This is a genomic window from Poseidonocella sedimentorum (assembly GCF_900116005.1).
Classification (GTDB): Bacteria; Pseudomonadota; Alphaproteobacteria; order Rhodobacterales; family Rhodobacteraceae; genus Poseidonocella; species Poseidonocella sedimentorum.
The window spans coordinates 1-55,799 of the sequence record NZ_FOYI01000012.1 but is presented as its reverse complement, the minus strand read 5'-3'; the positions used below and the strand labels follow the sequence as shown (position 1 = coordinate 55,799).

Annotated in this window: 52 protein-coding genes (1 of these 52 running past the window's edge); 31 read left to right on the top strand and 21 right to left on the bottom strand. The window is 65.2% G+C overall.

Annotated features, from left to right (window positions below):
• Nucleotides 1-602, bottom strand: partial view of a M48 family metallopeptidase gene (locus tag BM353_RS14190; RefSeq protein WP_092081998.1) — the 5' portion only. The gene continues 85 nt to the left of window position 1, outside the view; 602 of the gene's 687 nt are visible here — the first part of the coding sequence; it begins with the start codon at nucleotides 600-602; its stop codon lies beyond the left edge, outside the window.
• Between the two features lie 133 nt (nucleotides 603-735).
• On the opposite strand from BM353_RS14190, the gene guaB reads away from it, so the two are divergent.
• The 3 genes from guaB to BM353_RS14175 are packed head-to-tail and all read left to right on the top strand — an operon-like array spanning nucleotide 736 to nucleotide 5,785.
• Entirely contained in the window at nucleotides 736-2,190 is a 1,455-nt protein-coding gene (gene guaB, locus BM353_RS14185) for an IMP dehydrogenase (protein ID WP_092081996.1), read from the top strand.
• Nucleotides 2,191-2,199: 9 nt separating this feature from the next.
• Complete coding sequence (locus BM353_RS14180; protein WP_092081994.1) at nucleotides 2,200-3,366, top strand: RsmB/NOP family class I SAM-dependent RNA methyltransferase; 1,167 nt, start codon at nucleotides 2,200-2,202, stop codon at nucleotides 3,364-3,366.
• A 49-nt stretch (nucleotides 3,367-3,415) separates the two neighbouring features.
• Entirely contained in the window at nucleotides 3,416-5,785 is a 2,370-nt protein-coding gene (locus BM353_RS14175; protein WP_425439423.1) for an ATP-binding protein, read from the top strand.
• Between the two features lie 298 nt (nucleotides 5,786-6,083).
• On the opposite strand, the gene typA is transcribed toward BM353_RS14175, so the two are convergent.
• Entirely contained in the window at nucleotides 6,084-7,898 is a 1,815-nt protein-coding gene (typA, locus tag BM353_RS14170) for a translational GTPase TypA (protein ID WP_092081992.1), read from the bottom strand.
• A gap of 380 nt (nucleotides 7,899-8,278) precedes the next feature.
• On the opposite strand from typA, the gene BM353_RS14165 reads away from it, so the two are divergent.
• The 3 genes from BM353_RS14165 to lon all read left to right on the top strand — a co-directional run bounded on the left by BM353_RS14165 (nucleotide 8,279) and on the right by lon (nucleotide 12,796).
• Entirely contained in the window at nucleotides 8,279-8,869 is a 591-nt protein-coding gene (locus BM353_RS14165; RefSeq protein WP_092081990.1) for an outer membrane protein, read from the top strand.
• Between the two features lie 115 nt (nucleotides 8,870-8,984).
• Nucleotides 8,985-10,115, top strand: coding sequence for a tRNA guanosine(34) transglycosylase Tgt (tgt, locus tag BM353_RS14160; RefSeq protein WP_092081988.1), 1,131 nt, complete (start codon nucleotides 8,985-8,987; stop codon nucleotides 10,113-10,115).
• Between the two features lie 272 nt (nucleotides 10,116-10,387).
• On the top strand, nucleotides 10,388-12,796 hold the full coding sequence (gene lon / locus BM353_RS14155) for an endopeptidase La (protein WP_092081986.1): 2,409 nt from the start codon (nucleotides 10,388-10,390) through the stop codon (nucleotides 12,794-12,796).
• A gap of 109 nt (nucleotides 12,797-12,905) precedes the next feature.
• Here the strand turns inward: lon and BM353_RS14150 are convergent, their stop codons facing one another.
• Nucleotides 12,906-13,244 (bottom strand): hypothetical protein, encoded by a 339-nt coding sequence (locus tag BM353_RS14150; protein WP_092081984.1) that lies wholly within the window; start codon nucleotides 13,242-13,244, stop codon nucleotides 12,906-12,908.
• 242 nt (nucleotides 13,245-13,486) lie between these two features.
• Between BM353_RS14150 and BM353_RS14145 the strand changes: the two genes are divergently transcribed.
• Both BM353_RS14145 and clpX read left to right on the top strand, forming a co-directional pair.
• The gene (locus BM353_RS14145) at nucleotides 13,487-14,119 is read left to right on the top strand and encodes an ATP-dependent Clp protease proteolytic subunit (RefSeq protein ID WP_092081982.1); all 633 of its coding nucleotides are present in this window, start codon (nucleotides 13,487-13,489) and stop codon (nucleotides 14,117-14,119) included.
• Between the two features lie 129 nt (nucleotides 14,120-14,248).
• Complete coding sequence (gene clpX / locus BM353_RS14140) at nucleotides 14,249-15,514, top strand: ATP-dependent Clp protease ATP-binding subunit ClpX (protein WP_092081980.1); 1,266 nt, start codon at nucleotides 14,249-14,251, stop codon at nucleotides 15,512-15,514.
• Between the two features lie 66 nt (nucleotides 15,515-15,580).
• Here the strand turns inward: clpX and BM353_RS14135 are convergent, their stop codons facing one another.
• The gene (locus BM353_RS14135; protein ID WP_092081978.1) at nucleotides 15,581-17,380 is read right to left on the bottom strand and encodes an FkbM family methyltransferase; all 1,800 of its coding nucleotides are present in this window, start codon (nucleotides 17,378-17,380) and stop codon (nucleotides 15,581-15,583) included.
• Nucleotides 17,381-17,519: 139 nt separating this feature from the next.
• On the opposite strand from BM353_RS14135, the gene BM353_RS14130 reads away from it, so the two are divergent.
• The 3 genes from BM353_RS14130 to BM353_RS14120 are packed head-to-tail and all read left to right on the top strand — an operon-like array spanning nucleotide 17,520 to nucleotide 18,724.
• Complete coding sequence (locus tag BM353_RS14130; protein ID WP_092081976.1) at nucleotides 17,520-17,903, top strand: NADH:ubiquinone oxidoreductase subunit NDUFA12; 384 nt, start codon at nucleotides 17,520-17,522, stop codon at nucleotides 17,901-17,903.
• 21 nt (nucleotides 17,904-17,924) lie between these two features.
• Nucleotides 17,925-18,371, top strand: a complete 447-nt coding sequence (gene mlaD, locus BM353_RS14125; protein ID WP_092081974.1) for an outer membrane lipid asymmetry maintenance protein MlaD — start codon at nucleotides 17,925-17,927, stop codon at nucleotides 18,369-18,371.
• A complete protein-coding gene (locus BM353_RS14120) occupies nucleotides 18,371-18,724 on the top strand; it encodes a DUF2155 domain-containing protein (protein ID WP_092081972.1) in 354 nt (117 codons plus the stop codon). Before mlaD ends, BM353_RS14120 begins: the two co-directional genes overlap by 1 nt.
• Here the strand turns inward: BM353_RS14120 and aat are convergent.
• The 4 genes from aat to BM353_RS14100 form a co-directional block, all read right to left on the bottom strand.
• Nucleotides 18,691-19,326 (bottom strand): leucyl/phenylalanyl-tRNA--protein transferase, encoded by a 636-nt coding sequence (gene aat, locus BM353_RS14115; RefSeq protein WP_092081970.1) that lies wholly within the window; start codon nucleotides 19,324-19,326, stop codon nucleotides 18,691-18,693. The two genes, BM353_RS14120 and aat, sit on opposite strands and share 34 nt — an antisense overlap.
• A gap of 40 nt (nucleotides 19,327-19,366) precedes the next feature.
• The gene (accC, locus tag BM353_RS14110) at nucleotides 19,367-20,713 is read right to left on the bottom strand and encodes an acetyl-CoA carboxylase biotin carboxylase subunit (RefSeq protein WP_092081968.1); all 1,347 of its coding nucleotides are present in this window, start codon (nucleotides 20,711-20,713) and stop codon (nucleotides 19,367-19,369) included.
• Between the two features lie 10 nt (nucleotides 20,714-20,723).
• The gene (accB, locus tag BM353_RS14105) at nucleotides 20,724-21,215 is read right to left on the bottom strand and encodes an acetyl-CoA carboxylase biotin carboxyl carrier protein (protein WP_092081966.1); all 492 of its coding nucleotides are present in this window, start codon (nucleotides 21,213-21,215) and stop codon (nucleotides 20,724-20,726) included.
• A 124-nt stretch (nucleotides 21,216-21,339) separates the two neighbouring features.
• Nucleotides 21,340-21,780: a hypothetical protein gene (locus tag BM353_RS14100; RefSeq protein WP_092081965.1), complete on the bottom strand. Its 441-nt coding sequence runs from the start codon at nucleotides 21,778-21,780 to the stop codon at nucleotides 21,340-21,342.
• Nucleotides 21,781-22,084: 304 nt separating this feature from the next.
• Here BM353_RS14100 and BM353_RS14095 point away from each other — a divergent pair, with 304 nt between their 5' ends.
• From BM353_RS14095 to BM353_RS14065, 7 genes are all read left to right on the top strand, one after another.
• Nucleotides 22,085-22,357: an STAS domain-containing protein gene (locus BM353_RS14095; protein WP_092081963.1), complete on the top strand. Its 273-nt coding sequence runs from the start codon at nucleotides 22,085-22,087 to the stop codon at nucleotides 22,355-22,357.
• Nucleotides 22,358-22,732 carry a response regulator gene (locus BM353_RS14090; RefSeq protein WP_092081962.1) on the top strand — a complete coding sequence of 125 codons (375 nt, stop codon included), beginning with the start codon at nucleotides 22,358-22,360 and terminating at the stop codon, nucleotides 22,730-22,732. It abuts the gene before it with no gap.
• Nucleotide 22,733: 1 nt separating this feature from the next.
• Complete coding sequence (locus tag BM353_RS14085) at nucleotides 22,734-24,908, top strand: chemotaxis protein CheA (RefSeq protein ID WP_092081960.1); 2,175 nt, start codon at nucleotides 22,734-22,736, stop codon at nucleotides 24,906-24,908.
• A complete protein-coding gene (locus BM353_RS14080) occupies nucleotides 24,908-25,384 on the top strand; it encodes a chemotaxis protein CheW (protein WP_092081958.1) in 477 nt (158 codons plus the stop codon). The genes BM353_RS14085 and BM353_RS14080 overlap by 1 nt, the downstream gene beginning before the upstream one ends.
• A 6-nt stretch (nucleotides 25,385-25,390) precedes the next feature.
• Nucleotides 25,391-26,236, top strand: coding sequence for a CheR family methyltransferase (locus BM353_RS14075; protein ID WP_092081956.1), 846 nt, complete (start codon nucleotides 25,391-25,393; stop codon nucleotides 26,234-26,236).
• 38 nt (nucleotides 26,237-26,274) lie between these two features.
• Nucleotides 26,275-26,661 (top strand): response regulator, encoded by a 387-nt coding sequence (locus tag BM353_RS14070; protein ID WP_092081954.1) that lies wholly within the window; start codon nucleotides 26,275-26,277, stop codon nucleotides 26,659-26,661.
• A gap of 80 nt (nucleotides 26,662-26,741) precedes the next feature.
• Nucleotides 26,742-27,020: a hypothetical protein gene (locus BM353_RS14065; RefSeq protein WP_143104175.1), complete on the top strand. Its 279-nt coding sequence runs from the start codon at nucleotides 26,742-26,744 to the stop codon at nucleotides 27,018-27,020.
• 56 nt (nucleotides 27,021-27,076) lie between these two features.
• On the opposite strand, the gene BM353_RS14060 is transcribed toward BM353_RS14065, so the two are convergent.
• Genes BM353_RS14060 through BM353_RS14045 form a run of 4 tightly spaced genes read right to left on the bottom strand, consistent with a single transcriptional unit; the run spans nucleotide 27,077 to nucleotide 30,874 of the window.
• Complete coding sequence (locus BM353_RS14060; protein ID WP_092082069.1) at nucleotides 27,077-27,472, bottom strand: VOC family protein; 396 nt, start codon at nucleotides 27,470-27,472, stop codon at nucleotides 27,077-27,079.
• A gap of 29 nt (nucleotides 27,473-27,501) precedes the next feature.
• Nucleotides 27,502-28,485: a glucokinase gene (locus BM353_RS14055; RefSeq protein WP_092081950.1), complete on the bottom strand. Its 984-nt coding sequence runs from the start codon at nucleotides 28,483-28,485 to the stop codon at nucleotides 27,502-27,504.
• A 26-nt stretch (nucleotides 28,486-28,511) separates the two neighbouring features.
• Entirely contained in the window at nucleotides 28,512-29,834 is a 1,323-nt protein-coding gene (locus BM353_RS14050; RefSeq protein ID WP_092081948.1) for a GH1 family beta-glucosidase, read from the bottom strand.
• 14 nt (nucleotides 29,835-29,848) lie between these two features.
• Nucleotides 29,849-30,874, bottom strand: a complete 1,026-nt coding sequence (locus BM353_RS14045) for a LacI family DNA-binding transcriptional regulator (protein WP_092081946.1) — start codon at nucleotides 30,872-30,874, stop codon at nucleotides 29,849-29,851.
• A 307-nt stretch (nucleotides 30,875-31,181) separates the two neighbouring features.
• On the opposite strand from BM353_RS14045, the gene BM353_RS14040 reads away from it, so the two are divergent.
• From BM353_RS14040 to BM353_RS14020, 5 genes are all read left to right on the top strand, one after another.
• Nucleotides 31,182-32,537 carry an ABC transporter substrate-binding protein gene (locus BM353_RS14040; protein ID WP_092081944.1) on the top strand — a complete coding sequence of 452 codons (1,356 nt, stop codon included), beginning with the start codon at nucleotides 31,182-31,184 and terminating at the stop codon, nucleotides 32,535-32,537.
• 89 nt (nucleotides 32,538-32,626) lie between these two features.
• Nucleotides 32,627-33,631: a carbohydrate ABC transporter permease gene (locus BM353_RS14035; RefSeq protein WP_092081942.1), complete on the top strand. Its 1,005-nt coding sequence runs from the start codon at nucleotides 32,627-32,629 to the stop codon at nucleotides 33,629-33,631.
• A complete protein-coding gene (locus BM353_RS14030) occupies nucleotides 33,631-34,785 on the top strand; it encodes a carbohydrate ABC transporter permease (RefSeq protein WP_092081940.1) in 1,155 nt (384 codons plus the stop codon). Before BM353_RS14035 ends, BM353_RS14030 begins: the two co-directional genes overlap by 1 nt.
• 41 nt (nucleotides 34,786-34,826) lie before the next feature.
• Nucleotides 34,827-36,482 (top strand): alpha-amylase family glycosyl hydrolase, encoded by a 1,656-nt coding sequence (locus BM353_RS14025; RefSeq protein ID WP_092081939.1) that lies wholly within the window; start codon nucleotides 34,827-34,829, stop codon nucleotides 36,480-36,482.
• 74 nt (nucleotides 36,483-36,556) lie between these two features.
• Nucleotides 36,557-37,648: an ABC transporter ATP-binding protein gene (locus tag BM353_RS14020; RefSeq protein WP_092081937.1), complete on the top strand. Its 1,092-nt coding sequence runs from the start codon at nucleotides 36,557-36,559 to the stop codon at nucleotides 37,646-37,648.
• A gap of 163 nt (nucleotides 37,649-37,811) precedes the next feature.
• Here BM353_RS14020 and BM353_RS14015 read toward each other — a convergent pair whose 3' ends face one another.
• On the bottom strand, nucleotides 37,812-38,360 hold the full coding sequence (locus BM353_RS14015; protein WP_092081935.1) for an LOG family protein: 549 nt from the start codon (nucleotides 38,358-38,360) through the stop codon (nucleotides 37,812-37,814).
• 84 nt (nucleotides 38,361-38,444) lie between these two features.
• On the opposite strand from BM353_RS14015, the gene BM353_RS14010 reads away from it, so the two are divergent.
• A complete protein-coding gene (locus BM353_RS14010; RefSeq protein ID WP_092081933.1) occupies nucleotides 38,445-40,007 on the top strand; it encodes a LysM peptidoglycan-binding domain-containing protein in 1,563 nt (520 codons plus the stop codon).
• Nucleotides 40,008-40,014: 7 nt separating this feature from the next.
• On the opposite strand, the gene BM353_RS14005 is transcribed toward BM353_RS14010, so the two are convergent.
• From BM353_RS14005 to BM353_RS13990, 4 genes are read right to left on the bottom strand one after another with little or no spacing between them, the layout of a single operon-like run.
• Entirely contained in the window at nucleotides 40,015-41,223 is a 1,209-nt protein-coding gene (locus BM353_RS14005) for a beta-ketoacyl-[acyl-carrier-protein] synthase family protein (RefSeq protein WP_092081931.1), read from the bottom strand.
• Between the two features lie 10 nt (nucleotides 41,224-41,233).
• Complete coding sequence (locus BM353_RS14000; protein WP_092082067.1) at nucleotides 41,234-41,491, bottom strand: acyl carrier protein; 258 nt, start codon at nucleotides 41,489-41,491, stop codon at nucleotides 41,234-41,236.
• A gap of 28 nt (nucleotides 41,492-41,519) precedes the next feature.
• A complete protein-coding gene (locus BM353_RS13995) occupies nucleotides 41,520-42,626 on the bottom strand; it encodes a UDP-3-O-(3-hydroxymyristoyl)glucosamine N-acyltransferase (protein WP_092081929.1) in 1,107 nt (368 codons plus the stop codon).
• A gap of 36 nt (nucleotides 42,627-42,662) precedes the next feature.
• Nucleotides 42,663-44,201, bottom strand: coding sequence for a L,D-transpeptidase family protein (locus BM353_RS13990; RefSeq protein ID WP_092082065.1), 1,539 nt, complete (start codon nucleotides 44,199-44,201; stop codon nucleotides 42,663-42,665).
• A 399-nt stretch (nucleotides 44,202-44,600) separates the two neighbouring features.
• On the opposite strand from BM353_RS13990, the gene mepK reads away from it, so the two are divergent.
• Nucleotides 44,601-45,161: a peptidoglycan L,D-endopeptidase MepK gene (mepK, locus tag BM353_RS13985; protein WP_092081927.1), complete on the top strand. Its 561-nt coding sequence runs from the start codon at nucleotides 44,601-44,603 to the stop codon at nucleotides 45,159-45,161.
• Between the two features lie 214 nt (nucleotides 45,162-45,375).
• Nucleotides 45,376-47,184, top strand: a complete 1,809-nt coding sequence (locus BM353_RS13980; RefSeq protein ID WP_092081925.1) for an ABC transporter transmembrane domain-containing protein — start codon at nucleotides 45,376-45,378, stop codon at nucleotides 47,182-47,184.
• Nucleotides 47,185-47,203: 19 nt separating this feature from the next.
• Here the strand turns inward: BM353_RS13980 and purD are convergent, their stop codons facing one another.
• Nucleotides 47,204-48,466: a phosphoribosylamine--glycine ligase gene (gene purD / locus BM353_RS13975; protein ID WP_092081923.1), complete on the bottom strand. Its 1,263-nt coding sequence runs from the start codon at nucleotides 48,464-48,466 to the stop codon at nucleotides 47,204-47,206.
• A gap of 66 nt (nucleotides 48,467-48,532) precedes the next feature.
• Here purD and xseA point away from each other — a divergent pair, with 66 nt between their 5' ends.
• Nucleotides 48,533-50,077 carry an exodeoxyribonuclease VII large subunit gene (xseA, locus tag BM353_RS13970; protein ID WP_092081921.1) on the top strand — a complete coding sequence of 515 codons (1,545 nt, stop codon included), beginning with the start codon at nucleotides 48,533-48,535 and terminating at the stop codon, nucleotides 50,075-50,077.
• Between the two features lie 3 nt (nucleotides 50,078-50,080).
• On the opposite strand, the gene BM353_RS13965 is transcribed toward xseA, so the two are convergent.
• The gene (locus BM353_RS13965) at nucleotides 50,081-50,479 is read right to left on the bottom strand and encodes a hypothetical protein (RefSeq protein WP_092082063.1); all 399 of its coding nucleotides are present in this window, start codon (nucleotides 50,477-50,479) and stop codon (nucleotides 50,081-50,083) included.
• Nucleotides 50,480-50,638: 159 nt separating this feature from the next.
• On the opposite strand from BM353_RS13965, the gene ftsY reads away from it, so the two are divergent.
• Nucleotides 50,639-51,955 carry a signal recognition particle-docking protein FtsY gene (ftsY, locus tag BM353_RS13960; protein ID WP_092081919.1) on the top strand — a complete coding sequence of 439 codons (1,317 nt, stop codon included), beginning with the start codon at nucleotides 50,639-50,641 and terminating at the stop codon, nucleotides 51,953-51,955.
• 18 nt (nucleotides 51,956-51,973) lie between these two features.
• Here ftsY and BM353_RS13955 read toward each other — a convergent pair whose 3' ends face one another.
• Nucleotides 51,974-52,483 (bottom strand): MgtC/SapB family protein, encoded by a 510-nt coding sequence (locus BM353_RS13955; protein ID WP_245759661.1) that lies wholly within the window; start codon nucleotides 52,481-52,483, stop codon nucleotides 51,974-51,976.
• A gap of 60 nt (nucleotides 52,484-52,543) precedes the next feature.
• Here BM353_RS13955 and BM353_RS13950 point away from each other — a divergent pair, with 60 nt between their 5' ends.
• Both BM353_RS13950 and BM353_RS13945 read left to right on the top strand, forming a co-directional pair.
• The gene (locus BM353_RS13950; RefSeq protein WP_092081917.1) at nucleotides 52,544-53,446 is read left to right on the top strand and encodes an EamA family transporter; all 903 of its coding nucleotides are present in this window, start codon (nucleotides 52,544-52,546) and stop codon (nucleotides 53,444-53,446) included.
• Between the two features lie 14 nt (nucleotides 53,447-53,460).
• Nucleotides 53,461-54,072, top strand: coding sequence for an inner membrane-spanning protein YciB (locus tag BM353_RS13945; protein WP_092081915.1), 612 nt, complete (start codon nucleotides 53,461-53,463; stop codon nucleotides 54,070-54,072).
• Between the two features lie 296 nt (nucleotides 54,073-54,368).
• Here BM353_RS13945 and BM353_RS13940 read toward each other — a convergent pair whose 3' ends face one another.
• A complete protein-coding gene (locus tag BM353_RS13940; protein ID WP_092081913.1) occupies nucleotides 54,369-54,860 on the bottom strand; it encodes a hypothetical protein in 492 nt (163 codons plus the stop codon).
• 668 nt (nucleotides 54,861-55,528) lie between these two features.
• On the opposite strand from BM353_RS13940, the gene BM353_RS13935 reads away from it, so the two are divergent.
• A partial coding sequence (locus BM353_RS13935) for a transposase (protein WP_143104174.1) occupies nucleotides 55,529-55,799 on the top strand: 271 nt, incomplete at its 3' end.

Below are 55,799 nucleotides of genomic sequence, written 5' to 3'. Positions count from 1 at the left end.
GTGACGCCGGCGCGCTGGGCGGTCAGGGCGTCGAGCTTGAGGAAGAGGTCTTTCTGCGGCCCGGTGCCGATCCCGGCCTTGGTCAGCAGCGCCGAGGCGTATTCGTCGGCCTCGTACTCATCGCCGCGCGAGAGGCGCGCCGCCAGCATCGAGGTGACCATATTGGCGACCCAGGCCCCGATGATCGGCACGAAGCGCGCCAGCACCATCGCGAGCGCCGTGCGCAGCGCGTTCTGGCCCGAGAAGTCGATCATCCGCCGCCGGGTGTGGCCGAGCGCCACGTGGCCGAGCTCATGGGCGATCACCGAGGACAGTTCCTCGGCCGTGACCTCGCCGCTTTGGTATTTGCGATAAAAGCCGCGGGTGATGAAGATCCGCCCGTCGGGCGCCGCGAGCCCGTTCACGGGATCGATCTCGTAGATATGGACGCGGATGCGCGGCAGCTCCAGCGCCGCGGCCATCCGATCGGTCAGCCGCCGCAGTACCGGATCGGCCAGCTCGGTCGATTTCGCATCGAGCTCGCGCCGGGTGCGCCAGGCGGAGAAATGATAGAGCGCGAACCCGTAGAGCAGGGCGAGCAGAAGGGGCGTGAACTTCAGCATGGGCAACATATGAGGCGCGCGGCGCCGGGGGCAAGGGCGGGGCGGGCCGGGCCACGCGGAATGGCCCTTTTCCCCGGCGGGCATCCATGCAATAGGGAAGCGCCAAACGAACCCCTCCCAGGAGAGATGCCCAATGGAGATTCGCGAGGCCCTCACATTCGACGACGTGCTCTTGGTGCCCGCCGCTTCCAGCGTTCTGCCCTCGACGGCGGACACGCGCACGCGGGTCACCAAGAGCATCGATCTCAACATCCCGCTGCTGTCGAGCGCGATGGACACGGTCACCGAGGCGCGCATGGCCATCACCATGGCGCAGGCGGGCGGTATGGGGGTCGTGCACCGCAACCTCACGGTCGATGAGCAGGCGGATGCGATCCGGCGGGTCAAGCGGTTCGAGAGCGGGATCGTCTACAACCCGATCACCCTCACGCCGGACCAGACGCTGGCCGATGCCAAGGCCCTGCAGGCGCGCTATAACGTGACCGGGTTTCCGGTGGTTGACGAGGCAGGCCGCGTGGTCGGGATCGTGACCAACCGCGACATGCGCTTTGCCGATCGCGACGACACGCCCGTCCGGGTCATGATGACCTCGAACAATCTTGCCATGCTGGCCGAGCCGGCCGAGCTCGAAGAGGCCAAGTCGTTGATGAAGGCGCGGCGGATCGAGAAGCTTCTGGTGACTGACGGGGCCGGCAAGCTGACCGGGCTGCTCACGCTGAAGGACACCGAACAGGCCGTGCTCAACCCCACCGCCTGCAAGGACCGGCTGGGCCGGTTGCGGGTCGCGGCGGCCTCGACCGTGGGCGATGCCGGGTTCGAGCGCTCCGAGGCGCTGGTTGACGCCGGGGTCGACATGATCGTGATCGACACGGCCCACGGCCATTCCGAGGCGGTGGCCATCGCGGTCGAACGGGCCAAGGCGCTCTCCAACGAGGTGCAGGTCGTCGCGGGCAACGTCGCCACGGGCGAGGCGACCCGGGCGCTGATCGGGGCGGGCGCGGATGCGGTCAAGGTCGGCATCGGGCCGGGCTCGATCTGCACCACGCGCATGGTCGCGGGCGTGGGCGTGCCCCAGCTCACCGCGATCATGGATTGCGCCGCTGCTGCCGCCGAAACCGACACGCCCGTGATCGCCGATGGCGGGATCAAGTTCTCCGGCGATTTCGCCAAGGCCATCGCCGCCGGGGCCTCCTGCGCCATGGTCGGCTCGATGATCGCCGGCACCGACGAGAGCCCGGGCGAGGTCATCCTCTATCAGGGCCGGTCGTTCAAATCCTATCGCGGCATGGGAAGCTTGGGCGCGATGGCGCGCGGCTCGGCGGATCGCTATTTCCAGAAGGACGCGGCCTCCGACAAGCTCGTCCCCGAAGGCATCGAGGGGCAGGTCCCCTACAAGGGCTCGGCCGGCGCCGTCATCCACCAGCTCGTCGGCGGATTGCGCGCGGCCATGGGCTATACCGGCTGTGCGACGGTCGACGAGATGCGGCGCAACTGCCAATTCGTCAAGATCACCGGCGCGGGCCTCAAGGAGAGCCATGTGCATGACGTGCAGATCACCCGTGAATCGCCCAACTACCGGCTCGGCTGAGCGCGCGCGATGACGCCCGCGGCGCGGATTGCGGCAGCGGCGGAGATCCTCGACGGGATCCTCGCGGGCAGCGCGGCGGAAAAGGCCCTCACGGGCTGGGCGCGGCGCAGCCGGTTTGCCGGGTCCGGTGATCGGGCGGCGATCCGCGATCATGTTTTCGACGCAGTGCGCAACCGCCGCAGCTTTGCCCATCTGGGCGGGGTCGAGACGGGGCGCGGGCTGATGATCGGGCTTTGCCGCGCGGGCGGGCTGCCGTTGGACGAGCTGTTCACCGGGCAAGGCCACGCGCCCGCGCCACTGACCGAGGCCGAGCGGAGCTTCGAGGCCGGGCCGATGCCCGAGGCCGATGCGGCCAACCTCCCCGATTGGCTCATCGCGCCGATGCGCGAGTCGCTTGGCGCGGAGTTTGACGAGATCACCCGGATCCTGGCCACGCGCGCGCCGGTCTTCCTGCGGGTCAATGCCCGTGCCGCGACGCGCGAGGCGGCGATTGCCGCGCTGGCGGAAGAGGGGATCGAGACCCGCGCGGCGACCCTGTCGCCCACCGCGCTCGAGGTCCTTGCCGGGGCGCGACGGGTGGCGCGCAGCGCGGCGTTTCAAAGCGGGCTTGTGGAATTGCAGGACGCGGCTTCGCAGGCGGTTTGCGATCTGGTCCCGATGGCCGAGGGCGCGCGCGTTCTGGACTATTGCGCCGGAGGCGGCGGCAAGGCGCTCGCGCTCGCGGCGCGCAGCGAGGCCCGCGTTTTCGCCCATGACGCCGATCCCGGCCGCATGTCCGACCTGCCGGCCCGAGCCGAGCGCGCGGGAGTGACGATCACCCAGCTGGCGCCCGGCGCCTGCGCCGAGGCGGGCCGGTTCGAGACCGTGCTGTGCGATGTGCCCTGTTCGGGCAGCGGGGCCTGGCGCCGCGCGCCGGAGGGGAAATGGCGGCTCACGCCCGACATGCTGACGTCGCTCCGCGCCGCGCAATCGGCGATCCTCGACGAGACCGCGCCGCTCGTCGCGCCCGGTGGGCGGCTCGTCTATGCCACCTGCTCGGTGCTGGAGGCCGAGAACGACGCGCAGATCGACGCGGTCCTCGCACGCCACCCCGACGTCAGCTGCGAGCTGCGCAAACGCTTCCTGCCGGGACCGGACGGTGACGGATTCTACATCGCGGTGCTTCGAAAATCCTAAGTATTTGCGGGTGCTTACGCGAGGGCATGAAAAAATTAACCGCCTGTTAATGACGTTGCGGACTTATTCGCCTACAACGAGAGTTAAAGGTGGAGCTTCCGTGACGGATTTGTCAGCAAACAAGGACTCTGATGGCGCGGTGACGCGATCGGGATTGCTGTTCACAGCGGGGGTTCTGGGGGTTGTGGTCGCGCTGCTGCTCATGGCCAGCGGGTTTTCGGCGGAGCTTCTCTACCTCGCACTGCTGACCGTCGGGCTCTCGGTGATCTCTATCACGCTCTTTCATAACAAGACCTTACGGCGCCTTCTGGGTGGTCGGAGCCGGATGGCCGATGTGGCCGACACGCTGCTGCGCAAGGATCCGGTCTTCGGGCTTTTCGCCGACGACGGCGGGCGCGTGCTCTACCTCAACGATGCGGCGCGGACCCTCGTGCGCCCCGAAGCGCGCGGCTCGGTCGCCAGCGCGCTGCAACCCTTCGTTGCGGATCCCGCCCCGCTTGTGGCGCGGCTGACCGCGCAACTTGCTGCGAGCGATCACGCATTCGAAGATGTGGTGACCCGGCGCGGGCTGGTGCGGATCTCGGTCCATGCCAGCAAGGACCAGACCACGATCTGGCGCGTCCAGCGCCAGAGCACCACCGGCGGCGACTCGCCCTTCGACAGCACCAGCCTGCCGATGCTGACCTCCGATCGCAAAGGCACGGTGCTCTATCTCAACGAGCCGATGCAGCGCCTGATTGGCGACCAGATCAAAAACTTTGACTCGCTCTTTACCCGGGCCCAGCCCGTCTCAGGCGCGATGAACCAGGTCCAGACCAAGGACGGGTCGCAGGACGTCTTCGTGGTCGCCTACGAGCGCGGCGACGGGCGGCGCGATGTCTTTTTCATGCCCGGCGTGGCGCTTGCATCGCAAAACGACTGGAGCTCCTTTGACAGCCTTCCGGTTCCGCTCTTGAAGATCGCCACCGATGGTGAGGTGTTGCAGGCCAACCGGCTCGCCAAGGATCAGCTCGAGAACGAGATCGCGCCCGGAACACGGCTCGGTGCGCTGGTGCAGGGGCTGGGGCGGCCGATCAAGGATTGGCTGCGCGAGGTCTCCGAGGAGCGCGCGACCTCGGTCACCGAATTCCTCAAGGTCACGGGCGGCAAGAAAGAGCGCTACATGCAGGTCACCCTCAACCGGGTGATCGAGCAGGGCGCGCCGGTGATCATCGCGGTGCTGCATGACGCGACCGAGCTCAAGACGCTGGAGGCGCAGTTCGTCCAGAGCCAGAAGATGCAGGCCATCGGCCAGCTCGCTGGCGGCGTCGCGCATGATTTCAACAACCTGCTGACGGCGATCTCCGGCCATTGCGATCTGTTGCTGCTGCGCCATGACGAGGGCGACCCGGATTTCAGCGATCTGGTCCAGATCAACCAGAATACCAATCGCGCGGCCGCGCTGGTGGGCCAGCTTCTGGCCTTCTCGCGCAAGCAGACGCTCAGCCCCGAGCTGCTCGATCTGCGCGACACGCTGTCGGATCTGACCCATCTGCTCAACCGGCTGGTGGGCGAGCGCATCGCGCTGCGGCTGCTGCATGATCCGGTGCTCAAGCCGATCCGCGCGGACAAGCGCCAGCTTGAACAGGTGCTCATGAACCTCGTGGTGAACGCGCGCGATGCGATGCCCGACGGCGGCGAGATCCTTGTCGAGACCGAGGTCGTCACGCTGAAAAAGCCGCTCCACCGGGACCGGGCCGTGCTGCCCGCCGGGGAGTATGTTGTGGTCAAGGTCGCTGATGAGGGCATCGGCATTCCGGCCGACAAGCAGCAAAAGGTGTTCGAGCCTTTCTATACCTCCAAGCGGACGGGCGAGGGGACGGGGCTCGGGCTCTCGACGGCTTACGGCATCGTCAAGCAGACCGGCGGTTATATCTTCCTCGACAGCGTTGTTGCCGTGGGCACGCGCTTCACCCTCTATTTCCCCGCGGCGAGCCCCGCCTCACCCGCCGAGATGGAGAAGAAGGTCCCCACGATCCCCTCCAAGCTGCCGGTCAGCCAGGCCGAGGGCGTTGTCCTTCTGGTAGAGGACGAGGCGCCGGTGCGGGCCTTTGCCTCGCGCGCGCTCAAGCTCCGGGGCTACACGGTGCACGAGGCGGCCTCTGCGGAGGAGGCGCTGGAGAAGCTCGAGGACAAGACGCTCGACGTCGATATCTTCGTTACCGACGTGATCATGCCGGGGATGGACGGTCCGACCTGGGTCGCGCAGGCGTTGGAGACGCGTCCCGACGTCAAGGTGATCTTCATGTCTGGCTATGCCGAGGATGCGTTTTCGGATGAGAAGAAACAGGTCGAGGGCTCGGTCTTCCTGCCCAAGCCTTTCTCGCTGAGCGATCTGACGACCACCGTGCAGAACCAGCTTCAGGGCGAGGACGCGTAAAGCCGATTGACCCCGCTTCGGGGATCGGGATGGCGTGGCGCGAAAACGACCGTGCCCGCACCTGAAACCAGGCACGGGCACGGGGGACAATTCCACTCGTTGGTCATGGCGTTCGGAGGGACACCGAACGCGCGAAACATGGTGGCCGACTGCGCGGCCTGTCTAAAATCGAAACTTTACGCTTGCTTGCACTGTCTAAGAACGCCGGGCAAATGGCCCGCCCCCGTTATGACAAAACGGGGGCGGTGTGCCTATTCCGGAATTCCTTACCCTTGGGCAGGCGCGCGCACCGGCGGCGTTACTTGCGACTGGCGCGTTTGCGCTCGTGCGGGTCGAGGTGACGCTTGCGCAGGCGGATCACGTTGGGCGTGACCTCGACGAGCTCGTCATCGTTGATATAGGCGATCGCCTCTTCGAGGCTGAAGTTCACATGCGGGGTCAGGCGGACGGCATCGTCCGTGCCGCTGGCGCGCACGTTCGTGAGCTTCTTGCCCTTGAGCGGGTTCACCTCGAGGTCGTTCTCGCGGCTGTGCTCGCCGATGATCATGCCCTGATAGACCTTGGCCTGGGGCCCGACGAACATCTTGCCGCGCTCTTCGAGGTTCCACAGCGCATAGGCCACCGCGTCCCCGTCTTCCATCGAGATCAGAACGCCCGCGCGGCGGCCCGGGATCGTGCCCTTGTGGGGCGCCCAGCCGTGGAACACGCGGTTGAGCACGCCGGTGCCGCGGGTGTCGGTCAGGAACTCGCCGTGATAGCCGATGAGCCCGCGCGACGGGACATGGGCGACGATGCGCGTCTTGCCGGCGCCGGCGGGTTTCATCTCGGCCAGATCGCCTTTGCGCGCGCCGGTGATCTTTTCGATGACCGCGCCGGAGTATTCGTCATCCACGTCGATGGTGACTTCCTCGATCGGCTCCTGCACCTCGCCGTCGATCTCGCGGGTGAGGACCTGCGGGCGGGAAATCGAGAGCTCGAACCCCTCGCGGCGCATGTTCTCGATGAGCACGCCCATCTGCAACTCGCCGCGGCCCGCGACCTCGAAGGCCTCGCCGCCGGGGGTGTCGGTGATCTTGATCGCGACGTTGCTCTCGGCCTCTTTCATCAGCCGGTCACGGATCACGCGCGACTGGACCTTCTTGCCATCGCGGCCCGCCAGCGGGCTGTCGTTGATGCCGAAGGTGACGGAGATGGTGGGCGGATCGATCGGCTGGGCGGGCAGGGGGTCTTCGATCGCCAGCGCGCAGAGCGTGTCGGCCACCGTGGCCTTGGCCATGCCGGACAGCGAGACGATATCGCCCGCCTCGCCGATGTCGATGTCCTGCTGGCCGAGGCCGCGGAAAGCGCGGATCTTGGCGACGCGGAACTGCTCGATCTTCTCGCCGTGGCGCGAGAGGGCCTGAATGGTCGCGCCGACCTTCAGCGTGCCGGTCTCGATCCGGCCGGTGAGGATGCGGCCAAGGAACGGATCGGAGCCCAGCGTGGTGGCGAGCATGCTGAAATCCTCGCCCTGGTGCTTGATCTGCCTGGGCGCGGGCACGTGGTTGACCACGAGGTTGAACAGCGCCGAGAGATCCTTGCGCGGCCCGTCAAGCTCGGCATCGGCCCAACCGGAGCGGCCCGAGGCATAAAGATGCGGGAAGTCGAGCTGATCCTCGTCGGCGCCGAGGTTGGCGAAAAGGTCGAAGCACTCATCCAGCGCGCGGTCCGGCTCGGCATCGGGCTTGTCGACCTTGTTGAGCACCACGATCGGGCGCAGCCCGAGCGCCAGCGCCTTGGAGGTGACGAACTTGGTCTGGGGCATCGGGCCCTCGGCCGCATCCACCAGCAGCACAACCCCGTCGACCATCGACAGGATGCGCTCCACCTCGCCGCCGAAATCGGCGTGGCCGGGCGTGTCGACGATGTTGATGCGCGTGCTCTTCCATTCAACGCTGGTCGCCTTGGCGAGGATGGTGATCCCGCGCTCGCGTTCCAGATCGTTGCTGTCCATGGCGCGCTCGGCCACGGCCTGGTTGTCGCGGAACGCGCCGGACTGTTTGAGCAGCTCGTCCACAAGCGTGGTCTTGCCATGGTCGACGTGCGCGATAATCGCGATGTTTCTCAGATCCATTGTCGGGAGCCTTTGTCTCGTTCGCGGCGGGCATAGAGGGGCGGGCGGGACTTGGCCAGCCCTTATCGCGCCGTTAAGGGCAAAACCCCGCGTTTTGACGCGCGATTGGGGTTCAAACGCCTCCGATCAAGGGGCAGATCGCGCGAGGTTACCGATTTTACGCGATTGTGATGGCCCGCGCGCGGAGCGGCTAAAATCTGCCGGAACGCGCGGCGCCGTGAGCCAATCGCCGCCGACGATACCGGCGCCAAACACAGGTTCGTGAAATGGGGAGCGGGCCCTCTGGAACTAATGCGCGGCTCGCATAGTTGTGGCTCGGGACGTCCGGGGACTGACCCTCGCAGACGACTGTCCAAGAAGAAGACGAAAGGACAATGACCATGAAAACGCTGATTGCAACTCTCGCCATGAGCACCGCACTTATGACCCCCGCCCTCGCCGGCGGTCTTGACGACCCCGAGGTCGAGGCGCCCGTCGCCGCGCCCGTCGTTCCGGTTGCCGTTGGCACCGATTGGACCGGCTTCTACGCTGGTGGCCAGGTTGGCATGCTGAACGGTGAAGTCGACGCGGTGGACGCCGATGGCGATGGCACGATCTACGGTCTGCACGCCGGTTACAACTACGACTTCGGCAGCTACGTGCTGGGCGGTGAGTTCGACTACGACTGGGGCGATGACATCGATCTCGATGGCGCCGCGACCATCGATAGCGTTGCGCGCCTCAAGCTGAAAGCTGGCTACGACGCCGGCCCCGCGCTGATCTACGCAACCGCCGGTGCGGCGCAACTCGGTGTGGATGAGCTGGACGACAACCAGACCGGTTCCTTCTATGGCGCGGGTGTCTCCTACCTCGCGACCGACAACATCATGATCGGCGGCGAAGTCCTGAAGCACGACTTCAACGACCTCGACGACGTTGACGAAGACGCCGACGCAACGACCTTCTCGCTGCGCGCGTCCTACAAGTTCTGATCCACCACCACTTCGGATAACCGGGAGGGCGTGCCTGCGAGGGCGCGCCCTTCTTTCTTGTACGCGCCCCCGCCTTGGGGCTACACCCCGGCGATCACGCGAGGCGAGGTATCCCATGGCAGACGGCTGCACATTCGAACGCACGGCTCAGGACGGCAAGGCCCGGCTCGGCCGCATCACCACCCCGCGCGGCGAGATCCGCACGCCCGCTTTCATGCCCGTGGGCACGGCGGCGACGGTCAAGGCGATGCTGCCCGAAAGCGTCCGGGCGACGGGGGCCGATATCCTGCTCGGCAACACCTATCATCTGATGCTGCGGCCCGGGGCCGAGCGCATCCACAATCTCGGCGGGTTGCATCGGTTCATGAACTGGGACCGGCCGATCCTGACCGACAGCGGCGGGTTTCAGGTCATGAGTCTGGCGGAGCTGCGCAAGCTGACCGAGACGGGCGTCACCTTCCGCTCGCATATCGACGGCTCGAAACATGAGCTGACGCCGGAAAGCTCGATGGAGATCCAGCGGCTTCTGGGCTCCGATATCGTCATGGCCTTCGATGAATGCCCCGCGCTGCCCGCCGACCGGGATCGGATCGCCGAGAGCATGCGCCTGTCGATGCGGTGGGCGGATCGTTCCCGCGAGGCGTTTGGCGACCGCCCCGGCCACATGCTGTTCGGCATCCAGCAGGGCGGGCTGGAGCAGGATTTCCGCGAGGAAAGCGCCGAGGCACTGCGCGGGATCGGCTTTGACGGCTACGCGGTCGGCGGGCTGGCGGTGGGCGAGGGGCAGGAGGCGATGTTCGCCACGCTCGATTTTGCCCCCGACATGCTGCCCGAGGACAAGCCGCGCTACCTCATGGGCGTGGGCAAGCCCGATGATATCGTGGGCGCGGTCAAACGCGGGATCGACATGATGGACTGCGTGCTGCCCTCGCGCTCGGGGCGCACCGGTCAGGCCTGGACCCGGCGCGGGCAGGTCAATATCAAGAACGCCCGCCACGCCGATGATCCGCGCCCGCTGGACGAGTCCTGCAGCTGCCCGGCCTGTTCGGGTTATTCGCGCGCCTATCTGCACCACGTGTTCCGCTCGGGCGAAATGATTTCGGGCATGCTGCTAACATGGCACAACCTGCATTATTTCCAGGAGCTGATGGGCGAGATGCGCGCGGCGATTGCCGCAGGGCAATTCGAGGCGTTCGAGGCCCGCTTCCACGCCGCACGCGCCGAGGGCGACATCCCGCAACTGTGAGGCCGGGTGATGCCCCGCATGGGGCTCCCGCCCGCCCGATTTGGATGCGTGCGTTAACCCACTGCCCGAAATCGGCGCTATAGTCTGCGCCGGAACGAAAAAGCCCGCTTGCCCCGGCCTGCCGGCGCGGGCAGACTGCCGTGCAACGGGCGCTTCGGCTTGAAAACCCGGTGGGTGCGCCCCACCTGAATAACCTGACAAGGGAAGGGCCGAGGGCTGCCGCGAAGCGGGGCCGGGCGCTTCTGCCAAGAACAGAAAAACAAGGATTGAGAATGACCGAGCCTCTGAGCCCCTCGTATCCCGTATTGCCGCTGCGCGACATCGTGGTCTTTCCCCACATGATCGTGCCGCTTTTCGTGGGCCGCGAGAAATCCGTCAAGGCGCTTGAGGAGGTGATGCAGGACGACAAGCAGATCCTGCTGTCGAGCCAGATCGACGCCTCGGAAGACGACCCTGCGGATGAAGATATCTATCGCACCGGGGTTCTGGCCAATGTGCTGCAACTCCTGAAACTGCCCGACGGGACGGTGAAAGTCCTTGTCGAAGGCAAGCGCCGTGTGCGCATCGAAGAGTTCATCGACAACGACGACTACTTCGAGGCCCGCTGCGAGGCGCTGGTCGAGATGCCCGGCGATCAGGCGACGATCGAAGCGCTGGTGCGGACCGTCTCGGACGAGTTCGAGCGCTATGCCAAGGTCAAGAAGAACGTCCCCGAAGAGGCGCTGTCGGCCGTGTCCGAGAGCAAGGAGGCCGACAAGCTGGCCGATCTCGTGGCGGGTCATCTCGGCATCGAAGTCGCCCAGAAGCAGGAGCTTCTGGAGACTCTGTCGGTCAGTGAACGGCTGGAGAAGGTCTATGGCCTGATGCAGGGGGAGATGTCCGTCCTGCAGGTCGAGAAGAAGATCAAGACCCGCGTCAAATCCCAGATGGAGCGCACGCAGCGCGAATATTATCTGAATGAGCAGATGAAGGCCATTCAGAAGGAGCTGGGTGACGGCGATGAGGGCGAAGGCGAGATTGCCGAGCTCGAAGAGCGGATCGAAGAGACCAAGCTCTCCAAGGAAGCGCGCGACAAGGCCGAGGCGGAGCTCAAGAAGCTGCGCAACATGAGCCCGATGAGCGCCGAGGCGACGGTTGTGCGCAACTATCTCGACTGGATGCTCTCGATCCCGTGGGGCGTGAAGTCGCGCGTCAAGAAGGATCTGGGCCGGGCGCAGGATGTGCTCGATGCCGATCACTTCGGGCTGGAGAAGGTCAAGGAACGCATCGTCGAATATCTCGCCGTGCAGCAGCGCAGCAAGAAGCTCAAGGGGCCGATCATGTGCCTCGTGGGCCCTCCCGGCGTCGGCAAGACGAGCCTGGGCAAATCGGTCGCCAAGGCCACGGGGCGCGAGTTCATTCGCATCTCGCTTGGCGGCGTGCGCGACGAGAGCGAGATCCGCGGCCACCGCCGGACCTATATCGGCTCGATGCCCGGCAAGATCATCCAGGCGCTCAAGAAGGCCAAGACCACGAACCCGCTCATCCTGCTCGACGAGATCGACAAGATGGGTCAGGACTTCCGTGGCGATCCGGCTTCGGCCATGCTCGAAGTGCTCGATCCCGAACAGAACGGCACGTTCGTCGACCACTATCTCGAGGTGGAATACGATCTGTCGAACGTGATGTTCCTCACCACGGCGAACTCCTACAACATGCCCGGCCCGCTTCTGGACCGGATGGAGATCATCCCGCTGGCGGGCTACACCGAGGACGAAAAGCGCGAGATCGCCCGGCGCCACCTGATGGACAAGCAGCTCAAGAACCACGGGCTCAAGCCCAGCGAGCTTGAGATCACCGACGCGGCGCTGACCGATGTGATCCATTACTACACGCGCGAGGCCGGTGTCCGGAACCTCGAGCGGGAGATGGCGAAGATCGCGCGGAAGGCGGTGACCCGGATCGTCAAGAAAGAGGCCGAGCAGATCAAGGTCACACCCGAGAACCTCTCCGATTTCCTCGGCGTGCGGAAGCACAAGTTCGGTCTGGCCGAAGATGCCGATCAGGTCGGCGTCGTGACCGGTCTGGCCTATACCTCCGTGGGCGGCGAATTGCTCAACATCGAGGCGCTGCGCCTGCCGGGCAAGGGCCGGATGAAGACGACGGGCAAGCTGGGCGATGTGATGAAGGAATCCATCGACGCGGCCTCGAGCTACGTCCGCTCCATCGCGCCCCGGATCGGGGTCAAGCCGCCGCGCTTCGAGAAATGGGACATCCACGTCCACGTGCCCGAAGGCGCGACGCCCAAGGATGGGCCCTCGGCCGGTCTTGCGATGGTGACCTCGATCGTCTCGGTCCTGACCGGGATCCCCGTGCGCCGCGATATCGCGATGACGGGGGAGGTGACGCTGCGGGGCAACGCGCTGCCAATCGGCGGGCTCAAGGAAAAGCTCCTCGCGGCTCTGCGCGGCGGGATCAAGACGGTGTTGATTCCGCAGGAGAACGAAAAGGATCTCGCCGAGATCCCCGACAACGTGAAGGAAGGGCTGGAGATCATCCCCGTCACGCATGTCTCCGACGTGTTGAAACACGCGCTCGTCGCTGTGCCCGAGCCGGTTGAATGGGACGAGGAGGCCGAGGAGGCCGCGGCCCAGGCCAAGCTCGCCCAAGGCGAGGGCGGGGCGGGGGCGACTGCACACTGAGCACCGCGCAGGCGCTCAGCCCGTCAGACAAAAGGAAACAGGCGCCCGGAGCGCCTGTTTTCGTCTCGCCAAAATTCGGATGACGCAGCTTCCGGCCGCGCGGCCGGGCTCAGCTGCAATAGGCTTCCGCGGTCTCGGCGTAGTTCTTGTAGCGCTGCCAGAAGGCCTCGTGGCTGCCGCGGTCCGACATGCGGATTTCCTGGGCCTGGTGCGGATCTCGGTAGAAGGTCGCGGCCCGGCTCTGATCGGCGCTGGTGAGCGTGCGGTTGGCGGCCGACTGGATGCAGCCGCAGAGCGACCGGCTCCGGGCCTTGCGATCCGAGGCGAGGCAGGCCTGGCTGATCGGCCCGACTGCCGGTGTCATGCTCATCCGCGAGACCGCGACATCGCGTTTTCCGCCACAGGCGGCCAGCGTCAGCGTCGCACATAGCAGGAGTGTGTGTTTCATCGTTCTGCCCAATCTGATGGCCGCCTCCTGTTTGTCTGGAGTGTCGGCCGTTATGTTTGCCCGTGGGCGGAGTATGCCAAGTCAGGGCGGCTCTGGCAATTGTTGCGTGGTTAACGTTAGGGGTTGGTTAATGGCGCCGGGCGCATTACCCGGGCGCTCTTGAAGGTCGCTGGGGTGGGGACTAAGATTCTGTTAGGACTTCACCGCTAGCACTACACTCTACACACCGAGGCAGGACCCACATGCACGATCCCATCGACACCTACATGAACACGCTGGTCCCCATGGTGGTGGAACAGACCAGCCGTGGCGAACGCGCCTATGACATCTTCTCGCGCCTGCTCAAGGAGCGGATCATCTTCCTCTCGGGCCCGGTGCATGACGGGATGTCCTCGCTGATCGTTGCGCAACTCCTGCACCTTGAGGCGGAAAACCCCTCCAAGGAAATCTCGATGTATATCAACAGCCCCGGCGGCGTTGTGACCTCGGGGCTCTCGATCTACGACACCATGCAATACATCAAACCCAAGGTGAGTACGCTGGTGATCGGACAGGCGGCCTCCATGGGCTCGCTGTTGCTGACGGCGGGCGAGCCGGGGATGCGCTACTCGTTGCCCAACAGCCGCGTGATGGTCCACCAGCCCTCCGGCGGCTATCAGGGGCAGGCGACCGACATCATGATCCACGCCGAAGAGACGCTGAAGCTCAAGAAGCGGCTCAACGAAATTTATGTCAAACACACCGGCCAGTCCCTCAAGAAGGTCGAGGCGGCATTGGAGCGCGACAACTTCATGTCGCCGGAAGACGCCAAGGAATGGGGGCTGATCGACGAGATCGTCGCCTCCCGCTCCGCTGTGGACTCCGACGGCGAGTGATGCCGATGCGGCGCTCGCCCGGTTGCCTGCGACTTTCGCATTGTGGCCGGACGGGCGCTGCCCTAAGATTTCATGAGGCTGTCGCCATGATGGCCGTGCCAGAAGGGCACAGCACGTACGAGGTTGAAGATGTCGAACAACGCCACCGGTGACAGCAAGAATACGCTTTATTGCAGCTTCTGCGGCAAGAGCCAGCACGAGGTGCGCAAGCTCATTGCAGGGCCGACCGTCTTCATCTGCGATGAATGCGTCGAGCTTTGCATGGATATCATTCGCGAGGAGACCAAGGCCAGTGGCCTGAAGTCCAGCGAAGGGGTACCCACGCCCAAGGAAATCTGCCAGGTGCTGGATGATTATGTCATCGGCCAGTCGCAGGCCAAGCGCGTCCTCTCGGTCGCGGTACACAACCACTACAAGCGGCTCAATCATTCGCAGAAAGCCAACGACATCGAGCTGTCGAAATCCAACATCATGCTGATCGGCCCGACCGGCTGCGGCAAGACGCTGCTGGCCCAGACGCTGGCGCGGATCCTCGATGTGCCGTTCACCATGGCGGATGCCACGACTCTGACCGAAGCGGGCTATGTCGGCGAGGATGTCGAGAACATTATCCTCAAGCTGCTTCAGGCGAGCGAATACAACGTCGAGCGCGCTCAGCGCGGCATCGTCTACATCGACGAGGTCGACAAGATCACTCGCAAGTCCGAAAACCCCTCGATCACGCGGGATGTCTCGGGCGAGGGCGTGCAGCAGGCGCTTCTCAAGCTGATGGAAGGCACGGTCGCCTCCGTTCCGCCGCAAGGCGGGCGCAAGCATCCGCAGCAGGAATTCCTGCAAGTGGACACGACCAACATCCTCTTCATCTGCGGCGGCGCCTTCGCCGGTCTCGACAAGATCATCGCCCAGCGGGGCAAAGGTTCGGCCATGGGCTTTGGCGCGGATGTGCGCGATGTGGATGCGCGTGGCGTGGGCGAAATCTTCGGCGATCTGGAGCCCGAAGACCTTCTGAAATTCGGTCTGATCCCGGAATTTATCGGGCGCTTGCCGGTTCTCGCCACGCTCGAAGACCTCGATGAAGACGCGTTGGTGACGATCCTGACCGAGCCGAAGAACGCGCTCGTCAAACAGTACCAGCGGCTTTTCGATCTCGAAGACACGGTCCTGACCTTCACCGACGATGCGCTTAAAGCGATCGCGGGCCGGGCGATCGAACGCAAGACCGGTGCGCGGGGGCTGCGCTCCATTCTGGAGGACATCCTGCTCGACACCATGTTCGAGCTCCCCGGGATGGAAAGCGTCACCGAGGTTGTGGTCAACGAAGAGGCCGTGCTGACCGATGCTGCGCCCCTGATGATCCACGCCGACGCCAAGCGCGAGCCGGCCACCGCGGGCTGATCCCGAACTTCCGAACCAAGAAAAAAGGGCGTGCAATTTGCGCGCCCTTTTGTCGTTTTGAAGCCGCTACTGCGCGATGTAGCGATCCCCGAGCAGCGCCCGGATCTCAGACGCGGGCATTTCCTCCCAACGGGGGCCTGGGTCAATGAACCGAGCGTGCTGCAAGGCATCTTGCAGCGTCGCCATGTTCAACTGCCCGAGGGTGAGGCGTTTGCGCGTGCTGCCCGCCGGTTGCCAGGTGGTGGAGAGCGCATCGATGACGTGCGGCGTCCGGCCGGTGAAGGCCTCAAGGTGCTGCGCGATCTGACCGCTCGCGCCGGATCTGCGGCGCAAAAGCATCGCCACAGCCGTTTGCGGGCCAGCGCAGAATGCGGTGACATGCAGGGCGGAGCCGTCCGCGGCGATGATCTGCCGCGCGGCTTTGTAGCGCGCGACCTGAGTGGTCAAATCGTGCTGCTGCGGGTGAAATATCTCGTAGCCCTGAGCCTCAAGATGGGCCTCAAGCATGGTCTCGCCGAGCAACCCGCCGCGATTTGTGCCCAGCAGACTGCGCGAAATATAGAGTTTCTCCGGTCCCTCCGGCCGCACATTCCGGCCGAACCGCGCGGCGAATGCGGCGCGAAACGCCTCCGTTCCGGTCACGATCCTGCCCAGCCCGAAGCCTTGCCCGGGAAGGATCAGCCGCTCGACCTCGACCGGCTCCGCGGTGGAGCGCATCTCTCCATCGAACCCCATGAGCGAGAGGAATTCGCGCTGGTAGGCATGCACCGTCGCCCCGTTGCGCTGGCGTTTCGGAACATAGAGCACGCCGGAAATCTCCGCCGGATCAACTTCGTTGAGGGCCCAGAGCCGCGCCGTCCCCTCCACCACGAAATGCGCGAAATTGAGCCAGAGCGCACTGCCCCAGATCCAGGTACCGCCCAGCCGCTTGGCCGGGGCCGCCGGGCGATCGGGTTCGGTCATCAAGGCGCGCGCATTGCGCCACAGCGCCCCTTGCGGCAGATAGACGCCGTCCGCAGTGAACACGCCCGAGGGCTCGACCAACCCGTTGCCCGCAGGAGGCACGACAAGCGCATTCGGAACCTCCTCCAGCGTGGTCGACCAACCGCCAGTGGGATCCGGGGGCATGGTCCCGGGGAGCGCGGAAGGCGTGTCCATGAGGGGCCGCCCGTCCGGGCCAAGGGGGCGCGTCGCGGTCCAGACCGTCCGGGTCGAGACCTCCGCGTGCCGCTTGAACCCCTGGGAAGTAAGCAAGCGTTTGCACTCACGCATTCCCTCGCGGTCATAGACGCCGGGATGAAACTCGATGACGATGCCGCGAATGCCGGTCAGATCCGCATGGCGCAGGAAGTCCAGCTCTCCACCTTCGATATCCATCACCAGAATGGTCGGCGCGAACTCAGCGCGCAGATATTCAAAGCTCTGGGTCGGCAGATCGACCGTCTCGCTCGTTCGGCGGCGGTTTTCAAGCAGCGAAGAGCCCAGAAAGCTGTTGGCGATATGAAACGGGATGCTGTCCGGCGCCTCCGGATCGCTCACGACGATCTGGTTTCGGAGCTCGATGACGTCGTTCAATCCGTTGATTTCATATAGTTTTCTGGTGTACTCCAAAAGGGAAGAGTTGGCCTCGAAGGATAGGATCCTCTCGGGGCGCGCGTTTCGCGCCACCACGGCGCCGACGATGCCGAGCCCCGCGCCCATCTCGATCACGCGATCTTCCGGCGTCACGATGGAGAGCGCGCCGGCGATCTCATCGCCCTCATAGCGGGCCGCGTTGATCCGCTTGATTCGCATCTCGTTGAGGAAGGGCGAGGGGGGGACCTTCACGCCGAGACAGTGCGCCGCGGGGGTCAGTTCTTCGGCCATGAGGTCCCTGCTGTGACGTTCGGGGCCGAGCATACACCGCGCGAAACGCCGCTCCAAGGGCTTTGGCGTGGGGCCTGTGCCACTGGACGGAGCGCGGGGGCTGGTGCATAGATGGTGCAACGAGGATCTGGAGTTTCCCATGGGCATTCTGAGCACAGCGCTGCGGGCCGTCACCTGGTGGAACGGTCAGACGCTGAACACCCAGCTTTTCACCTGGCGCAAAGGTGTGCGCGTGGGCGAAGATGCCGAGGGCAATGTCTATTACCGCAACGAGGCGGACAGCCGGCGGTGGGTGATTTTCAACGGCGAGGCCGAAGCCAGCCGGGTGAGCCCGGAGTGGCACGGCTGGCTCCACCACACCTGGGATCGCCCGCCGACTGAGATGCCGGTTGCGAAAAAGCCGTGGGAACAAGCACATCAGCCCAACCTGACCGGCACGGCGGCCGCCTATGTCCCGGCTGGATCTCTGCGGCGGGCCGATCCCGCCGAACGGAGGGATTATGAAGCCTGGACGCCGGACTAGGGCGCGGGGGCGGAGCCAGTCATGAGCGCAAGACCCTGGATCGAGACCGCCGTGGGCGGCGCAGTGCTCGTCATCGCGATCGGCTTTGGCGCCTTTGCGCTGGACCGGACGGCGCGTGGCGGCGGTGCGGGCTATGAGCTGACGGCCTCGTTCCGCTCGCTTGAAGGGGTCGGGGTGGGGACGGACGTGCGCCTCGCGGGTGTCAAGATCGGCTCGGTGACGGAGATTGTCCTCAATCCCGAAACCTATCGCGCCGAAACGACCGTGCGGATCGACCCGACGATCCAGCTTCCCGATGATTCGGCCATCGCGATAGCCTCCGAAGGGCTTCTTGGCGGCAGTTTCGTGGAGGTTAGCCCCGGCGGATCGCCGTTTTACTATGTTGCGGGGGATGAAATTGCCGACACGCAAAGCGCGGTCAGCCTGATTTCGCTCCTGCTGAAATTCGTATCTGGTGGAGAGGGCTGATGAAGCGGCTGTTTGTGATGTCGATGTGTGTTCTGGCGCTGCCCGCGGCGGCGCAGCAGGCCCAGTCCGGGAGCGGCGCGGTGATCCGGGCGCTCGATCGGACCAACGCCTCGGTCACCGATCTCGAAATCGGCAACGGGGCCAGCGCGCGCTACGGGTATCTCACCTTGCAACTGGACGAATGCCGCTATCCGGTGGGCGATCCGTCAGGCGATGCCTATGCGTACCTCACGGTGCGCGAGGACGAGAGCGCAGAGCCGGTGTTCGAAGGCTGGATGGTCGCGTCCTCGCCAGCGCTCAACGCGGTCGATCATCCGCGCTACGATTTCTGGGTTCTGCGCTGCAAGACCTGATCCGTGCTCGGCAGGGCCTTTGCGTGGATCGAGGCCTCTTCCTCCAGCGCTTCCGCGAGTAGAGAGCGATACCGGCCGCGCGGGATTTCAAGCGCGCCAAGGGAGGCGAGGTGTGGGGTCAGGAACTGCGTGTCGAAGAGCGTGAAGCCGCAGGCGTCGAGGTGGGTCGTGAGGAACGCAAGGGCGATCTTGGAGCCGTCCGCCGCGCGCGAAAACATGCTTTCGCCAAAGAATGCCGCGCCCAGGGCGACCCCGTAGACCCCGCCGATCAGACGGTCGGCGTCGTCCCGCACTTCGAGGGAATGGGCCCTGCCGCCGTCGTGCAGCGCCATGTAGAGCTCGAATATCGTGTCGTTGATCCAGGTCTCGCTGCGATCTGCGCAGGCCGAGACCACGGCGGCGAAATCATCGTCGAGGCTGACGCGAAAGCCCCCCCTGCGCAACTGGCGCGCGAGGGAGCGGGAGAGGTGGAAGCCCCCCGGAAGGAAGACGCCGCGCCGCTTCGGGTCGACCCAGAAAACCTCCGGATCGTCCCGATGTTCGGCCATTGGGAAGACCCCGCTGGCGTAGGCGGTCAGCAAGAGCTCTGGCGTCAGATCCATCACCGGGGCCGTACCTGCTCAAACCCGCCGCGACGGCGCGTCAGTCAAAGGACCGTTCGAGCCAGTCTTCGAGCCAGTGGATGTTGTAGGTCCCGCTCTGGATGTCGTCCTCTTCCAACAGGCGCGCGAAGAGCGGGATGGTTGTGTCGACACCATCCACGATCAGCTCGCCAAGCGCCCGGTTGAGCCGGGCCAGCGCCTCGGGGCGATCCCGGCCGTGGACGATGAGCTTGCCGATCAGGCTGTCGTAATAGGGCGGGATCTTGTAGCCGTCATAGAGCGCCGAATCCATCCGCACCCCGAGCCCGCCGGGCGCGTGATACTGGGTGATCTTTCCCGGGCAGGGGGAGAAATTCGGTAGCCGCTCGGCGTTGATCCGGACCTCGATCGCGTGGCCGTTGATCCGCAGATCGTCCTGTTCGAAGGAGAGCGGAAGGCCGGCGGCGACGCGGATTTGTTCGCGCACGAGATCCACCCCGAAAATCGCCTCGGTGACCGGGTGTTCGACCTGAAGCCGGGTGTTCATCTCGATGAAATAGAACTCACCGTTTTCATAAAGAAACTCGATCGTCCCGGCGCCGGCGTAGTTGATCCGGGCCACGGCCTCGGCGCAGGTCCGGCCGATTTCGGCGCGCTCTTCGGGTGAAATACAGGGGCCGGGGGCCTCTTCGAAGACCTTCTGGTGGCGCCGTTGCAGCGAGCAGTCGCGCTCGCCAAGGTGCACGGCTTTGCCTTTGCCGTCGCCGAAGACCTGGATCTCGATGTGGCGCGGCGTGGTGAGGTATTTCTCGATATAGACCTCGTCATTGCCGAAGGCAGCCTTGGCCTCGGCGCGTGCGGTCTTGAACGCTTGTTCGATCTCTTTGGCGCTGCGCGCGAGCTTCATCCCGCGCCCGCCGCCGCCGGCCGTCGCCTTGACGATGACCGGGTAGCCGAATTCCTCGCCGATCGCCCGCGCCGCCTCGACCGAAGGCACGCCGCCCTCGGATCCCGGAACGCAGGGCACGCCGAGCGCCTTCATCGTGTCCTTGGCGGTGATCTTGTCGCCCATGACGCGGATGTGCTCGGCGGTCGGGCCGATGAACGACAGACCGTGATCTTCCACGACCTGAACGAAATTCGCATTCTCCGACAGGAACCCGTAACCGGGGTGAATCGCCTGCGCGCCGGTGACTTCACAGGCCGCGATAATCGCGGGAATCGACAGATAGCTGTCCGTCCCCGGGGCGGGGCCGATACAGACCGATTCGTCCGCCATGCGCACGTGCATCGCGTCGGCATCGGCGGTGGAATGCACCGCGACCGAGCGAATGCCCATCTCCCGCGCGGCCCGGATGACCCGCAGCGCAATCTCGCCACGGTTTGCGATCAGGATTTTGTCAAACATCGTCGCGCCCTCACTCGATGATGACGAGCGGCGCACCGTACTCGACCGCCGCGCCATCTTCCACGAGAATGCGCGTCACGGTCCCCGCCCTGGGTGCGGGGATGTGGTTCATGGTTTTCATCGCCTCGACAATCAACAAGGTGTCGCCTTCGGAGACCTGTGCGCCCGTGGAAATGAACGACGGTGCGCCGGGCTCGGCCTGAAGATAGACCGTCCCGACCATCGGCGATGTCACAGCGCCGGGATGGTTCGCGGGATCGCCATCGGCGGGCTCGTCGGCCAGAGCGCTTGCGGGGGCTGCGGCTGCGGGCGCGGCGACAGGGGCCGCGGCGGCCATGGGTGCCATCGGGGCCTGCGGCACGATCTTGCTGACGCGGACGTTCAGCGCGTCGTGTTCGCCATATTCGCGTTTGACCTGAAGCTCGGAAAGCTCGTTATCATTCAGAAGTTCTGCGAGCGCCTGAATGAAGGCGACATCTGCTTCTTGGCTTTTTATTGTCATCCTGTCCCACCTTAAGATACGTCAGCGACGATGCGTTCATGAGCTTATAGGTGATTGACGCAGGAGAGAAAAGCGCATCAAGGCCCGCTGCCGACCGGGAATTTTGTGTCGGCAGCGCAGATCGTTAGGGCGCCTCGGCGTCTCGAATGTCTGGGGCCGTCTCCTCGGGGGGAGGGCTGGCCTCGGTCTCATCGGCCGATTCTGCCGCCCGGATCGTAAGCTCCGGCTCTTCTGGCGCGGAAGGCGGCGCGTCCGTCCCTGCCGATGCGCGCGCTTCCGTCGAGCCATCGGCGGGAGCAGCGGCCTCTGGCGCCCGCTCCGCGTCTTCGGCAGCTTCGGCCTGTTCGCGCAGGATCGCGTCGATCTTCAACTGCATGATCGAGGGCGGCGCGGTGGCCGCCTTGTCTTCGCCGTCACGATAGCTGCGATTGCTCGCCGAGGCGTCTGATTCTTCCGCCTTGGGAACCCGGTCTGGCCGTCGTTTGAGGGCCGGCGGTTCGGCGGCGGCGTGAGGCGAGCCGGCGGCAAAAACAGAACTGCCCGGACCGATAGGGGAAATCGTCATGGTTCACTCCCGATATAACTTTACCCGGGGGTAATGTTCCTTTCGAACCTCTTAAGTCCGGTTAATGAAAGCCGAAGACGGCCCAGAATTTGCAATCGTGGTTTGCAAAGCCTTACCGGGTGCGGCCGTGGCAATAACCAATCCAGCGACATCTTATATAGGTGACGAAAAATAGAGCGTTTTCAACGTGCGAACGCTGTGCTGCGGGAATCTTAGCAAGTTGAATCCGGCTCATCCTTTCTTAAAGAATCGACCGTAGCTTTCAGATCACGGCCGAAACCGGAAAGCGAATTAAGGGGTGCCCATGTCTCAGAGTATTACTCTTCCGGAAAAGCTAAATTCGGATGCGGCTGCATCGCTGCTCGATGCGTTTCGTGAGAAGCGCGGGGCGGATCTCGAGATCGCGGCATCCGATACTGTTTTCGTTGGCGGGCTGTGCTTCCAGGTTCTCGTTGCCGCGAAAAACCAATGGCAGGCGGACGGCCATACCTTGTCCGTGGACACGCACTCCAACGCGTTTGCCGATGGCATGTCGCGTCTGGGTATGCCGCTTGACGTCTTTTCAGGAGGAAACTGAATGGCACTCAAAGTTCTTGCCGTGGATGACTCCCTGACCATCAGGGAACTCCTGCGCGCTTGCCTCACCAACGCTGGCTTCGATGTGGATGTGGCCGTCGATGGGATGGACGGGCTGGAAAAACTGCCCGAGGCGGCGCCCGATGTGGTGATCACCGATATCAATATGCCGCGTATGAACGGGTTCGAGTTCATCGACGCCCTCCGCGGCGGCCAGAGCCCGACGACGGTTCCGATCCTGGTCCTGACCACGGAAAGCGCGTCCGAGCTCAAACAGAAGGCCCGCGCGGCCGGTGCAACCGGGTGGATCGTCAAGCCATTCGACGAAACCCGCCTTGTCTCGGCAATCCGCCGCGTTGCGAGCTACGACGCCTGATATGTCTGGAACCAACGATATTCGCGACACGTTCTTCCTGGAATGTGAAGATCTCCTAGAGGCGCTCGAGGAAGGTCTACAGGAAGCGAACGAGCACATCGCAGACGGTGCGATCGACTCCGAAACCATCAACGCGGTCTTCCGCGCTGTCCATTCCATCAAGGGCGGGGCAGGGGCCTTTGCGCTCAATGATCTGGTGCATTTCGCCCATACCTTCGAGACCGTGCTGGACGAGGTGCGCAGCGGCGCGCTGATGCCGGACGCCGAGATCATGGATCTGTTCTTCCGGTCCAGTGACCGGCTGGTCGATCTGGTGGCGGCCGCGCGCGATGAGACGCCGGTTGACCTCTCGGAAAATCAGGTTCTCGAGGCGGAACTCAAGAAATACGCGCCCGACGAGGAAGAAGAGGTCGAAGCCGATGATTTCCAGCCCATGGGCCTGGATTTCTCGATGGACCTTCCGGATCTCGATTTCGACGACGATGCGCCCGCGCCGGCCAAGGCCATCGGCTTCGAGATCAGTGTCCGGCCGCATGACGCCTTCTATGCCTGTGGCAACGATATCGTGCATCTGCTGCGTGGGCTGTCGGAACTGGGTGAGACGACGGTTGCGGTCGAGACCGACGCGCATGCCGATTTCGACGAGATCGCGCCGGAGAAATCCGCGGCGACCTGGTCCGTTCGCCTCATCACCGAAGAGAGCGAGCACGTGATCTATGACGTGTTCGATTTCGTCGACGGCATTTGCGATCTCAAGGTCGATCCGATCCATGAGGAAACGATGGAGGATGAACCGATTTCGGACGAAGCTGCTGACCCTGTTGAACTCGAAGTTGTGCAAAAGATCGAGAGCCCCGCGGAGGAGGCTCCGGTTGAGGTAAAAAAGTCCGAAGTGCCGGCGCCGGTTAAGGCGGCTCCGGTGGAAGCGGCGAAACCCGACGCGGGGGGCAAGGCTGCGGCCAAGACCTCGCGCGCGACCATCCGAGTGGATCTCGAACGTGTCGATCGTCTGATCAACGTGGTGGGCGAGCTGGTGATCAATCAGGCGATGTTGTCGCAATGCGTCAAGGAAGCCGGGATCACCGGGTCGACCGATATCTCCTCGGGTCTCGATGAGTTCAAGCAGCTCTCGCGCGAGATTCAGGAAAGCGTGATGGCGATCCGCGCCCAGCCGGTGAAATCCCTGTTCCAGCGGATGTCCCGGATTGTGCGGGAAGTTGCATCTGCCACGGGGAAACGCGTGCGTCTGGTGACGACGGGCGAGTCCACCGAAGTTGACAAGACGGTCATCGAACGACTGGCTGATCCACTGACCCACATGATCCGAAACGCGATCGACCACGGGCTGGAATCTTCCGACGCGCGGACCAGCGCGGGCAAGGTTGAAACCGGCACCGTGACGCTCAGCGCGGCGCACCGGTCGGGCCGCGTTCTCATTGAGATTTCCGACGATGGCGCCGGAATCAACCGCGAACGCGTGCTTCAGATCGCGATCGACAAGGGGCTGGTCGATGCCAATGCCGAGCTGTCGGATACCGAAATCGACAACCTGATCTTTGCCCCCGGCTTTTCGACCGCGGGCGAGATTTCCGACCTTTCCGGTCGCGGGGTCGGCATGGATGTGGTCAAGAGCTCGATCCAGTCGCTCGGCGGCAAGGTGTCGATCAACTCCATCCCGGGCAAAGGCTCGACCTTCACCATCAGCCTGCCGCTGACCCTCGCGGTCATGGAGGGGATGGTCGTCGAAGTCACGGGCCAGACAATGATCGTCCCGCTGACGGCCATCGTCGAGACGCTCCGCCCCGAGGACAAGGATATCCATCACCTCGGTACGGGCGAGCAGGTCGTCTCGGTGCGCGGCGTATTCATCCCGATCTTCGATCTGGGCTCGATCCTCGGGTACCGGACGACCAAGAGCTACTCGAGCAATCAGGTCCTGCTGTTGATCAGCACGGACGAAGAACAAACCTACGCCCTGACGGTCGACTCGATCTTTGACCAACGCCAGGTCGTGATCAAAGGGCTCAGCGAAAACTACGGCGAATTGCCCGGGATCGCAGCCGCAACAATTCTCGGGGATGGCCGCATCGCGCTCATCATCGACACGGACGGGATCTACGGCATGAACAGCCATTCCGCCATTAAGACGCAACAGCCTTGGATAGGAGCAGCGTGATGACCCAGGCTCAACAAATCGACACGCGCGAACACCACGGCGCGGCGTTCAAGGAATATGTTGCCTTCCGCACGGCGGGGCAGGATTTCTGCTTCGATATCATGAAGGTCCGCGAGATTCGCGGCTGGACCGAGGCCACCATCCTTCCCCACGCCCCGAGCTATGTCCTTGGCGTGATCAACCTGCGCGGATCGGTGGTGCCGATCGTGGATCTGGCGACGCGCCTTGGCCTCCCGACGACGGAGCCCCATGCCCGCCACGTGATCATCATCGCGATGGTCAACACCCAGATCATCGGCCTTCTGGTCGAGGCGGTCTCCGACATCCTCGGCGTGGGCGATGATATCGTCCAATCGACGCCCGATGTCGCATCGGAGACGACCAAGTCCTTCATTTCGGGCGTGATCCCGAAAGACAGCAAGATGATCCGGTTGGTGGATATCGAAAAGATCCTCCCCGCGGGCGAGTTGGAGTAACGCCGAATGTCTGCGGTTGGTTCAACAGTTGCCGGGGGTATCTCGGACAGCGACTTCGCGTCGCTCCGCTCCATCGCGCTGCGTGAGCTCGGAATCGAGATCAGCGGTGAGAAGAAGTCGCTGCTGGTCTCCCGGCTGGCAAAGCGATTGCGCCACCTGGGGCTTGACGGATTTTCGGAATACACCGAGCTTCTCAACACCGGTCAATCTGCCGAGGAACTGGAGGAGTTCGTCGCCTGCGTGACCACAAACGTCACGCGGTTTTTCCGTGAGCCGCATCATTTCGATCATCTCGAGACGCAGCTCATACCGGACATCGAAAAGCGCGCCTCGCGAGGCGAGCAGGTCCGGCTCTGGTCGTCGGCCTGTTCGACGGGCGAGGAGCCCTACAGCGCGGCCATGATACTCGCGCGGCACCTGAGCGACCGGGCTTTGAGCAACGTCAAGATCCTCGCGAGCGACGTCAACGTCAAGGTGCTCGAAGCCGCCCAATCGGCGGAGTATCCCAAGAGCGAGGCCGACGCCGCACGCGCGGATTTGCGCGGATTTTTCCAGCCCTCGCCCAATGATCCCGGCCGGGTCGTGCTTGCCGACAAGGTCCGGAACCTGGTGACGTTTCGCTACATGAACCTGGCGAAAACCTGGCCCGTCCGCGGCCCGTTCGATGCGATTTTCTGCCGGAACGTTGCCATCTACTTCCCCCAGAACGTGCAGGAAGATCTATGGGTGAAGTTTGCTAAAGTTCTTCGGAAAAACGGGAGCATGTATATCGGTCATTCCGAACGTCTGGCCGGTCCGGCTAACACCAGATTTAGATTTCTGGGGTCTACAATGTACCAGCTTACGAACTGAGCGGGTGAGCTAAGAGCAGCTTAAGTGGAGTGAATGCCATGTCTTTACGCGAAAAACTCAGAGTGATGGTTGTGGACGACATGTCCACCAGCCGAGCACTTATCACGCAATCTCTCGATGATATCGGCATTGCGAATTATGCCACGTCCAACAACGGCGTGGATGCCCTCACGCAGATCCGGCAAAAGCCGGTGCATCTGGTGATTTCCGACTACAATATGCCCGAGATGAACGGCATCGACCTGCTCGGTGGGCTGCGCAAAGAGCCGGCATCGGCCCGTGTCGGGTTCATCCTGATCACCGGCAAGGCCACGCGCGAGATCATCGAGAAGGGTTCGAGCCTGGGGATGAACAACTTCCTCAAGAAGCCGTTCACTGTGCCGGAGATGAAAGCCTGTATCGAGAAGGTCGTCGGTGCGCTCTAATGAAGGACATGACTGGGGAACCGGACGGGGCGGCGCGGGACGTCGCTAGCCGTTATCTTGATTTCCTGGATCGCCGTCTGATGCGATCTGCGGACCTGATCGCCGTCGCCGAGGCGGCGTTTGCCAAGCGCTATGGAGACGCAGCAGCGCTGCCCGCGGAGGCGCAGAACATCGACATGACCTTGCAGATCATAGACGATGTCCGCCGCACGGTGCAGAACCTGCGCGATGCGAAGGGTGGGCTCGCCTCGGTCTCGGACGAGATGCTGTTGGCCGGATGCCGGTTGCGCGAGACGATGGATTGCATGACCCAAGCCACTGCCGCGGCGCTGGAAAGCCCCGAAGACGAGATATTCTGACGCGAACCGCGCGGCAATGGATGGCTATCTTGACCCGTCTGGATCTTCCAGGCGGGTCAGTTTTTTGGCGCCGCCGGTTTCGAAATGTGCTGGTCGATCAGGACCGGATTTCCGTCGGGGTCGAGGACAACGATATGCCCGATGCCCGTGCCGTCCGGATCCGTTTCGGTGTGGAGCGCGATGCCGCGGTCGCGCAGAGTCTTCTGGATTTCGCGCACATCCTCGAAGGCCTCAAGCGGGTCAGTGTTCTCGTCCCAGCCGGGATTGAAGGTGAGCGTGTTCTTTTCCAGAAACCCGCTGAAGAGGCCGATGATCGTTGAGCCGTTGCGCATGATCGCCCAGCCCTTGTCCGGCTCACCGCCGCTGAAACTGAACCCAAGCGCTTCGTAAAACGCGCGAGAGGCATCGAGATCCTTGACCGCAAGGCTGACTGAAAACAATCCAAGGTCCATGACCATCTCCCCATCCGGCGGGGCGGCGCTCAGCTTTTGGCGGCGATGACGGAAGCGATATGCGCGGCGCAGCCCGTGAGCGCAGCATAGTCATCCTCGACCACATGCACAGCAAAATTCTTCATGAACCCGGCGAAGCGGCCCTTGTCGCGGAAGGCATCCGCGAAACCGAAGGGCTGGAGATAGGGCGTCATCGCGCGGGCCACGCCGCCCACGAGATACACCCCGCCAAAGGGCAACTGGATCAAGGAGAGGTTGCCCGCGACGGCGCCGAGGATGCGGACGAAATGGCGGACGGTATCCTCGGCGCGCGGGTCCGTCCCGTCGGCGCAATGGGCCATGATCTCGGCGGCGGTCTGTTGCCGGAAATCGCCGTCTTCCTGCCCGAGCCACTGGTAGACCCGCTCCAGCCCGCGCCCCGAGAGCACGTCTTCGATGCCGGGAAGGCCATGCGCGCTTTCGATGTAGCGGCTGAGGCGATACTCGGATTCGTTGCGCACCAGCAGGCTCGCATGACCGGCCTCGGAGGGCGGCACGATGGTCTTGCCCGCATCGGTCAGCACAAGGGCCGCGTTGAACCCGGTGCCAACCCCGATCACCAGCCGCGTCGTCCCGCGGCTGTCCTCGACGCCGGCGGGCACGACCTCGCGCTGCGCCTCCGGGGTGAGATAGGGGAGCGCATGGCCCTGAGCCTGAAGGTCGTTGAGAATCGCGACGGTCTCGGAGCGGGTGGAGCGGGCGAGGGCGCCGCCGTCGATGGACCAGTCCAGATTGGTGAGCTCGGCGACGCCGTTGTGCACCGGGCCCGCCACCGCGATACAGGCCGCGGCCGGATCGGCCCCGCCTTCATCGTCGAGAAACTGCGCCAGAACGCTCTCGATCCCCGGAAACTCCGCGTTGCGATAGCGCCGGATCGTGCCGGGCACGAGCGCGGCCCCGTCCGCGAGCGCAACCCGCGTGTTGGTCCCGCCGACATCGGCGACGAGCGTGTAGGCATTGTCCGGATGGATCATGGTCACTGGATCGGTCACGGGGGGCGTTACCTTGCAAAGGCGGCTTTGAGAGCCTCATAGGATGTCTTGGGTGTCCGCTTCAAGCTGTCGAAATCCACATGCACGAGCCCAAAGCGCTTTTCATATCCCAGGGCCCATTCATAATTGTCCAGCAGCGACCAGCACATGTAGCCCTTGACGGGGACGCCTTCGTGGATCGCCTGACGGACTTTCTCCAGATGCGCGTCGAGATAGGCGATGCGGGCGGGGTCTTCGACGCGGCCGTCCTTGAGGACATCGGGGCTCGCGAGGCCGTTTTCGGTGATGTAGATCGGCAGGTCGCCGGTGTATTCGCGGGCGGTGCGGGTGAGGAAGTTGTAGAGGCCCTCGGGGAAAATCTCCCATCCCATCAAGGTCTTGGGCAGCGGCCCTTCGACTTCCTGATGCGCGGGCCAGGGGCCGGTCGCCGGGGCGATGAGCTTGCGCGTGTAGTAGTTGATCCCGCACCAGTCGACCGGCGCCATGATCGTCTTGAAATCATCCTGCCAGCCCTTGGGCATGTGGGGACCGAGCCCCTCCATGACGTTGGCGGGGTATTCGCCCTTGAACACGCCGCCGAGGAAGAACCGGTTATAGTACCCGTCATAGAGCGCCGCGGCCTCGCGGGCGGCGTCGCTGTCGTCGGCGGGATCGGCCCATTCGAGATTGAAGACCGCGCCGAGGTTGTCCATCCCGAGACCGCGCATCGTCTCGATGGCGCGACCGTGGGCGAGGAGGACGTGGTGCATCGCGCGGGCGGTGGCGCGGATATCGCGCAGACCGGGGGCGTGGTGGCCGAGGAAATGGCTCAGCCATGCGACGCACCACGGCTCGTTGATCGGCGCGACCGAGAACATCCGGTCGCCGATGCGCGACATGATGACCTCGGTGTACTCGGCGAACCATTCGGCGATGTCGCGGTTGCGCCAGCCGCCGAGATCGGCGAGCGCCGAGGGCAGTTCCCAGTGATAGAGCGTGGCACAGGGTTTGAGCCCGCGCTCCAGGAGCGCGTCGGTCAGCCGGTCGTAGTAGTCGAGGCCCTCGGGGTTGGGCGTGCCGCGCCCCTCGGGCAGCACCCGGGCCCAGCTTGTCGAGAAGCGGTAGCAATCGAAGCCCGCGTCCTTGAGCAAGTCGAAATCCGCCTCATACATGTGGTAGTGATCGCAGGCGCGGGCGCCGTTTTCGGCCCGGACCACGTTGCCGGGCGTCGCGGCGAAATCATCCCAATGGGTGCGGCCCGCGCCGCCGAATCCGTGGCCCTCGATCTGGTAGCTCGAGGTGGCTGCGCCGAACAGGAAGCCTTCGGGAAAATCGCTGCGAGAGAATTTCATGCGTGCCTCGGGGTCTATTCCGGCGCCGGTCCGGTGGAGCGGCCGATGACGAATTCGGCTTCCAGCATCTTGTGGACGGGCTCGGTTTGTTTCGATCTGAGCTGTGCGATGAGAATCTCGGCGCACATGCGCCCCGCTTCATGCGCCGACGAGCGGGTGGCGGTAAAGGCCGGAGTGTCGCCATCGTTGCGCAGGTAGGACAGATCGTCATCATGGGTGACGACGGAGATATCGCGGCCCATGACCAGCCCGGCGTTTTCGATCGCGAGACGGACGCCAAAGGCTGCCGGCATGGACGAGACGACGATCGCCGTCGGGGGCTTGGGCGCGGCGAGCATCCGGACGGTCGTCTCATAGCCATATGTTTCGGTCATCTCCGCGCTGGTCATCAGCTCCGGCTCTGGCGTGATCCCGGCGGTCTTGAGCGCCGCGCAAAACCCCCTGCGCCGGCGGTGGGCGAAGTCGAGCGTCTCCAGCCCGTTGATCAGACCGATGCGCCGGTGGCCGAGGCCGATGAGATATTCCGTCGCGCGCTCGAAGGCCCGCTCGTTGTTCATGTCGACCCAGGAATAGGGCACGCTGGAGTTGGTGGACCGGCCGTGTACGACGAAGCGCATCCCGATTTCGGTGAGCCGTTCGATCCGTTCATCGGTCATGCGCGGCCCCTGCACGATGACCCCGTCGACCGCGCCGCGGCCGTGCAGCTCGCGGTAGACATCGAGCTCCTGGCGTTGGCCGACGAAGGTCAGCATCAGATCATAGCCGTGATCGGCATAGAGCTGGCCGGCGCCGGCGATGAAGTCCCCGAAGATCGGGTTGTGGAGCTCATGCTGAAACCGGCCCGGGATGACATGCCCGATCGCCATCGCCTGACCCGTGGCCAGAGAGCGCGCGCGCCGGTTGGGTTGGTAGCCGAAGGTGCGGGCGGCCTGTTCCACCCGCTCGCGCGTGACCGCGTTGACCTCGGGGTAGCCGTTGAGGGCGCGGCTGACGGTGGTCTGGGACAGGCCGAGATGCGCGGAGAGTTGTTTCAGGTTCATTTTTCCTCCAGTCAAAGCGCTTTTGCCCCGGTCCCGGTTTACGCTTGCGGCAGGTCCGGTGAAAAAACAAGCACTTTATTGCGACTGGTCCCTGGGCCACCCCCCGCCGCGCGGCGGGAGTATTTGCGCCGCCGCCCTCGCAAGATCATTGACAGGCTGAAAGGATTAATAAACCGTATATAGTGTTCAAAGCGCTTTGGCGGTTGATTCTGCGTTTGGGGTTTCTGCGTTTGGCGGTTGATTCCAGGCGCGCATGATTCAACAGTCGGGAGAGCGTGCAGACAAAGCACCTTTTTGGGAGGAAAGAATGGCACATCGTTTCATGGCCAGCGCGGCAGCGCTTGCCCTGGTCGCCGGAATGGCGCAAGCACAGGATCTGAAATTTCCGGTGGGCGAGGGCCCGTTCAGCTGGGACAGCTACACCGCATGGGCGGACAGCGCGCCGGATCTCTCCGGCCAGACGGTGACCGTCTCGGGCCCCTGGCTCACGCCCGAAGATGACATCTTCCGCAGTGCCGTCGCCTATTTCGCCGATGCGACCGGCGCCGAGGTGATCTACACTGGCTCCGACAGCTTCGAGCAGCAGATCGTGATCGATGCCGAAGCCGGCTCGCCGCCCAACGTTGCCGTGTTCCCGCAGCCGGGTCTTGCCGCGCTGCTCGCCGCCAAGGGCCAGCTCTCGCCGCTTTCGGACGACATCCAATCCTGGGTCGCCGAGAACTACGCCGCCGGGCAATCCTGGGTCGATCTGGGCACCTATGCCGATGCCGATGGCAACGACGCCTTCTACGGCTTCTTCTTCAACGTGAACCTCAAGAGCCTCGTGTGGTACAACCCGGAGAACTTCGAGGACGCGGGCTACGAGGTCCCCGGCTCGATGGAAGAGCTCAAGGCGCTGACCGAGCAGATCGTGTCCGAGGGCGAAACGCCGTGGTGTATCGGTCTGGGCTCCGGCGCCGCGACCGGCTGGCCGGCGACCGACTGGGTCGAGGACATCATGCTGCGCACCCAGCCGCCCGAGGTCTACGACGCCTGGACCACCAACGAGATCGGCTTTGACGATCCGCGCGTTGTCGCCGCGATCGAGGAATTCGGCTACTTCGCCCGCGATGACGCCAAGGTCTCCGGCGGGGCAGGGGCCGTGGCCTCGACCGATTTCCGCGACAGCCCCAAGGGCCTCTTCACCTCGCCGCCGCAGTGCTACCTGCACCGCCAGGCCTCCTTCGTTCCGGCCTTCTTCCCCGAAGACGTGGAATTCGGCGTGGATGCCGACTTCTTCTACTTCCCGTCCTACGCGGAAAAAGACCTCGGCAATCCGGTCCTCGGGGGCGGCACGCTGATGGCGGTCACCAACCCCTCGGATGCGACGAGCGAATTCATGGAATTCCTCACCCTGCCGCTCACCCATGAGGTGATGATGGCCCAGACCGGTTTCCTCACACCGCACAAGGGCGTCAACCTCGATGCCTACATGAGCGACACGCTGCGCGGCCAGGGCCAGATCCTGATCGATGCGACCACCTTCCGCTTCGACGGCTCCGACCTGATGCCCGCAGGCGTCGGCGCCGGGTCGTTCTGGACCGGCATGGTCGATTACACCGGCGGCAAATCCGCCCAAGATGTCGCCGCGGATATCCAAAGCTCCTGGGACGCGCTGAAGTAAGCGCCCCGGCCAAGATCGGGCGGCCCGCCACGGCGCGGGCCGCTTCACCAGACTGACGCGCAAAGCGCGCAACAAGGGGGAGGGGGAACATGGGTGGACTTCATCCGGCCCTGCAGGGGCTCGTAACCATCATCATCGGTGTGGGCGGCTGTATCGGATATTTCTACTTCGCCAACCAGTTCCTGGACCGGGTGCTTTATCCCGCCAAGGGGCCCGACGCAGGGCGCAATATCAACCGCGCCAACATGATCCGGCCCTGGCTCTTTCTCTTTCCGGCGATATTCGCGCTCGGCCTCTATCTTGCCTATCCCGTCGTCGCGACGCTGCGCCTGTCGCTGATCGACAATGACACTGGCGCGTTCGTGGGCCTTGAACATTACGCCAAGCTGACGGGTGAGGCGAAGTTCTGGGAGGCGATCCGCAACAACCTGCTCTGGCTGATCGTGGTGCCGGCGCTCTCGACCGCCTTCGGTCTGCTCGCGGCGCAGCTGACGGACCGGATCGCCTGGGGCAATCTCGCCAAGTCGCTCATCTTCATGCCCATGGCCATCAGCTTCGTGGGCGCGGGCGTGATCTGGAAGCTGGTCTACGAGGCCCGCCCCGACGGGTTCGAACAGATCGGCGTGCTCAACGCGATCTGGACGGCGATGGGCGGCGAGCCGCAGAACTGGCTCACCATTCCGCTTTGGAACAACTTCTTTCTGATGATCGTACTGGTCTGGATCCAGACCGGCTTTGCCATGGTGATCCTCTCGGCCGCGCTGCGCGGCATTCCCGAGGAAACCGTGGAAGCCGCGATCGTCGATGGCGCCAACCCGTTCCAGATTTTCTTCAAGATCAAGGTGCCGCAGATCATGTCCACCATCGTTGTGGTCTGGACGACGATCACCCTGGTGGTGCTCAAGGTCTTCGACATCGTCTTCACCATGACCAACGGCCAGTGGGAGACGCAGGTTCTGGCCAATTACATGTATGACAAGCTTTTCCGCTCCTTCGATACCGGCATGGGGTCGGCGGCGGCGATGGTGATCATGCTGCTGGTGACGCCGATCCTCGTCTGGAACGTCTACACCGCCCGCAAGGAGATGCGCTGATGGACAATATCGCAGGTAGAAAACCGGCGCTTACGTGGGTCGTACATATTTCGGTCGCGGCGCTCGTGCTGCTGTGGCTCTTCCCGACGGTGGGCTTGCTGGTCTCGTCCTTCCGCACCTCGGACCAGATCTCCAGCTCGGGCTGGTGGAATGCGCTCTTCCCCGCCGAGCAGAACCTCGTGATCCGCACGGCCGCGCCCGATAGCCAGCTGGCGGAGGGCGATCTGTGGGTCGTCGAGGGCAACCTCTTTGCGCTTGATGGGCGCGAGCCGCTGACCGTCGACGCATGGGGCATTTCCTCGCGCGATCTTGGCGCCTATCAGCCCGGCGAGACGGCCGAATTCCGCGATGGCAGCGCGATCACCGTGGCCGAAAACGGCGATTACCGCGTGGAGAGCCGCGAGGAAATGTCCGGCAGCCGCGGCCAGCGCGTCTTTCTCAACGCCATGGTCCCGCCGAAGTTCACCCTCGAAAACTACGACAACGTGCTCTTTACCGAAGGCTCCGGCGGCGGCATGAAGAAGGCCTTCTTCAACACGCTCACCGTCGTCATTCCCGCCACCGTCATCCCGATCCTGATCGCGGCCTTCGCGGCCTATGCGTTGGCATGGATGGATTTTCCCGGCCGCGCGCTTCTCATCGCGGCGGTGGTGGCGCTGCTGGTGGTGCCGCTGCAACTGGCGCTCATTCCGCTCCTGACGCTGCACAACCAGATCGGCATCGGCAAGGGCTACCTCGGCGTCTGGCTCGCCCATACCGGCTTCGGCCTGCCGCTCGCGATCTACCTGCTGCGCAACTACATGGTCGGCCTGCCGCGCGATATCATCGAATGCGCCAAGGTGGACGGGGCCACGGATTTCCAGATCTTCACCCGGATCATCCTGCCGCTGAGCTTCCCCGCGCTCGCCTCCTTCGCGATCTTCCAGTTCCTCTGGACCTGGAATGACCTGCTCGTCGCGATGGTGTTCCTCATCGATTCCACCGGCCAGACCACGGTCATGACCCGTCAGATCGTCGAGATGCTCGGCACCCGCGGCGGCAACTGGGAAGTGCTGGCCACGGCGGCCTTCGTCTCGATCTCGGTGCCGCTGCTGGTGTTCTTCTCGATGCAGCGGTTCCTCGTGCGCGGGCTTCTCGCCGGCTCCGTCAAATAATCAGACCAACAAGACCACGACACACAAAGGCAAGATCCTACATGACCGCAAACCCCGTTCCCTCGCAGCCGGGCTCCCTCAACGACGATCCAAACTGGTGGCGCGGCGCGGTGATCTACCAGATCTATCCGCGCTCCTTTCAGGACAGCAACGGCGACGGGATCGGCGATCTGCTCGGCATCGTGCAGCGGTTGCCGCATGTCGCCGCGCTCGGGGCCGATTGCATCTGGATCTCGCCGTTCTTCACCTCGCCGATGAAGGATTTCGGCTATGATGTGAGCGATTATTGCGATGTCGATCCGATGTTCGGCTCGCTGGCGGATTTCGATGTGCTGATCGACACGGCCCACAAGCTCGGGCTGCGGGTGCTCATCGACCTTGTGCTCTCGCACACCTCCGACCAGCACGCCTGGTTCGCCGAGAGCCGCCAGAGCCGCGACAACCCGCGCGCCGACTGGTACGTCTGGGCCGATCCCAAGCCCGATGGCACGCCGCCCAACAACTGGCTGTCGATCTTCGGCGGCCCGGCCTGGCAGTGGGACGCGCGGCGCGAGCAGTATTACCTGCACAATTTCCTCGTAAGCCAACCCGACCTCAACTTCCACAACCCCGAGGTGCAGGACGCGGTGCTCGATGCGACGCGGTTCTGGCTCGATCGCGGGGTCGACGGGTTCCGCCTCGATACGATCAACTTCTACTTCGCCGACAAGGAGCTGCGCGACAATCCGGCGCTCGCACCCGAGCGGCGCAATTCGAGCATCGCGCCGAGCGTGAACCCCTACAACCACCAGGAGCACATCCACTCCAAGAACCAGCCCGAGAACCTCGTGTTCCTCGAACGCTTCCGCGCGCTGCTCGATGAATACCCGGGCAAGACCTGCGTCGGCGAGGTGGGTGACGCGCAGAACGGGATGCGGCTCCTGGGCGAATACACCCGGGGCGATAACCGCGCGCATATGTGCTACGCGTTCGAGCTTCTGTCGGAGGTGCAACCGACGGCGGCGCGGATCGCGGAGGTCTTTGCTCTCGTCGATGAGGTGGCGGCGGATGGCTGGGCCTGCTGGGCCTTTTCCAACCATGACGTTGTGCGCCATGCCTCGCGCTGGTCGCTCACGCCCGCGGCGCAGCGGCTGTTCTCGACGCTGATCATGTGCCTGCGCGGGACGGTCTGTCTCTATCAGGGCGAAGAGCTTGGCTTTGGCGAATCCGTGCTGGCCTTCGAGGATCTTCAGGATCCCTACGGCATCGAGTTCTGGCCCGAGTTCAAGGGCCGCGATGGCTGCCGGACGCCGATCGCATGGTCCGGCGCGGATCACAGCGGCGAGTTTACCACCGGCAAGCCATGGCTCCCGGTGGCGCAGGAGCACCTCCGCCATTCCGTCGCGGCGCAGGAGCAGGACCCCTCCGCGATCCTGCACCACTACCGCCGCGCCATCGGCTTTCGCCACGCGCATCCCGCGCTGATGCAGGGCACGATGGAGGACGTCCGCCACGAGGGCGACATCCTCACCTTCCTCCGCAAGGACGCGGGCGAGGAGATTTTCTGCGCCTTCAACCTCTCCGACACGCCCTCTCAGGTGGCGCTGCCGGAGGGCGATTGGCAGGTGATCGGCGTGGAGCTGGGCAGCGCGGCGCCGACGCCCGAGGGCGGTCTGCACCTCGGGCCCTGGCAGCCCTGTCTGGCGCTGAGGGCCTAGACGGGTGTACAACGAAACCGGGGTACGGGCCGGGAATTGGGCCGGAATTTGGACCGGGAAATTGGGAGGTGAGCATGGCTGATCTGAAACTGACTGATGTCGCCAAGGTCTATGGCGGCAAGGTCGAGGTGCTCAGGGGCATCGATCTCGACATCCAGAAAGGCGAGCTTGTCGTGTTCGTCGGGCCGTCTGGTTGCGGCAAGTCGACCTTGCTGCGGATGATCGCGGGGCTGGAGAAGATCAGCGCCGGGACGCTGGAAATTGACGGGATGGTCGTCAATGACGTGCCCCCCTCGGAGCGCGGCATCGCCATGGTGTTCCAATCCTACGCGCTCTATCCGCACATGACCGTGCGCGACAACATGAGCTTTGCGCTCAAGCTCGCGGGCAAGACCCGCGCCGAGATCGACGCCGCGGTGAGCAAGGCGGCCGGCGTGTTGCAGCTAGAGCCATATCTCGACCGGCTGCCCAAGGAGCTCTCGGGCGGACAGCGCCAGCGGGTGGCCATCGGCCGCTCGATCGTGCGCGATCCCAAGGTCTATCTCTTCGACGAGCCGCTCTCCAACCTCGACGCCGCGCTGCGCGTGGCCACCCGGATCGAGATCGCCAAGCTCAAGGAATCGATGCCCGACAGCACGATGGTCTACGTCACCCACGATCAGGTCGAGGCGATGACGCTGGCCACGCGGATCGTGGTTCTGGCCAACAAGGGCATCGCCCAGGTCGGCACGCCGCTGCAGCTCTATGAGCGGCCCGAGAACGAGTTTGTGGCGCAATTCATCGGCTCGCCGGCGATGAACCTGCTGCCCGGCGAGATCGTGGGCACCGGCGCCCAGACGACCGTCCGGCTCGGCAGCGGCGGGGTGGCGGTCTCGGCTGTGCCCACGACCGACGCCGACAAGGGCAAGGCGGTCAACGTGGGCGTGCGCCCCGAGGACATGGTCGCGACCGACGCGGCGGAGTACATCTTTGAGGGCCGCGTCGACATTCTCGAAGCGCTCGGCGAGGTCACGGTACTCTACTTCGAGCATGACGCCAGCCATGAGCCGGTGATCGGCAAACTGCCCGGGATCCATGGCGATCTGCGCGGGGATACGGTCCGCCTCACCGCCGCGCCTGAAAAGGTGCAGGTCTTCCACAACGGCAAGTCGCTCTACTATCGCTAAAGGCCCGGTTTCAAGGCGAAGCCGCCGGGCCAGCGGCAGGACGTCCGGCGGCCTGCCGCTTTTGTCGTCTCGCGCCGACCGCTGAGGGGAAAAGTCCCTGGCGCCATAAACTGCCCCGCTCGGAGGCTGGCGCGGCAGACCCCGTCCTGCCCCCCGTTCCGGCTCACCCGGTCGGGGCGAGACGCTCCAGCGCGCCGTCGACAGTGTCCGCCGTGGTGAAGAGATCGAGCAGCGAAGCATCGGCAAAGCCCTGATCTACCGCGTGCCGCACCAGTGCCAGCAGCGGATCCCAGTAGCCGCTCGTGTTCAGCAGGACGATCGCCTTGCGATGCAGCCCGAGCTGCGCCCAGGTCAGCACTTCGAAGAACTCGTCCAGCGAACCCGCGCCGCCCGGCAGGAGCGCAATCGCGTCGCAGTTCATGAACATGACCTTTTTGCGCTCGTGCATGTTTTCGGTCACGATGAAGCGCGTCAGGTCCACCTTGCCGACCTCGAGCTGCATCAGGTGCACCGGGATGACGCCGAAGGTCTCGCCGCCCGCCGCTTGCGCCGCGCGCGCGACCGCGCCCATCAGGCCCACGTCGCCCGCGCCATAGACGAGTCGCCAGTCGCGGGCCGCAAGCGCGGTGCCGAGCGCTTCGGCATCGGCCATGTAGGCCGGATCGCGCCCCGGACGGGAGCCACAGAAGACACAGACTGAGTGGGAGGCCATTGGCGAAATTCCTTTGCTTTTGACCCTTGTTAGCTGCGTTGCTATCCTCGCTCAACTGCGGGTGTTCCGCATTTGGGGAAGTTGATGTCGGAAACCGGACGGAAAGGCTGGCTGGTGGCGCTTGCGCTGGTGGCAATCGGGGCGTCGGGGGCGCTGTTTTTGGGTTTGCCCGCGGAGCCGGACCTGCCGCAGACACGCGTGATCGCGGCCGGAACGGAGGCCGGATCGGAGGCCGGAGAGGACGCGCCGGGCGCGATTGCAGGGGCGCCGGAGGCCGAGACGGCGCAAGTGGCGGGCGCGCCTCCCGACCCTGAGCAGCCGTCAGCGCCGCCGCCGTCGTTTGATTCCGTTCGGGTCGAGCCCGAGGGCGATGCGGTCATCGCGGGCCGCGCCGCGCCGGGCTCGGATGTCGAGATCCTGCTCGACGGCGCGCCCGTGGGGGCGGCCAAGGCCGATGCTTCCGGGCAGTTCGCCGCGTTGGTGACCTTGCCCGTGGAGGATGCGCCCCGCGTTCTGGAGCTCAGCGCGCGCGACGGCGAGGGGGCGGCGCCCGTCGCCTCCGAGGCGCAGGTGATCATCGCGCCGCCTGCTCCGGCGGCGCGCCCTGAGGATGAGGGCACAGCCCCAGAGGCCAAGACGGCCGCGGCGGAGCCCGCTCCGACGGACGCCCTTCAAAAGACACCAGATGAGAGCATGGCCGCGGCGGAGCCGGTGAGCGCGCCGGCCGATATCGAGATCGCCACGGAGAGCAGCCCGGCGCTTACACCGCCAACTCAGGACGCGCCAGCGGCGCCGGTGATCGCGGAAGGGGCGGGCGACACGGAGCTTGCCCTTCTGGCCACAGCGCCGCAGTTCGCGGCAGAGGACGCGGCGGCGGATGTGCTTCCCGAAGTCGTGGAAGACCCGGTGCCGGAGGTGACGGTAGAGAGCGTGAAAGAGGCGGTGATCCCGGAGGCGGAGACTGATCCTGCGCCGGAGACGGTCGGTGTCGATGGTGAGGAGGCAGAGCCGACGATGACGACAGCGGCCCTCGCTCAAGAGCCTCAGAGCGCCGCGCCCGTGACGGCTCCTGAGCCGCGCCCGGCCGCAGCCGCGCCGCAAGTGCTTCTGGTCGATGAAACCGGGCTGCGCGTCATGAACCAGCCCGCCACCCCGCCGAAGGACCTCGCGCTGGAGCGCCTGTCCTACACCGAAGACGGCGCGGTGACGCTTGCCGGGCGGGCGACCGCGCCGGAAGCGACCCTGCGTGTCTATGTTGACAACCGGCTCATCGTGACCGAGCAGGCCGATGAGGGCATTTCATGGCAGACCGAGCTGCCCGGGATCGACGCGGGGGTCTATACGCTGCGGGTCGATCAACTCGACGCCGAGGGAGATGTGGTCTCGCGGGCCGAAATCCCCTTCCGGCGCGAGGCGGTCGAGACTGTGCGCAGCGCGCTGGCCGAGCCCGGGCCGCCCGAGGCGCAGAGCCCGGCCACACAGGTGCGCCGGGTGGAAACCGTGCAGCCCGGCTCGACCCTTTGGGCCATCGCCCGGCGGACCTACGGGCAGGGGATCGAATACGTCAGGATTTTCGAGGCCAACCGCGAGCACATCCGCGATCCGGATCTGATCTACCCCGGGCAGGTCTTCACGCTGCCCCGCTAGGCGCGGCTCAGACCCGGCGCAGCGCGAGCACCGCGTTGAGCCCGCCAAAGGCAAAGGCGTTGGACAGCGCCACATCGACCCTGGCCTCGCGTGCCTCGTTGGGAACCACGTCGAGCGCGCATTCCGGATCGGGCTCTTCATAGCTGATCGTCGGCGCGATGACCCCGTCGCGCAGCGCCATGATGCAGGCGAGCAGCTCCACCGCGCCGGTCCCGCCGATGAGATGGCCGTGCATCGACTTGGTGGAGGAGATCATCAGATCATTCGCGTGGTGGCCGAAGGCATCGGCTACGGCGGCGCATTCGGTCTTGTCATTGGCGGCCGTCCCGGTGCCATGGGCGTTGATGTAGCCCACGTCGCTCTGGGCGATCCGCGCGTCCTGCAGCGCGCCGGTCATGGCCCGCGCCGCGCCCTGTTTGGAGGGCATGACGATGTCGGCCGCGTCTGAGGACATGGCCGCGCCGATCACCTCGGCGAGGATCTCGGCGCCGCGCGCGCGGGCGTGCTCGTAGTCCTCGAAGACGAAAACCCCCGCGCCCTCGCCCTGAACCATGCCGTTGCGGTTGGCGCTGAACGGGCGGCAGGCGTCGCGGCTCATGACGCGCAGCCCTTCCCAGGCCTTGACCCCGCCGAAGCAGAGCATGGATTCCGCGCCGCCCGTCACCATCACCTTGGAGGCGCCGGAGCGGACGAGCTGGAACGCCTGGGCCATCGCATGGTTCGACGAGGCGCAGGCGGTCGAGACGGTGAAGGAGGGGCCCTTGAGGTTCCACTCCATGCTCACGTGGCTCGCGGCGGCGTTGTTCATCAGCTTGGGCACGACGAAGGGGTGGACCCGGTTCTTGCCGTCCTCGTAGACCGAGCGGTAATTGTCATCCCAGGTGCTGACGCCGCCGCCGGCCGTGCCCAGCACCACGCCGCTGGTGGCCGCGAGCTCGCCGATGAAGGTCAGGCCCGATTGCTCGATCGCCTCGCGCGCGGCAAGCAGGGTGAACTGGGTGAAACGGTCATAGAGGACGATCTGCTGGCGGTTGAAGAGCGCCTCGGGCTCATAATCGCGCACCTGTCCGCCGATGCGGATCGACAGGCGCTCGACGTCGCGAAACTCCAGCGGGCCGATACCGCAGCGCCCCTCGCGCATCGCCTCGAGCGTCGCGGGGACGCCGGTGCCGAGGGCGTTGATCGTCCCGGCGCCTGTGATCACAACTCGGTTCATGTGCTGCGGCTCAGGCCTGTTCCTTGATCAGCCGTTCGATGCCGGCGACGATGGAACGGACGCTGGAGATGTCGAACTCGCTCTCGGTGGGGTTGTTGGCGTTGAACGGGATCGAGATGTCGAAGGCCTCTTCGATGGCAAAAATGCTTTCCACCAGCCCGAGGCTGTCGATCCCCACCTCCTCCAGCGTGCTGTCGAGCGAGATGTCGGAGGGCTCCAGCATGGCCTGCTGGGCGATGATCTCGATGGTTTTGGTTTCGACATTCATGCGGGACATCCCTTCGGTTGCCTGTCGTTTAGTCACGGGGGTCGGAATCTTGAACCATCTTCTTGAGCGCCGCAACCTCTCGTAGGAGGCGGGGCAGGCGCCGGATGGCCTTGTAGCTTTCGATATGCGTGGCCATTTTCATCGCCGGATAGCCAAGCATGACGCGGCCCGCCGGGATCGAGCTCAGGACCTTGGTCGCGCCGCCGGTAACGACGTTGTCGCCGACGGTGAGATTGTCCGAAATGCCGGTCTGGCCGCCGAGGATGACGTTGTTGCCGATGACCGAACTGCCGGCGATTCCGACCTGCGCGCAGATCATGCAATCGGTGCCGATCACGACGTTGTGGCCGATCTGGGCGAGGTTGTCGATCTTGGTGCCTGCGCCGACGCGGGTGTCCCGGATGGTGCCGCGGTCGATGCAGGCGTTGGCGCCGATTTCCACGTCGTCGCCGATCTCCACACCGCCGAGCGAATGGATCCGCGCCCAGCTTTGCCCCGTGGCGACGGTCTCTGACGGGGCGCTCGTGCCGAGACTTTCGCGGGCCTCGTCCACGGCGTTGCGCTCCGGGGTCACGAAGGAATAACCGTCGCCGCCGATGCTCGCGCCCGGCTGCACGATGACCCGGTCGCCGAGGCTGACCCGCGCCGCAACGCGCACGCCCTCGCGCAGGAAACACATCGCGCCGATGCGGGCCTCGTGGCCGATGAAACACTGCGGGCCGATGACCGTGCCGGTGCCGATTTCCGCGCCCGCGAGCACCACCGCGAGCGGGCCGATGCAGACGCCGCGCTCCAGCTTGGCATCGGGATCGACGAAGGCCGTCGGGTGGATGCCTTCGCTCCAGCCCTGACCCGGGTCCATCATCGCGCTGAGGCCGGACAGCGCGTAGCGCGGGCGCGGGGCGGTGATGGCGGCGGCGAGCCCGAGCGCGCGCCAATCAGCCCCCTCGGGGAGCATTGCCGCGCGGGCCGCGCCATCGCCGATTCGGGCGGCGAATTCGGGTTTGATCGCCATGGCGAGCTGGTCGGCCCGCGCGTCGGCGGGTTCGGCCAGACTGGTGATCTCGATCCCAGTTTCGCCATGGGCCTCGGCGCCGAGAGCGGCGGCTATGTCGCGGATCGCGTAGGCTTTCATCGAAGGCGCACCCCTGAGGTCAGGATGCGGCGAGGCTTACCCCTGAACCGAGCGCAAGGCCACCCCTTCTTTCGCCAGAGCCGCCCAGATCCGGGCATCGCGGCCATAGACGTCGCGCCGGAACTGCGTGCGCCCGTCGGCTTGTGTGTAGGCGGTGCGGTAGATGATGTGGACCGGCACCGGCTGCTTGAGGTTCACCCGCGTCTCGCGGCCTGTCGCCAGCACCGACTGGAAGTAGCCTTGCGGATCGGCGGTCTGGCGCGCAAGCAGCGCATAGGCAAATTCGCGCGGCTCGGCGAGGCGGATGCAGCCATGCGAATAGGCGCGAACCTCGCGCGAGAAGAGGCTCTTGGCGGGGGTGTCGTGCAGGTAGATGTTGTAGCGGTTGGGGAACATGAATTTCACGATCCCGAGCGCGTTGCCCTGGCTCGGCGGCTCGCGCATGGCGAAGGGGAAGGTCTTCTCGGTGAGGCTGGTGAAGTCCACCGCGCTGCGATCGATCCGGCGGCCGTTCGAATCGGTGATTTCCAGATGCCGGACCGCGTTGGGATTCTCTTGCAGCATCGGCAGGTATTCCTTCGTCGCGATCGAGCGCGGGACGTACCAGCTGGGGTTGATGACCAGAAATTCCATAACATCGGAAAATTCCGGGCTGCGCCGGTCCGACTGGTTGGCGCCGACAACGGTACGGGTTTCGAAGGTCACCGCGTTGTTGTCGATGATGCGGGCTTTGAAATCGGTGAGGTTGACGAGCACATGGCGCTTGCCGCGCGGGCGGTTGAACCAGCGCTCGCGCTCCATCGCGACGATCACCGATTGCAGCCGGCGCTCGGGCGAGGCGTTGAGCTCCTTGAGGGTGCCGCTGCCGGCGACGCCATCGGGGCTGAGCCCGTGGGCGAGTTGGAACTGCTGGACCGCAGACTGGATTTCGGCGTCGTAGGTCTGGGTCGCGCTGCGCCCGATGAAGCCCATCGCCGCAAGCCGGTCGCGCAGGGCGATCACAGACGGGCCGCTGGCGCCGGGTTCGAGCTTGGTCGCGGCCACGGTCGGGCCCCAGCCGCCACGGCCGATCAGCGTCTCCAGCCGGAGCTTTTCCTTCATCAGCCGGGTGTATTCCGGCGTGCGCGGCGCGAGCGCGTTGAAAAAGCCGCGCGGATCGCTCTTCATGAGATTGACGAGATAGGATTGCCGCGCGCGATAGGGCACTTCGCGCACCAGCCCCTCGTCGATGCGCGACGGGGTCAGCAGGCCGGTCTGCAGGCTGCGGGCATAGTCGAGGAAGAGCGCGCTGATTTCCACCTCGAGCCGGCCGAGCGCCGCGGGGTCTTTCGTCGCGTCCATCTTTGCCTTCAGCGCATCGGGCGAGAACCGCGCCGTGGGCAGGCCGTGATCGCCCGCGCGCTCCAGCGCCGAGATCAGCGCCGCGCGCCGCGCGCGGTCATCCTTACCGGTCCAGATCCCCTCGTAGTTGACCGCCTTGTAGAACCCCGCGATGTCGCGGTCCCCGGCGGCGGCGGTGGCCACGGCCTGATTGAAGGCGGTCACTTGCGCCCGCGCAAGCCCGGGCAGGGCCATTGTCAGCGCGGCAATCAAAAGAAGCAGCCCGGTCAGTCCGGAGCGCGCCCGGGCACGGGGCGAAGGAAACGAAAGATGCATTGCCAACCTCGTAAACACGTAAATCCTCAGTCGAGACCGAGTTAGACGCGCTCGCCCGGGCCTTGTCCACTCACAATCCCGAAAGGGCCCGCGCCGTGGCCATTTCGCGCCACTCAAAAAGCGCAGACCGATGAAAATAAACGGAAACGCAATCTTTCAAAGCGCTTTTGCGCAAATTATCGCCGACCATAGGCAAAACTACGGAACCCGCGCCCCGCATGGGTTGGAGATAGCGGACCGCTGTGTCAAAACTTCGGCGTGGGGATGACAACAAGACGGCGTCAAAGGCGCCGGTTATGAGGCGACAGGATTCGCTATATGATCAGAACGGGCATGACGCGGCGCGCTTTGCTGGGCGCTTTTGCAGCAACGGCAGTCACAGCAGCACCGACCTATTCCAACGCCGTGGGCTTCCTGCGGGGGGCTGGCGATGTGCGCCGGATCACGATGTATTCGGGCCGCACCGGCGAGAGCATCGACACGATCTACTGGGTCGAGGGCGAGTATGTGCGCGATGCGGTCAAGGAGGTCTGGTCCTTCATGCGCGACTGGCGCACGGGCGAGGTCAAGCAGATTGACACCCGCACCATCGACATCATGGCCGCGGCGCATAACCTCATGGATGTCTCGGAGCCCTACTTGCTGCTCTCGGGCTATCGCAGCCCCCAGACCAACGCGATGCTGCGCGCGCGCTCCAGCGGCGTTGCCAAGAATTCGCTCCACATGAAGGGGCAGGCGGCCGATCTTCGGCTCGCGACCCGCTCGGTGGCCCAGATGGCCAAGGCCGCGGCGGCCTGCAAGGGTGGCGGTGTGGGCCGGTATTCGCGCTCCGACTTCGTCCATATGGATTGCGGGCCCGTTCGCACCTGGGGCGCCTGATCAGGGCTTTTCGCACAAACCGTTCCTTCGGATTTGACGGCGCCTTCGGGCGCCGTGCGTCATTGTGACAACCCGGACGCGCCAGCCTTGATTTTAGCGGCGCCAGACGGCAATGGTGGGGGTCGGCGCGGCGCGGCCCCCTGGGGGCAGGTACGGCGCCGACCGACGATCCAGCCCGGTACGACCCAGCCCGGACGACACATGCGAGGTAGAGATGGCTCAAACGCCGCGCGCTCATCCGGCCAATGAGGCGGATCGCGACCGCCCCGGCTCCCGCCGTATCGGGATCCTGCGGGCCCTTGTGCCCTTTCTGCGGCCCTATTGGGCGCTGACCCTCGGGGCGGGGATCGCGCTGGTTCTGACCGCGATGGTCTCGCTCAGCCTGCCGATCGCGGTGCGCCGGGTGATCGACAATTTCGGCTCTCATGACGGGCAACTGCTCAACCTCTATTTTGGTGCGGCCATCGGCATGGTGGCGCTGCTCGCAGCCGGCACGGCGCTGCGCTACGCGTTGGTGACGAAGCTGGGCGAGCGGGTGGTGGCGGATCTGCGCAAGGCCGTGTTCGCGCGCATGACGGTCATGAGCCCGCGCTTCCGCGAGACGGTGATGACCGGCGAGATCCTCAGCCGGATCACCACCGACACCACGCTGATCCAGAGCGTCATCGGCTCGTCGATCTCCATCGCGCTGCGCAACATCCTGATCTTCGTCGGCGGGCTGGTGCTCTTGCTCGTGACCTCCTTCAAGCTCACCGGCCTCGTGCTGATCGTGGTGCCCTTCGTCATGATCCCGATCCTGACGCTGGGGCGGCGCCTGCGCGGGCTCAGCCGGGAGAATCAGGAGTGGATCGCGGCCAGTTCGGGCAATGCCTCCGAGACGCTGCTTGGCCTCTCGACGGTGCAGGCCTACACCCGCGAGGCGGCGGTGCGCGAACAGTTCGACGACATGACCGAGGCCAGCTATCGCGCCGCCCAACGCCGCATTCGCACCCGTGCTGCGATGACGGCGATCGTTATTTTCCTTATCTTTTCAGGCGTCGTCGCGGTGCTCTGGGTGGGCGCGCGCGATGTGCGGGCCGATGCGATGTCGGCGGGCGCGCTGGTGCAATTCGTGATCTACGCGGTGATGGTGGCGGGGGCGCTTGCCGCGCTCTCGGAGGTCTGGGGCGAGGTCCAGCGCGCGGCGGGCGCGACCGAGCGGCTGGTCGAGTTGCTGGAGGCCGAGGACACGGTGAAGGATCCGTCGGCGCCGGTCTCGCTGCCCGAGCCGGTGACGGGCCGGGTCGATTTCTCGCACGTGACCTTCCGCTACCCCACGCGCCCCGACGTGGCCGCGCTCGATGACGTGTCGTTCTCGGTCTCGTCCGGAGAGACGGTCGCCTTCGTCGGCCCTTCCGGCGCGGGCAAAAGCACCATCATCCAGCTCCTGCAGCGATTCTATGATCCCGACGCGGGCACCGTCTCGCTCGACGGGGTCGCGCTCACGGGCATGTCGCGGGTGGCGTTCCGCCAGCACATGGCCCTCGTGCCGCAGGATCCGGTCATCTTCGCGACCTCAGCGCGGGAGAACATCCGCTTCGGCCGGCCGGACGCGAGCGAGGCGGAGGTCGAGGCCGCGGCGCGCTCGGCGGCGGCGCACGGGTTCATCTCGGCCCTCCCGGAGGGCTATGACAGCTACCTCGGCGAGCGCGGTGTCATGCTCTCGGGCGGACAGAAACAGCGCATCGCCATCGCCCGCGCGATCCTGCGCGACGCGCCCGTGTTGCTGCTTGATGAAGCGACAAGCGCGCTTGATGCCGAGAGCGAGCTCGCGGTGCAGCGCGCGATCGAGGAGGTCAGCCGGGGCCGCACCACGCTCGTTGTGGCGCACCGGCTTGCAACGGTGAAGAAGGCCGACCGGATCATCGTCATGGAAGAGGGGCGGATCGTGGCCGAGGGCACCCACGCCGAGCTCGTCGCGCAAAACGGGCTCTACGCCCGGCTGGCGCGGTTGCAGTTTACCGAAGGGCTGGCTGCGGAGTGAGCCCCCCGCGGGCGGGGCGTCAGAGCGCGCGCCAGCCGATGTCGCGGCGGCAGAACCCCTCCGGCCAGTCGATCCGGTCCACAATCTCATAAGCCCGGCTCGCGGCCTCGCGCAGCGTCGCGCCCCGCGCGGTCACGTTGAGCACCCGGCCGCCCGCGGCTTCGATCCGCCCGCCCGCTGCGCGCGTCCCGGCGTGAAACACCATGTTGCTGCTGTCTTCCGGCAAGGCCTCGAGCCCGCGAATTTCCGAGCCCTTCTCATAGGCGCCCGGATATCCGGCGGCGGCCATCACCACGGTGATCGCGTGATCCTCGGCCCAGTTGACCGCCACCTCCGACAGCCGCCCCTCCGCGCAGGCGTGCATCAGGTCGAGCGCCTGCGCGCCCAGCCGCATCATCAGCACCTGACACTCCGGATCGCCGAAGCGGACGTTGTATTCCACCAGCCGCGGCGCGCCGTTCTCGATCATCAGCCCGGCGTAAAGCACGCCCTGATAGGGCGTTCCGCGCCGCGCCATTTCGGCCATGGTCGGCTTGATGATCTCGTCGAGCGCGCGCGCGGCCACCGTCTCGTCAAGGATCGGGGCCGGGGAATAGGCGCCCATGCCGCCGGTGTTGGGGCCGGTGTCGCCTTCGCCGACGCGCTTGTGATCTTGCGCCGTGCCGATGGGCAGCACGCTCTCGCCGTCGCAGAGCACGAAGAAAGACGCCTCTTCGCCGGTCATGAATTCCTCGATCACTACCTCCGCGCCCGCGCCGCCGAAGGCCCCGCCGAACATGTCGTCGATCGCCGCCAGCGCCTGCGCTTCGGTTTCGGCCACGATGACGCCCTTGCCCGCCGCGAGCCCATCGGCCTTGACCACGATCGGGGCGCCCTGCGCGCGGACGTACGCCTTGGCGGGACCGGCCTCGGTAAACCGCGCATACGCCGCCGTGGGGGCCTTGGCCGCGTCGCAAATCTCCTTGGTGAACCCTTTCGAGGCCTCAAGCTCCGCCGCCGCCTTCGACGGCCCGAAGACCAGCACGCCCGCCTCGCGCAGCCGGTCGGCCACGCCGGCGGCCAGCGGCGCTTCGGGGCCGATGATCACGAAGTCGATGGCGTTTTCGGCCACGAAGCCGGCGACGACCCCGCCATCCTCGATGTCGATGTCGGCGCAATCGGCCATCGCCGCGATTCCGGCATTGCCGGGCGCCACGATGAGCTTGTCGCATTTGGGGTTCTGCAGCACAGCCCAGGCGAGGCTGTGTTCGCGGCCGCCGCCACCAAGGATGAGGATGTTCATGGGCGCGCGCTCCTGCTTGGCCTTCTCTCCGGGGCGTTCTAAGGTCGGCCCGGCAAAGGAGCAAGCATGGACCTGATCGACGAGCCTTCCCCGGGCGCCAACGAGCCCGAATTCACCGTTTCGGAAATCTCCGGCGCGATCAAACGGGTGATCGAGGGCGAGTTCGGCCATGTGCGGATCCGGGGCGAGCTGGGCCGGGTGAGCCGGCCGCGCTCGGGTCATGTCTATCTCGATCTCAAGGACGACCGCGCGGTCATGTCCGGGGTGATCTGGAAGGGCGTCGCCGCGCGGCTACAGGTCCAGCCGGAGGAGGGGATGGAGGTGGTCGCGACGGGCCGCGTCACGACCTTTCCCGGCCAGTCGAAATACCAGTTGGTCATCGACGATCTCAAGCCCGCGGGCCTCGGTGCGCTCATGGCGATGCTGGAAAAACGTCGCAAGGCGCTCGCCGCCGAGGGGCTTTTCGACGATGCGCGCAAACAGCCGCTGCCGTTTCTGCCCGAGGTGATCGGGGTGGTGACCTCGCCGTCGGGCGCGGTCATCCGCGACATTCTTCACCGCCTGCGCGACCGATTCCCGCGCAAGGTCCTGCTCTGGCCCGTGGCCGTGCAGGGCGAGCGCTGCGCCGCCGAGGTTGCCCGCGCCATTGCCGGGTTCAACGCGATGACGCCGGGCGGCGCGCTGCCGCGGCCCGATCTGCTGATCGTCGCGCGCGGGGGCGGGAGCATCGAGGATCTGTGGGGATTCAACGAGGAGGCTGTCGTGCGCGCTGCCGCCGCCTCGGAGATCCCGCTGATATCGGCCGTGGGCCACGAGACCGATACCACGCTGATCGATTTCGCCGCCGATCGGCGCGCGCCGACGCCCACCGCAGCGGCGGAAATGGCCGTGCCCGTCCGGGCCGATCTGCTCAGCTGGCTCGAAGGGCAGGGTGGGCGGATGCGCCAGGCCAGCAGCCAGGCGCTCGCCCAACGCGGCCAGCGGTTGCAGGATCTGTCGCGCGCGCTGCCGCGCCCCGAAACCCTGCTCGATGGCCCGCGCCAGAGGCTCGACGTACTCTCCGACCGCTTGCCGCAGGCGCTTTTGCGCGGGGTTCAGCGGCACCGGGTGCAGCTTTCGGATCTCTCCGGCGCGCTCCGCCCGGCCGGGTTGCGCCGACAACTCGACGGTGAAGCCCGGCGGCTGGAGGAGCGCGGCTCCCGGCTCGCCCCGGCCTTCACGCGCGGTCAAGACATCCGCCGCGATCTGCTCGCCCGCCGCGCCGACCGGCTTTCGCTGCGCACACTGGCGCGGGAGATGGATCGCACGGCGCAGGAACTCGACCGCGTGAGCCAGTCCTTCGTGGAGGCCGCGCGCCGCCAGACGCGACTCTGGCGCGACCGGCTGACCGGCCTTGCCCGGCTCAACGAAACCCTGAGCTATCGCGGCACTCTGGAGCGCGGCTATGCGGTCGTGCGCTCGGAGGCGGGTGTCGTCACAAGCCGCGCGGAGGCGGGGCGCGCCAAGGGGCTCGAGATCGAGTTCAAGGACGGCCGACTCGCGCTCGATGGCAAACGCCGCAGCGGCAAGGCCAAGCCCGAGGACACCCCCGAACAGGGCAGTCTGCTCTAGCGCCTAGACGCCGATCTCGGGGCCGAGGCAGAGCAGCGGCTCCGCACTCGGCTCGGCCGAATAGAGCGTCGCGTCATCGCCATCGAAACGGACCGAGAAGCGCGGGCCATCGGGCTCGAAGAGCCAGCATTGCGCCGCGTCGGGGCGATCGTCGTAGACGAAACAGATCCGGCCCGCGTCCTCGTACCAGCGCCCCTCAAGGCACTGCCCGTCGAGGAAGGACCAGCGCACGCGCTGCCCCTCGCGGTATTCCTCGGCGCCGTAGGGCGCCCCGTCGGCGCGAAAGAGCAGGGTCTTTCCGGTGGTGCGCGCGGCAAATTCCTCGGCGCTCATGGCGGCGAGGGCGGCGCCGTCGGAACAGACGAGCAAGGCGAGGGCGGCGGTCAGGCGGTGTGGTCTCATGGCGCCACGCTGCCAGAGTGGCGCGGCCGAGAAAAGCCCCGATGCGCCGGCCCCTTCCATCCGGCGGCGTTCCGCATTACCTCAGGGGGGACCGGCGCGCCCGCGCCGCATTTTCCCGGAGCCGCAGAGATCCGGCACCAAGTCAACCGGAGCCGCCCCATGGCCTTTCTCAAGAAGCTCAAGGACCGTCTTTTCAAATCCTCGTCGAAGATCGATGAGGGGCTGGAGGCCATAGTCGAAGAGGGCGGCGAGGTAGATCCGGGCGGGGCGCCCGAGCCCGATACGTCGCCCGAGGCGCCGCCGGAAGCGCCGCAGCCGAGCGATCCTGTGCCCGCGCCGGAGCCGCTGCCTGCGCCCGCGCCGGACCTGCCGGAGCCCCGGCCCGCGCCGCAGGAGGCGCCGATGCCGAGCGATCCGGCCGCGCCGCCCGCCGCGCCGGCGCCGGACCTGCCGCAAGCGCCCCAGGCGCCGGAAGAGATCCCGGAGGCGCCCTCCGAAATGCCAGACGACTTGCCACAGGAGCGCCCGGCCGAGACACCCGCGCCCGCACCCACGCCGGTGGAAATCCCTCAGGAGGAGCGCGCCAGACCGGGGATTCTCGGTCGGCTCATGGGGCGGCGCGAGGCGGCGCCCGTGCTGCGCCGGGTGCTCGACGACGAGATGATCGAACAGCTCGAAGAGCTGCTGATCGCGGCGGATATGGGCGTCGATACCGCGCTGCGCGTGGCGGCCAACATGGCCGAGGGGCGCATCGGGCGGAAGCTCTCGGTCGACGAGATCAAGACCCTGCTGGCCGATGAGGTTACGCGGATCATGGAGCCCGTGGCCCGGCCCCTGCCTCTCTATCCCAAAACGCCGCAGGTGGTGCTGGTCGTCGGGGTCAACGGCTCGGGCAAGACCACGACGATCGGCAAGCTCGCCAGCCAGTTCCGCGCGGCGGGCAAATCGGTGGTGATCGCCGCGGGCGACACGTTCCGCGCCGCGGCGGTCGAACAGCTTCAGGTCTGGGGCGAGCGGGCGGGCGTGCCTGTTCTCACCGCGCCGGAGGGGTCCGACCCGGCCAGCCTTGCGTTCGACGCGATGACCAAGGCCGAGGCCGATGGCGCGGACCTTCTGCTGATCGACACGGCCGGGCGCTTGCAGAACCGCGCGGACTTGATGGAAGAGCTCGCCAAGATCGTCCGCGTCATCCGCAAGAAGGACCCGGATGCGCCGCACAATACGCTGCTGGTGCTGGATGCGAGCACCGGCCAGAACGCGCTGAGCCAGGTCGAGACCTTCCGCAAGCTTGCCGATGTTTCGGGACTGGTGATGACCAAACTCGACGGGACGGCCAAGGGCGGCGTGCTCGTGGCGCTGGCCGACAAGTTCGGCCTGCCGATCCATGCCATCGGCGTCGGCGAGCAGATCGATGACCTCGCCCCCTTCGATCCGCGCGATTTCGCCAATGCGCTGACCGGGGCCACGAATGGCTGACGGATCTGCCCCTCGGGGCTACTTCGGCGCGATCCAGCGATCCAGATGGCGCAGCGCGAAGAGGACGATGACAACGATCCCGGTGGCCAGTGCGGCGAGCGGGACCTGCCCCGAGCCGCAGGCCAGCCCCACCGCGCCGGCAAGCCAGAGCGAGGCACCCGTGGTGATGTTGTGGACCTTGCCGCCGGAGGAAAAGATGATCCCCGCCGCGAGGAAGGCGACGCCCGCGGTTACCGCTTCGATCAGGCGCAGCGGGTCGATCTGCACGGCCTCGGATGTGCCGAAGGGCAGGGCGCTGAGCTGTTGGCTCACCACGATGAAAAGCGCCGCGGCCATGGAGACGAGCATGTGCGTCCGCAGGCCCGCGGGCTTGCCCTGCGCCTCGCGCTCAAAGCCCACGATCCCGCCGAACAGCACCGCCGCCAACAGCCGGATCGCCGAAATTTCCGGCGGCACGACCGAGAACGTGCCGTCAAGCTCGCCGAGTATCGTCTCCCAGATGATGGATGATCCGCTGTCCGTTTCCATGCGCCGCTCCCCGGTTTGCCAGTGTGGGACAACCCGCGGGCGGGCGCCCGGGTTCCCGGGATGAGCGACTGGCTGATTTCCCTCGAAGGCACCGAGGCGGGCCACCAGCTCGCCCTCGGCCTCGCGCTCATGGCGGCGTTCCTCCATGCGGTCTTCGGCGCGCTGCAGAAGGGCCGGCACGATCCCTGGCTTTCGCGCGGCGCGATCGACTTCAGCTACGGCGTCATGGCCGCGCCCTTCGCGCTCTTCGTCGTGCCTTGGCCCGAGCCGCACATGTGGCCGATCTTCGCCGGCGTCTTCGTGATCCACGTCTGCTACAAGCTGCTGCAGGCGCAGGCCTACATGAAAGGCGCCTACACGGTGGTCTACCCGGTTGTGCGCGGCACCGGCCCGCTCTTCACGGTCATCGGCGCCTCGCTCATCTTCAACGAACATTTCACCGGCGTGCAATGGCTCGGGGTGGGGGTGCTGCTGGCGGGGATCTTCGGCCTTGCGCTCTACAACTATGTGTTCATGACCTCCCAACGCGAGAGCTTCGGCACGGCGCTCCTGCTCGCCGTTACCACCGGGCTCTTCGTCGCGCTCTACACCACCTACGACGCCTACGGCATCCGCGCCACGGCCGACCCCTTCACCTTCCTCGCCTGGTTCTTCTTCATCGACGGGTTCGTGATGCCCGTGATCGCGGCCCGGCGCTGGCGGGGGATGCGCGAACACCCCGCCCTCGGGCCCTTGATGCTGCGCGGGGTGATCGGCGGAATGGTGGCCTTCGCCAGTTTCGGCGCGATCATGCTGGCCACACGGCTCGACAAGGTGGGGGAAGCGGCGGTATTGCGCGAGACATCGACGGTCTTTGCCGCCGTGATCGGCTGGCTGGTGCTGGGCGAGACGGTGGGCCCGCGGCGGATCGCGCTCATGGCGCTCATCGCCGTCGGCGCGGTCATCGTTGAAATGGGCGGATAGGAGAGAGACAGAGCATGGATGACAAATCGGTAAATCCCGTGGTGAAATCGGCGCTGGAGCTGGGGCCGATCGTGATCTTCTTCGCCGCCTACCTGTGGCTGAAGGACACGATCTTCACCATCGGCGGGCGCGAATACGAGGGCTTCATCGTCGTGACCGCCGGGTTCATCCCGCTGCTCATCCTGTCGACGCTGGCGCTGTGGAAACTCACCGGCAAGCTCAGCCGGATGCAGCTTGCGACGGTCGTGCTGGTGGTGATCTTCGGCGGGCTCTCGGTCTGGCTCAACGACGACCGGTTCTTCAAGATGAAGCCGACGATGATCTACCTGCTCTTCGCTGGCGTTCTCGGGGTCGGCCTCCTGCGCGGCCAGAGCTACCTGCGGCTGGTGATGGAAGAGCTCATGCCCCTCGCGCCGGAAGGATGGATGATCCTGACCCGCCGCCTGGCGGCGTTCTTCGCCGGGCTCGCGCTGCTCAACGAGGTGATCTGGCGGACGATGAGCACGGACTCCTGGGTCTATTTCAAAACCTTCGGCCTGACAGCGGCGCTGTTCGCCTTCTTCATCGCCCAGAACAAGCTCTTCGAGACCTACAGCACCGAGCGCGGCGACGACGGGGAGGGGTGAGCGACGATCCTCTACGGGCGTGAAATTGACCAGCGCAGGGAAGCAAAGTCAGGCTGATCAGTCACCTTGTCAAGCTTGTCCTCTATCGCTCTTAGATGGGTCTCGGTCCCTTTCAGACGTCTCAGCATCAAGGCAAAGCCTGCCGAGGAGACGCCGAGGCCGAGCCCCGAAACGGCACGACTGCAGATCTGCAGATTCTGCATGATCAGACACCGTCTGATGCATTCCGGCAAGGCGCGATGCGATCTGCTGATTCTGGATTGTGGAGATCAGGCCGAGCGGGCTAAAGCCTTGGCTCAGAGTTGCCAACAGGCCCTGCGTGGCGCCCGCCAAGAGGACAGCGCGTTCCGGGCGGGGCACCGAGACCGAAAACCTGCCGTTCCACCTCCGCGACAAGGCGCCGTCGCGTCGACGTGATCGCGCGCAGCCTTCAATGCCGCTGCAGGACTATCGAACACACCCTGATCGCGGCGCAGGTTCTCCCGTTCAGCATCCAGCATGACCCGCAGGGCACGGAATGCAAGCCGCTGCCATTCAGGATCGGTCTCATCCAGAGTGATGCCGAGCCGGACGGCGACCTCATGGAGCGGGCTTTGCGCCATAGAGCGATCGCGTGTCGCGATGGCATGCCGCAGCGTCGCTACGGCAGCGTTGGCACAGTTCAACTCGAAGGCCGCAGCTTCCGGCGTCCGCGGGGGAGCCATTTCACGCGCCACATCCGCAGCCTCAATGAGGAAGCGGCAGAGCTCCACAAGGAGCCGTTCCATGATGTCGAGCGCAATCGCCATCGTTCTCTCCGTCAAATCGCCTTCGCGTCGGGGAGGACGTGGGACCGAAGAGAAAGGACGAGTGACACTTTTTTTGATGGGGTGCAGGTCTTCAGCACCCGGCGCGGCCAGCGGCGACGCCAATGGAAGCCCGTGGGCCGCTATTCGAGGTGTGCTTGTGCCGAGACCTGGGACCGCATGTCTCCGTCTCCTGTGCCAGTGTTTGTGCGAGGCGGGGGGACAGGAATCGTGCCATAAGGGGCACTCTGCGACTCTCGTCGCGTAAGTGCCAATCTTTTTAGTGATTTAGGAGAGATTGGCTCCGGCGGTAGGGGCCGCAGAAAGCCAGAAAAAATCCAACAAAATCAAAGGCCGACCCTCTGCGAAACAGCCTTCGGACCTGCATTGTGCGCATCGAACCGACACAGTCAAGTGCGCACCGGAAGTCCTCTGTTTAGTAGATGCGGTTGTGCAGATCAGACCACCTCTGGCGAAGCGGTTTAATCTGCACTGCTCGGAGCCACCTTGATGTCTACAAACGTAAGCATCTCATGATGGTTCCCAGTTAATGTGATGTAGAACGGATTCGTCGTCTGTGAGCGTAACTTCATCTTCGTTCAGTTTTAGGGTCAGGACCCATTGATTTCATTGAGGCGTCATGATTCACCGTCCGAAAACAGAGCGGTGACATGTCTGATCTTTTCTGGTTGAGCGACGCGCAGATGGCGCGCCTGGAGCCTTACTTCCCGAAGTCCCACGGCAAGCCACGCGTCGATGATCGTCGTGTTCTGAGCGGGATTATCTTCATCAACCGCAATGGGTTGCGTTGGCGGGATGCTCCGAAGGAATATGGCCCTCACAAGACGCTCTACAATCGTTGGAAGCGCTGGAGCGACAAGGGCATCTTCGCGCAAATGATGGTTGGTTTGGCCGCAGAACAGGTCGAAGAGAAGACCGTTT

Coding starts and splice junctions, on each gene's coding strand:
- BM353_RS14120 (WP_092081972.1), top strand. CDS start 18,371: ATGAAGCGGCTGTTTGTGATGTCGATGTGTGTTCTGGCGCTGCCCGCG.
- BM353_RS14165 (WP_092081990.1), top strand. CDS start 8,279: ATGAAAACGCTGATTGCAACTCTCGCCATGAGCACCGCACTTATGACC.
- BM353_RS14005 (WP_092081931.1), bottom strand. CDS start 41,223: ATGAACCGAGTTGTGATCACAGGCGCCGGGACGATCAACGCCCTCGGC.
- xseA (WP_092081921.1), top strand. CDS start 48,533: ATGGACCTGATCGACGAGCCTTCCCCGGGCGCCAACGAGCCCGAATTC.
- BM353_RS13950 (WP_092081917.1), top strand. CDS start 52,544: ATGAGCGACTGGCTGATTTCCCTCGAAGGCACCGAGGCGGGCCACCAG.
- BM353_RS14065 (WP_143104175.1), top strand. CDS start 26,742: ATGCGATCTGCGGACCTGATCGCCGTCGCCGAGGCGGCGTTTGCCAAG.
- BM353_RS14145 (WP_092081982.1), top strand. CDS start 13,487: ATGCACGATCCCATCGACACCTACATGAACACGCTGGTCCCCATGGTG.
- guaB (WP_092081996.1), top strand. CDS start 736: ATGGAGATTCGCGAGGCCCTCACATTCGACGACGTGCTCTTGGTGCCC.
- typA (WP_092081992.1), bottom strand. CDS start 7,898: ATGGATCTGAGAAACATCGCGATTATCGCGCACGTCGACCATGGCAAG.
- BM353_RS14020 (WP_092081937.1), top strand. CDS start 36,557: ATGGCTGATCTGAAACTGACTGATGTCGCCAAGGTCTATGGCGGCAAG.
- BM353_RS14010 (WP_092081933.1), top strand. CDS start 38,445: ATGTCGGAAACCGGACGGAAAGGCTGGCTGGTGGCGCTTGCGCTGGTG.
- BM353_RS13955 (WP_245759661.1), bottom strand. CDS start 52,483: ATGGAAACGGACAGCGGATCATCCATCATCTGGGAGACGATACTCGGC.
- aat (WP_092081970.1), bottom strand. CDS start 19,326: ATGGATCTGACGCCAGAGCTCTTGCTGACCGCCTACGCCAGCGGGGTC.
- mepK (WP_092081927.1), top strand. CDS start 44,601: ATGATCAGAACGGGCATGACGCGGCGCGCTTTGCTGGGCGCTTTTGCA.
- accB (WP_092081966.1), bottom strand. CDS start 21,215: ATGACAATAAAAAGCCAAGAAGCAGATGTCGCCTTCATTCAGGCGCTC.
- BM353_RS14040 (WP_092081944.1), top strand. CDS start 31,182: ATGGCACATCGTTTCATGGCCAGCGCGGCAGCGCTTGCCCTGGTCGCC.
- BM353_RS14130 (WP_092081976.1), top strand. CDS start 17,520: ATGGGCATTCTGAGCACAGCGCTGCGGGCCGTCACCTGGTGGAACGGT.
- BM353_RS14050 (WP_092081948.1), bottom strand. CDS start 29,834: ATGAAATTCTCTCGCAGCGATTTTCCCGAAGGCTTCCTGTTCGGCGCA.
- purD (WP_092081923.1), bottom strand. CDS start 48,466: ATGAACATCCTCATCCTTGGTGGCGGCGGCCGCGAACACAGCCTCGCC.
- BM353_RS14035 (WP_092081942.1), top strand. CDS start 32,627: ATGGGTGGACTTCATCCGGCCCTGCAGGGGCTCGTAACCATCATCATC.
- BM353_RS14015 (WP_092081935.1), bottom strand. CDS start 38,360: ATGGCCTCCCACTCAGTCTGTGTCTTCTGTGGCTCCCGTCCGGGGCGC.
- ftsY (WP_092081919.1), top strand. CDS start 50,639: ATGGCCTTTCTCAAGAAGCTCAAGGACCGTCTTTTCAAATCCTCGTCG.
- BM353_RS14045 (WP_092081946.1), bottom strand. CDS start 30,874: ATGAACCTGAAACAACTCTCCGCGCATCTCGGCCTGTCCCAGACCACC.
- BM353_RS14095 (WP_092081963.1), top strand. CDS start 22,085: ATGTCTCAGAGTATTACTCTTCCGGAAAAGCTAAATTCGGATGCGGCT.
- BM353_RS14070 (WP_092081954.1), top strand. CDS start 26,275: ATGTCTTTACGCGAAAAACTCAGAGTGATGGTTGTGGACGACATGTCC.
- BM353_RS14180 (WP_092081994.1), top strand. CDS start 2,200: ATGACGCCCGCGGCGCGGATTGCGGCAGCGGCGGAGATCCTCGACGGG.
- BM353_RS14060 (WP_092082069.1), bottom strand. CDS start 27,472: ATGGACCTTGGATTGTTTTCAGTCAGCCTTGCGGTCAAGGATCTCGAT.
- BM353_RS14055 (WP_092081950.1), bottom strand. CDS start 28,485: ATGATCCATCCGGACAATGCCTACACGCTCGTCGCCGATGTCGGCGGG.
- BM353_RS14150 (WP_092081984.1), bottom strand. CDS start 13,244: ATGAAACACACACTCCTGCTATGTGCGACGCTGACGCTGGCCGCCTGT.
- BM353_RS14000 (WP_092082067.1), bottom strand. CDS start 41,491: ATGAATGTCGAAACCAAAACCATCGAGATCATCGCCCAGCAGGCCATG.
- BM353_RS13980 (WP_092081925.1), top strand. CDS start 45,376: ATGGCTCAAACGCCGCGCGCTCATCCGGCCAATGAGGCGGATCGCGAC.
- BM353_RS14080 (WP_092081958.1), top strand. CDS start 24,908: ATGACCCAGGCTCAACAAATCGACACGCGCGAACACCACGGCGCGGCG.
- BM353_RS14030 (WP_092081940.1), top strand. CDS start 33,631: ATGGACAATATCGCAGGTAGAAAACCGGCGCTTACGTGGGTCGTACAT.
- BM353_RS13945 (WP_092081915.1), top strand. CDS start 53,461: ATGGATGACAAATCGGTAAATCCCGTGGTGAAATCGGCGCTGGAGCTG.
- mlaD (WP_092081974.1), top strand. CDS start 17,925: ATGAGCGCAAGACCCTGGATCGAGACCGCCGTGGGCGGCGCAGTGCTC.
- BM353_RS14175 (WP_425439423.1), top strand. CDS start 3,416: ATGACGTTGCGGACTTATTCGCCTACAACGAGAGTTAAAGGTGGAGCT.
- lon (WP_092081986.1), top strand. CDS start 10,388: ATGACCGAGCCTCTGAGCCCCTCGTATCCCGTATTGCCGCTGCGCGAC.
- BM353_RS13965 (WP_092082063.1), bottom strand. CDS start 50,479: ATGAGACCACACCGCCTGACCGCCGCCCTCGCCTTGCTCGTCTGTTCC.
- BM353_RS14100 (WP_092081965.1), bottom strand. CDS start 21,780: ATGACGATTTCCCCTATCGGTCCGGGCAGTTCTGTTTTTGCCGCCGGC.
- BM353_RS14090 (WP_092081962.1), top strand. CDS start 22,358: ATGGCACTCAAAGTTCTTGCCGTGGATGACTCCCTGACCATCAGGGAA.
- BM353_RS14025 (WP_092081939.1), top strand. CDS start 34,827: ATGACCGCAAACCCCGTTCCCTCGCAGCCGGGCTCCCTCAACGACGAT.
- BM353_RS14085 (WP_092081960.1), top strand. CDS start 22,734: ATGTCTGGAACCAACGATATTCGCGACACGTTCTTCCTGGAATGTGAA.
- BM353_RS14075 (WP_092081956.1), top strand. CDS start 25,391: ATGTCTGCGGTTGGTTCAACAGTTGCCGGGGGTATCTCGGACAGCGAC.
- BM353_RS13995 (WP_092081929.1), bottom strand. CDS start 42,626: ATGAAAGCCTACGCGATCCGCGACATAGCCGCCGCTCTCGGCGCCGAG.
- tgt (WP_092081988.1), top strand. CDS start 8,985: ATGGCAGACGGCTGCACATTCGAACGCACGGCTCAGGACGGCAAGGCC.
- BM353_RS13990 (WP_092082065.1), bottom strand. CDS start 44,201: ATGGCCCTGCCCGGGCTTGCGCGGGCGCAAGTGACCGCCTTCAATCAG.
- BM353_RS14135 (WP_092081978.1), bottom strand. CDS start 17,380: ATGGCCGAAGAACTGACCCCCGCGGCGCACTGTCTCGGCGTGAAGGTC.
- clpX (WP_092081980.1), top strand. CDS start 14,249: ATGTCGAACAACGCCACCGGTGACAGCAAGAATACGCTTTATTGCAGC.
- BM353_RS13940 (WP_092081913.1), bottom strand. CDS start 54,860: ATGGCGATTGCGCTCGACATCATGGAACGGCTCCTTGTGGAGCTCTGC.
- accC (WP_092081968.1), bottom strand. CDS start 20,713: ATGTTTGACAAAATCCTGATCGCAAACCGTGGCGAGATTGCGCTGCGG.